The sequence below is a fragment of the Variovorax sp. E3 genome (assembly GCF_016082275.1).
GTDB lineage: Bacteria > Pseudomonadota > Gammaproteobacteria > Burkholderiales > Burkholderiaceae_C > Variovorax.
The window spans coordinates 1-50,626 of record NZ_MOWM01000042.1 but is presented as its reverse complement, the minus strand read 5'-3'; the positions used below and the strand labels follow the sequence as shown (position 1 = coordinate 50,626).

33 protein-coding genes and 10 pseudogenes are annotated in these 50,626 nt (G+C 69.0%); 19 read left to right on the top strand and 24 right to left on the bottom strand.

Annotated elements, in window-relative coordinates; all coding sequences use genetic code 11:
- Positions 1 to 196 precede the first annotated feature (196 nt).
- From gspN to BMG07_RS16805, 6 genes and pseudogenes are all read left to right on the top strand, one after another.
- Positions 197 to 634, top strand: coding sequence for a type II secretion system protein N (gene gspN, locus BMG07_RS16830; protein WP_269759067.1), 438 nt, complete (start codon positions 197 to 199; stop codon positions 632 to 634).
- Positions 635 to 639: 5 nt separating this feature from the next.
- Positions 640 to 2,948, top strand: a pseudogene (gspD, locus tag BMG07_RS16825) (type II secretion system secretin GspD).
- A 54-nt stretch (positions 2,949 to 3,002) separates the two neighbouring features.
- Positions 3,003 to 4,394 (top strand): GspE/PulE family protein, encoded by a 1,392-nt coding sequence (locus BMG07_RS16820; protein ID WP_198085536.1) that lies wholly within the window; start codon positions 3,003 to 3,005, stop codon positions 4,392 to 4,394.
- A gap of 11 nt (positions 4,395 to 4,405) precedes the next feature.
- Positions 4,406 to 5,644, top strand: a complete 1,239-nt coding sequence (gene gspF, locus BMG07_RS16815) for a type II secretion system inner membrane protein GspF (RefSeq protein WP_198085535.1) — start codon at positions 4,406 to 4,408, stop codon at positions 5,642 to 5,644.
- Between the two features lie 31 nt (positions 5,645 to 5,675).
- Positions 5,676 to 6,573 (top strand): annotated as a pseudogene (locus BMG07_RS16810) (5'-nucleotidase).
- Positions 6,574 to 6,802: 229 nt separating this feature from the next.
- Positions 6,803 to 8,812 (top strand): lipoxygenase family protein, encoded by a 2,010-nt coding sequence (locus tag BMG07_RS16805; protein WP_198085534.1) that lies wholly within the window; start codon positions 6,803 to 6,805, stop codon positions 8,810 to 8,812.
- 9 nt (positions 8,813 to 8,821) lie between these two features.
- On the opposite strand, the gene BMG07_RS16800 is transcribed toward BMG07_RS16805, so the two are convergent.
- The 3 genes from BMG07_RS16800 to BMG07_RS16790 are packed head-to-tail and all read right to left on the bottom strand — an operon-like array spanning position 8,822 to position 11,008.
- Entirely contained in the window at positions 8,822 to 10,105 is a 1,284-nt protein-coding gene (locus tag BMG07_RS16800) for a cytochrome c (RefSeq protein ID WP_198085533.1), read from the bottom strand.
- A 10-nt stretch (positions 10,106 to 10,115) separates the two neighbouring features.
- On the bottom strand, positions 10,116 to 10,823 hold the full coding sequence (locus BMG07_RS16795; RefSeq protein WP_198085532.1) for a c-type cytochrome: 708 nt from the start codon (positions 10,821 to 10,823) through the stop codon (positions 10,116 to 10,118).
- Entirely contained in the window at positions 10,820 to 11,008 is a 189-nt protein-coding gene (locus tag BMG07_RS16790) for a DUF2970 domain-containing protein (protein WP_198085531.1), read from the bottom strand. The genes BMG07_RS16795 and BMG07_RS16790 overlap by 4 nt, the downstream gene beginning before the upstream one ends.
- 81 nt (positions 11,009 to 11,089) lie before the next feature.
- Here BMG07_RS16790 and BMG07_RS16785 point away from each other — a divergent pair.
- Positions 11,090 to 12,507, top strand: a pseudogene (locus BMG07_RS16785) (PLP-dependent aminotransferase family protein).
- A gap of 6 nt (positions 12,508 to 12,513) precedes the next feature.
- Here the strand turns inward: BMG07_RS16785 and BMG07_RS16780 are convergent.
- The 7 genes and pseudogenes from BMG07_RS16780 to BMG07_RS16755 all read right to left on the bottom strand — a co-directional run bounded on the left by BMG07_RS16780 (position 12,514) and on the right by BMG07_RS16755 (position 20,336).
- Positions 12,514 to 13,764, bottom strand: coding sequence for an MFS transporter (locus tag BMG07_RS16780; RefSeq protein WP_198085530.1), 1,251 nt, complete (start codon positions 13,762 to 13,764; stop codon positions 12,514 to 12,516).
- 154 nt (positions 13,765 to 13,918) lie between these two features.
- Entirely contained in the window at positions 13,919 to 14,050 is a 132-nt protein-coding gene (locus BMG07_RS42280; protein ID WP_269759066.1) for a hypothetical protein, read from the bottom strand.
- Between the two features lie 53 nt (positions 14,051 to 14,103).
- Entirely contained in the window at positions 14,104 to 14,934 is an 831-nt protein-coding gene (phnX, locus tag BMG07_RS16775) for a phosphonoacetaldehyde hydrolase (protein ID WP_198085529.1), read from the bottom strand.
- Between the two features lie 52 nt (positions 14,935 to 14,986).
- Complete coding sequence (locus BMG07_RS16770; protein WP_198085528.1) at positions 14,987 to 16,129, bottom strand: TIGR03364 family FAD-dependent oxidoreductase; 1,143 nt, start codon at positions 16,127 to 16,129, stop codon at positions 14,987 to 14,989.
- Positions 16,130 to 17,843: pseudogene (locus BMG07_RS16765) on the bottom strand (putative 2-aminoethylphosphonate ABC transporter permease subunit).
- Positions 17,844 to 18,191: 348 nt separating this feature from the next.
- A complete protein-coding gene (locus BMG07_RS16760) occupies positions 18,192 to 19,274 on the bottom strand; it encodes an ABC transporter ATP-binding protein (RefSeq protein WP_198085527.1) in 1,083 nt (360 codons plus the stop codon).
- Between the two features lie 28 nt (positions 19,275 to 19,302).
- Positions 19,303 to 20,336, bottom strand: a pseudogene (locus tag BMG07_RS16755) (putative 2-aminoethylphosphonate ABC transporter substrate-binding protein).
- Between the two features lie 286 nt (positions 20,337 to 20,622).
- Here BMG07_RS16755 and BMG07_RS16750 point away from each other — a divergent pair.
- Together BMG07_RS16750 and BMG07_RS16745 are read left to right on the top strand one after the other, a co-directional pair.
- Positions 20,623 to 21,183: a phosphonate degradation HD-domain oxygenase gene (locus tag BMG07_RS16750; protein WP_198085526.1), complete on the top strand. Its 561-nt coding sequence runs from the start codon at positions 20,623 to 20,625 to the stop codon at positions 21,181 to 21,183.
- A 106-nt stretch (positions 21,184 to 21,289) separates the two neighbouring features.
- Positions 21,290 to 23,092 carry an ABC transporter ATP-binding protein/permease gene (locus BMG07_RS16745; protein ID WP_198085525.1) on the top strand — a complete coding sequence of 601 codons (1,803 nt, stop codon included), beginning with the start codon at positions 21,290 to 21,292 and terminating at the stop codon, positions 23,090 to 23,092.
- On the opposite strand, the gene queC is transcribed toward BMG07_RS16745, so the two are convergent.
- The gene (gene queC, locus BMG07_RS16740) at positions 23,074 to 23,778 is read right to left on the bottom strand and encodes a 7-cyano-7-deazaguanine synthase QueC (RefSeq protein WP_198085524.1); all 705 of its coding nucleotides are present in this window, start codon (positions 23,776 to 23,778) and stop codon (positions 23,074 to 23,076) included. The genes BMG07_RS16745 and queC overlap by 19 nt on opposite strands.
- Before the next feature lie 84 nt (positions 23,779 to 23,862).
- Between queC and BMG07_RS16735 the strand changes: the two genes are divergently transcribed.
- The 4 genes and pseudogenes from BMG07_RS16735 (at position 23,863) to BMG07_RS16720 (ending at position 28,276) form a co-directional block, all read left to right on the top strand.
- A complete protein-coding gene (locus BMG07_RS16735; protein ID WP_198085523.1) occupies positions 23,863 to 24,273 on the top strand; it encodes a DUF2177 family protein in 411 nt (136 codons plus the stop codon).
- A gap of 214 nt (positions 24,274 to 24,487) precedes the next feature.
- Positions 24,488 to 25,947 (top strand): annotated as a pseudogene (locus BMG07_RS16730) (alkaline phosphatase).
- A gap of 32 nt (positions 25,948 to 25,979) precedes the next feature.
- Complete coding sequence (locus tag BMG07_RS16725; RefSeq protein ID WP_198085522.1) at positions 25,980 to 27,569, top strand: alkaline phosphatase; 1,590 nt, start codon at positions 25,980 to 25,982, stop codon at positions 27,567 to 27,569.
- The gene (locus BMG07_RS16720) at positions 27,566 to 28,276 is read left to right on the top strand and encodes a hypothetical protein (protein ID WP_198085521.1); all 711 of its coding nucleotides are present in this window, start codon (positions 27,566 to 27,568) and stop codon (positions 28,274 to 28,276) included. The genes BMG07_RS16725 and BMG07_RS16720 overlap by 4 nt, the downstream gene beginning before the upstream one ends.
- Positions 28,277 to 28,303: 27 nt before the next feature.
- Here the strand turns inward: BMG07_RS16720 and BMG07_RS16715 are convergent, their stop codons facing one another.
- The 6 genes and pseudogenes from BMG07_RS16715 to BMG07_RS16690 form a co-directional block, all read right to left on the bottom strand.
- Positions 28,304 to 29,098: an SDR family oxidoreductase gene (locus tag BMG07_RS16715; RefSeq protein WP_198085520.1), complete on the bottom strand. Its 795-nt coding sequence runs from the start codon at positions 29,096 to 29,098 to the stop codon at positions 28,304 to 28,306.
- Complete coding sequence (locus BMG07_RS16710; protein ID WP_198085519.1) at positions 29,095 to 29,688, bottom strand: cysteine hydrolase family protein; 594 nt, start codon at positions 29,686 to 29,688, stop codon at positions 29,095 to 29,097. The genes BMG07_RS16715 and BMG07_RS16710 overlap by 4 nt, the downstream gene beginning before the upstream one ends.
- Positions 29,685 to 30,170, bottom strand: a complete 486-nt coding sequence (locus BMG07_RS16705) for an aromatic-ring-hydroxylating dioxygenase subunit beta (protein WP_198085518.1) — start codon at positions 30,168 to 30,170, stop codon at positions 29,685 to 29,687. The genes BMG07_RS16710 and BMG07_RS16705 overlap by 4 nt, the downstream gene beginning before the upstream one ends.
- Entirely contained in the window at positions 30,167 to 31,495 is a 1,329-nt protein-coding gene (locus tag BMG07_RS16700; RefSeq protein ID WP_198085517.1) for an aromatic ring-hydroxylating dioxygenase subunit alpha, read from the bottom strand. The genes BMG07_RS16705 and BMG07_RS16700 overlap by 4 nt, the downstream gene beginning before the upstream one ends.
- 29 nt (positions 31,496 to 31,524) lie before the next feature.
- Positions 31,525 to 32,489, bottom strand: a pseudogene (locus BMG07_RS16695) (2Fe-2S iron-sulfur cluster-binding protein).
- A complete protein-coding gene (locus BMG07_RS16690; protein WP_198085516.1) occupies positions 32,486 to 33,748 on the bottom strand; it encodes a dienelactone hydrolase family protein in 1,263 nt (420 codons plus the stop codon). Before BMG07_RS16690 ends, BMG07_RS16695 begins: the two are co-directional and overlap by 4 nt.
- Positions 33,749 to 33,933: 185 nt before the next feature.
- On the opposite strand from BMG07_RS16690, the gene BMG07_RS16685 reads away from it, so the two are divergent.
- Positions 33,934 to 35,124, top strand: coding sequence for an ABC transporter substrate-binding protein (locus BMG07_RS16685; RefSeq protein WP_198085515.1), 1,191 nt, complete (start codon positions 33,934 to 33,936; stop codon positions 35,122 to 35,124).
- Between the two features lie 57 nt (positions 35,125 to 35,181).
- Here BMG07_RS16685 and BMG07_RS16680 read toward each other — a convergent pair whose 3' ends face one another.
- The 3 genes and pseudogenes from BMG07_RS16680 to BMG07_RS16670 all read right to left on the bottom strand — a co-directional run bounded on the left by BMG07_RS16680 (position 35,182) and on the right by BMG07_RS16670 (position 39,113).
- The gene (locus BMG07_RS16680; RefSeq protein ID WP_198085514.1) at positions 35,182 to 36,186 is read right to left on the bottom strand and encodes an AraC family transcriptional regulator; all 1,005 of its coding nucleotides are present in this window, start codon (positions 36,184 to 36,186) and stop codon (positions 35,182 to 35,184) included.
- Between the two features lie 163 nt (positions 36,187 to 36,349).
- Positions 36,350 to 36,829, bottom strand: coding sequence for a DUF1854 domain-containing protein (locus BMG07_RS16675; RefSeq protein ID WP_198085513.1), 480 nt, complete (start codon positions 36,827 to 36,829; stop codon positions 36,350 to 36,352).
- Positions 36,826 to 39,113: pseudogene (locus BMG07_RS16670) on the bottom strand (ABC transporter ATP-binding protein). Before BMG07_RS16670 ends, BMG07_RS16675 begins: the two are co-directional and overlap by 4 nt.
- A gap of 85 nt (positions 39,114 to 39,198) precedes the next feature.
- Between BMG07_RS16670 and cphA (BMG07_RS16665) the strand changes: the two are divergent.
- The 5 genes and pseudogenes from cphA (BMG07_RS16665) (at position 39,199) to BMG07_RS16645 (ending at position 45,728) form a co-directional block, all read left to right on the top strand.
- On the top strand, positions 39,199 to 41,490 hold the full coding sequence (cphA, locus tag BMG07_RS16665) for a cyanophycin synthetase (RefSeq protein ID WP_198085512.1): 2,292 nt from the start codon (positions 39,199 to 39,201) through the stop codon (positions 41,488 to 41,490).
- Positions 41,491 to 41,529: 39 nt separating this feature from the next.
- Positions 41,530 to 44,096, top strand: a pseudogene (gene cphA / locus BMG07_RS16660) (cyanophycin synthetase).
- Between the two features lie 155 nt (positions 44,097 to 44,251).
- A complete protein-coding gene (locus BMG07_RS16655; RefSeq protein ID WP_198085511.1) occupies positions 44,252 to 44,668 on the top strand; it encodes a hypothetical protein in 417 nt (138 codons plus the stop codon).
- 110 nt (positions 44,669 to 44,778) lie between these two features.
- Complete coding sequence (locus BMG07_RS16650; protein ID WP_198085510.1) at positions 44,779 to 45,252, top strand: hypothetical protein; 474 nt, start codon at positions 44,779 to 44,781, stop codon at positions 45,250 to 45,252.
- A 188-nt stretch (positions 45,253 to 45,440) separates the two neighbouring features.
- Positions 45,441 to 45,728, top strand: coding sequence for a hypothetical protein (locus BMG07_RS16645; RefSeq protein WP_198085509.1), 288 nt, complete (start codon positions 45,441 to 45,443; stop codon positions 45,726 to 45,728).
- Positions 45,729 to 45,763: 35 nt separating this feature from the next.
- On the opposite strand, the gene BMG07_RS16640 is transcribed toward BMG07_RS16645, so the two are convergent.
- The 4 genes and pseudogenes from BMG07_RS16640 to BMG07_RS16625 all read right to left on the bottom strand — a co-directional run bounded on the left by BMG07_RS16640 (position 45,764) and on the right by BMG07_RS16625 (position 50,538).
- Positions 45,764 to 46,681, bottom strand: a complete 918-nt coding sequence (locus BMG07_RS16640; RefSeq protein ID WP_198085508.1) for a dihydrodipicolinate synthase family protein — start codon at positions 46,679 to 46,681, stop codon at positions 45,764 to 45,766.
- 20 nt (positions 46,682 to 46,701) lie between these two features.
- Positions 46,702 to 48,444, bottom strand: a complete 1,743-nt coding sequence (locus tag BMG07_RS16635) for an IlvD/Edd family dehydratase (protein ID WP_198085507.1) — start codon at positions 48,442 to 48,444, stop codon at positions 46,702 to 46,704.
- A gap of 35 nt (positions 48,445 to 48,479) precedes the next feature.
- Positions 48,480 to 49,507, bottom strand: a pseudogene (gene yjfF / locus BMG07_RS16630) (galactofuranose ABC transporter, permease protein YjfF).
- On the bottom strand, positions 49,504 to 50,538 hold the full coding sequence (locus BMG07_RS16625; RefSeq protein WP_198085506.1) for an ABC transporter permease: 1,035 nt from the start codon (positions 50,536 to 50,538) through the stop codon (positions 49,504 to 49,506). Before BMG07_RS16625 ends, yjfF begins: the two are co-directional and overlap by 4 nt.
- Between the last annotated feature and the right edge of the window lie 88 nt (positions 50,539 to 50,626).

Sequence of the window (50,626 nt, the reverse complement as noted above, 5' to 3'; positions counted from 1 at the left end):
ACCCGCGCGGCACCGTCTGGAACGGCACGGCCGCCGTGGTGTTCGCCAGCGGCGCCGGCGGTGCCGAGGCGGTGTCGCTGCCCGGCCTGCTGCACTGGCGCATGCGACCGGGCTGGGGCAGCCTTTCGGCCACCCTCGACCTGCCCTGCTGCGCGGCCCAGCCGCTGCAGCTGCGCGCCAGCCCGCGCGCGGCGGCATGCTGCTCGACTGGCAGGACAGCCGTTCGCGCTGGCCCGCCAGCATGCTCACCGGCCTGGGCGCGCCCTGGAACACGCTCAAGCTCGACGGCGCGCTCGACCTCACCACCAAGGCCTTCGCGATGCAGTGGGACGGCCCCGCGCTGCGCATCGCCGGCCAGGCCTCGCTGGACGCCACCGACGTTTCCTCCAGCCTGTCGACCTTGCGTCCGATGGGCAGCTACCGGCTCACGCTCGAAGGCGGCAACCGCCCCACGCTGCTGCTCAGCACGCGCGAAGGCAGCCTCGAGCTGAACGGCAGCGGCAGCTGGAACGGCACCACCTTCCGCTTCAACGGCGAAGCCAATGCCGCGCCCGGCCGCGAAGACGCACTCTCCAATTTGTTGAACATCATCGGACGGCGCGACAACGCGCGTTCGATCATCACCCTGGGTTGATCCTCATGATGAAGCCACTGTTTTCGACCGGCACCGTCGCGCTTGCCGTGCGCGTGCTGATCGCCGCCACGTTCCTGCAGGCCGCGCCCGCCGCCTTCGCGCAGACCGGCGACGCACCGCGCCGCGGCGAGCCGATCACGCTCAACTTCGCCAACGCCGACATCGAGGCCGTGGCCCGCACCATGGCCGTGGTCACGGGGCGCGACGTGGTGGTCGACCCGCGCGTCAAGGGCACCATGAACCTCGTGACCGACCGCGCCATCCAGCCGGCCGCCGCGTTCAACCAGTTCGCCTCGGCGCTGCGGCTGCAGGGCTTTGCCGTGGTGGAAGCCGACGGCCTGTACAAGGTGGTGCCCGAGGCCGACGCCAAGCTGCAGAGCAGCACCGTCAACACCTCCATCAGCGCCACCGCGTCCAGCGGCAGCAACCAGATCGTCACGCAGATCTTCCGGCTCAACTACGAGTCGCCGAACAGCCTGCTGCCGGTGCTGCGCCCGCTGATTCCGCCGAACAACACCATCAACGTGAACCCGGGCAACAACTCGCTCGTGATCACCGACTACGCCGACAACATGCGCCGGCTGGCCCGCATCATCGCGTCGCTCGACGTGCCGAACGCGTCCGACGTCGAAGTCATCCAGCTGAAGCATTCGGTGGCCACGACATGGTGCCGCTCATCTCGCGCCTGATCGACGGCAGCGGCTCGGGCGCACCGGGCGCGGCCGCCGCGCCGGGTGCCGTCGACGCGTCGTTCCGCACCACGCTGCTGGCCGACCCGCGCAGCAACTCGCTGATCCTGCGCGCTGCCAACCCGGCGCGCGTGCAGCTGGTGCGCACGCTGATCGACAAGCTCGACCGGCCCGCCGCCGAAAGCAGCAACGGCGCGGCCGGCAACATCTACGTGGTCTACCTGAAGAACGCCGACGCGGTGCGCCTCGCGGCCACGCTGCGCGCCGCCATGGCCGCCAACCAGCAATCGGCCACGCCCGGACAGCCGGGCGCGGCCGGCGGCGGCTCGGTGCCGTCGCAGAGCGCGCCGCAGGCCATGCAGGTCAACCTGAACAGCGGCAGCAGCCAGAACGGCAGTTCGCCCGCCGCCAGCGCGCCGCTGAACAACGCCAACCAGCCTTCGACCGGCGGCCAGATCCAGGCCGACCCGTCGACCAACTCGCTCATCATCACCGCGCCCGAGCCGCAGTACCGCCAGATACGCGCCGTGATCGACCGGCTCGACGGCCGCCGCGCGCAGGTCATGATCGAGGCGCTGATCGTCGAAGTGGGCGACACCGCCGCCGCCAAGTTCGGCGTGCAGTGGCAAAGCGCGCTGGGCAACAACGCCGTGATCGGCACCAACTCGTCGGTGGCGGGCGCCAACCTGCTGACGCTGACGCAGGCGCTGGCCACCAAGAACCCGGCCAACCTGAACCTGTCCTCGGGCCTGAACCTGGGCATTGCCGGCAAGATCGGCGGCCAGTACATCCTGGGCGCGATCGCCAGCTTCTTCGACAGCGACAAAGACTCGAACGTGCTGTCCAAGCCCAACCTGCTGACGCTGGACAACGAGGAAGCCAAGATCGTGATCGGCCAGAACGTGCCGTTCGTCACCGGCCAGTACGCCAGCACCTCGGGCTCGGTGGGCGTCAACCCGTTCACCACCGTCGAGCGCAAGGACGTCGGCCTCACGCTGCGCGTGCGCCCGACCATCAACGAGAACGGCACCGTGAAGATGACGATCTTCCAGGAGACCTCCACCGTCGACCCGAACACCGTCACCAACCAGAACGGACCGACCACCAGCAAGCGCTCGATCGAGTCGAGCGTGCTGGTGGAAGACGGCGGCCTCGTCATGCTCGGCGGCCTGCTGTCGGACACCTACAACAACACGGTCGAGAAGGTGCCGGTGGCCGGCGACATTCCCGTGCTGGGCAACCTCTTCAAGAGCCAGGCCCGCACGCGCGAAAAGCTCAATCTCATGATGTTCCTGCGCCCGGCGGTGATGCGCGACGCCGTCGCCACCGAGGCCTTCTCGTTCGACCGCTACGACGAGATCCGCGGCATGCAGCAGCGCACGCAGCCGGACAACTCCAACGTGATGCTGCGCGCCGTCGATGGCGCCAACGTGCTGCCCGCGCTGACGCCGCCGGTGCGCACCCCGGAACCCGAAGCGCCGCGCCGCGCCGAGTCGCGCATCGAAGGCACGCAGCTCATTCCGCCGCCGCGCCCCGCCGCGGACACCCGCCGGCTGGCCCCGAGCCCGCTGCGCGGCACGCTGCCGCCGACGGCCGATCCGGCCACCGCGCGCGAACTGCCCTGATCGGCCTATCCTTCGTACCAACGCCACACACGCACACGCCCGCCGACACCGCCCATGCGCTATCCCCTGCCCTATGCGTTCGCACGCAGCCAGCAACTGCTGCTCGAGGAGGCCGACGACGGCCGCTACACGCTGTGGATGTCGTCCCACCCCGCGCGCAGCGCGGTCGGCGAGGTGTCGCGCAAGTACGGCGTGCAGGCTTTCGAGGTGCTGGCCGACGGCGCGCTGGCGCAGCGCATCAGCGCGGCCTACGCGCAGGGTGAATCCAGCGCCGCCGCCGTGGTGAGCGAGGTGCAGAGCGACGCCGACCTCTCGCGCATGATGCAGGAGCTGCCGGCGGTCGAAGACCTGCTGGAAAGCGCGGGCGACGCGCCCATCATCCGCATGCTCAACGCGCTGCTCACGCAGGCCGCGCGCGACGGCGCCAGCGACATCCACATCGAGCCCTACGAGCGCACCTCGTCCGTGCGCTTTCGCATCGACGGCACCTTGCGCGAAGTGGTGCAGCCCAACCGCGCGCTGCACGCCGCGCTGATCTCGCGCCTGAAGATCATGGCCGATCTCGACATCTCCGAGAAGCGGCTGCCGCAGGACGGGCGCATCAGCCTGCGCATCGGCACGCGCGCGGTCGACGTGCGGGTGTCGACGCTGCCCAGCGCGCACGGCGAACGCGCGGTGCTGCGCCTGCTGGACAAGAGCGAATCGAAGCTCACGCTCGAATCCGTCGGCATGCAGGGCGACACGCTGGAGCGCTTCGAGAAACTCATCACGCAGCCGCACGGCATCATCCTGGTGACGGGCCCGACCGGCTCGGGCAAGACCACCACGCTGTATGCCGCGCTGGCCCGGCTCGATGCGAGCCGCAGCAACATCATGACGGTGGAAGACCCCATCGAGTACGAGTTGCCGGGCGTGGGCCAGACGCAGATCAACGCGAAGATCGAACTCACCTTCGCCAAGGCCCTGCGCGCGATCCTGCGGCAAGACCCGGACGTGATCATGATCGGCGAAATCCGTGACTTCGAGACCGCGCAGATCGCCATCCAGGCCTCGCTGACCGGCCACCTGGTGCTGGCCACGCTGCACACCAACGATTCCGTCAGCGCCGTCACGCGCCTGACCGACATGGGCGTGGAGCCCTTTCTGCTCAGCTCGTCGCTGCTGGGCGTGCTCGCGCAGCGCCTCGTGCGCAAGGTCTGCACGGCCTGCGTCGGCGCGGGCTGCGACGTGTGCGGCCAGACCGGCTACCAGGGGCGCACCGGCATCTTCGAGCTGCTCGTCGCCGACGACGCGGTGCAGGCGCTGATCCACGGCAAGGCGGCCGAGAGCCAGCTCTTCGAAGCCGGCGAACGCGGCGGCCTGCGCTCCATGCGCGAGGACGGCGAGCGGCTGGTGCAGGCCGGTGTCACCTCGCGCGCCGAGCTTCTGCGCGTCACGCGCGACTAGCGCGCCCCGCAATGCCCGCCTATTCCTTCGAAGCCATCGATGCCAGCGGCCAGTCGCGCGAAGGCGTGCTCGAGGCCGACACCGCGCGCAGCGCGCGCAGCCTGCTGCGTGCGCAGGCGCTCATTCCGCTGTCGGTCAAGCCGGTGGGCAGCGACCACATCAGCGGCAGCGGCCAGCGCAGCGGCGTCAGCCGTTGGCTCGGCGGCGGCAAGCGCGTCTTCAACTCCACGGGCCTGGCGGTATGGACGCGCCAGCTCGCGGGCCTGGTGTCGTCGGGCCTGCCGCTGGAGCGCGCGCTCACGGCGCTCACCGACGAGGCCGAGTCGGAGCCCCAGCGCAACCTCGTCGCCTCGCTTCGCGCCGAAGTCAACGCGGGCTCGCCTTTTGCGCGCGCGCTGTCGGCGCACTCGCGCGAGTTCTCGCCCATCTACACGGCCGTGATCGGCGCGGGCGAGCAAAGCGGCAACCTGGGCCTCGTGCTCGACCGCCTGGCCGACGACCTCGAGGAACGCCAGGCGCTGCAGCAGAAGCTGATCGGCGCGGCGCTCTACCCGGCCATCGTCACGCTGGTGGCGATCGTGATCGTGATCTTTCTCGTGAGCTACGTGGTGCCGCAGGTGGCGCAGGTGTTCGCGGGCACCAAGCGCTCGCTGCCCTTCCTCACCACGGTGATGCTGTCGCTGAGCGCGGGCGTGCGCAACTACGGCTGGTGGATGCTGGGGGCCGTGGTGCTCGCCAGCGTCGGCGTGCGGCTGGCGCTGGCGCAGGAAGCCTTCCGCCTGAAGTTCGACGCCGCCTGGCTCAAGCTGCCGCTGGTCGGCAAGCTCGCGCGCGGCTACAACGCGGCGCGCTTCGCGAGCACGCTCGCCATGCTGGCCACGGCCGGCGTGCCCATTCTTCGCGCGCTGCAGGCGGCCTCCGAAACGCTGGGCAACCGCGCGATGCGCGCCGACGCGCTCGACGCGCTGGTGCTGGTGCGCGAAGGCGCGCCGCTGGCCTCGGCGCTGGCGCAGAAAAAACGCTTTCCCGGCCTGGTGTCGATGTTCGCGCGCCTGGGCGAGCAGACCGGCACCTTGCCGCTGATGCTGCAGCGCGCGGCCAACCAGCTCGGCGCCGAAGTGCAGCGCCGCGCGATGCACCTGGCCACCATCCTGGAGCCGCTGCTGATCGTGGCGATGGGCGGCGTGGTCATGCTGATCGTGCTGGCCGTGATGCTGCCGATCATCCAGCTCAACCAGTTCGTCAAGTGACGGCGGCCACCAGCCAGCAAGACGCATCACCATGCCCGTAACGCTCGAAGACAAGCTCGTGGTCGCGATCTCATCGCGCGCCCTGTTCAACCTCGAAGAAGAAAACAAGATCTTCGAGGCCGGGGACAACGAGGGCTACATGAAGCTGCAGCTGGACCGCATCGACGTGCCGGCCGCGCCCGGCATCGCGTACTCGCTGATCCGCAAGCTGCTGCGCTTCAACGACGACGGCGTGCAGCGCGTCGAGGTGGTGATCCTGTCGCGCAACGACCCGGTCTCGGGCATGCGCATCTTCAAGTCGAGCGCGGCCGCCGACATCAAGCTGCAGCGCGGCGTGTTCACGCAGGGCCGCCCGCCCTTCGGCTATCTGCGGCCGCTGCGCGCGCACCTGTTCCTGTCGGTCAATGCGCAGGACGTGCGCGAGGCGCTGGTCGCGGGCTTTCCGGCCGCGCGCGTGCTGGTCGAGTCGGTCAAGGCCAGCGATGCATGGCCCAACGAAGTGCGCATTGCATTCGACGGTGACGCCGTGCTGTTCTCCGACGAGGCCGAGCGCGTGTTCCAGGCCGAAGGCCTGGATGCCTTCCAGGCGCACGAACTCAGCAAGGCCGACCTGCCCCTGCCCGAGGCCCGTTCAAGCCGCTGCTGATGGCGCTGCACCGCCTGCAGATGGCGGGCAACGCGCAGATGCGCATCCGCACCGCGCTCGTCACCGCGCGCAGCGCACCGGCGCACGAGCGCGCCATTCGCACGCTCATGAAGTGGAACATCCGCGTCGACGAGGCCATGTTCCTCGGCGGCCTGCCCAAGGGCGAGTTCCTGCGCGAGTTCGAGCCCGACTTCTTCTTCGACGACCAGACCGGCCACGTCGACGCGCCTCGCGGCACGTGCCCGCGGGGCACGTGAGCAGCGGCATCAGCAACGAGCCCTGAACGGCAGCGGTAGCGGCAGTGGGCGCCGGCGCGGCGCGCCCTGCACCCACTCGTTCGCGTGCGCATCGGCACGCGCCGCATGAGCACCTTCGCGCTAGGCACCAACCCTCATTGCCAACGCTGGAGCCCCTCCGCAGAATCCGGCCACCAAATAGAACGAGCGTTCGATTTAGTGGCCGGACACTTTTTTCGGCCTTCCCCAGATCCATAACGACAGGGAATTCCCCCGATGAAGCGCAGAGACATCCTCAAATGGTCCGCCTCGGCGGGCGGCCTGGGCCTGCTGGCCGGCAAGCCTTCGACCGCTTCGGCGGCGCTGCCTGTGCTCAAGCCCACGCTGCCGCAGAAGATCGATCCGATCAGCGCCACGTTGCGGCGGCTCGAACTGGTCGGGCGGCAGGCCACTTACATCTGGACCGAATCGCACCTCAACCTCGCGGGCGTGCCGATGGGCGCGGTGGTGCCCGCGGGCGAGTTGCCCGCGCTCGAGCACCAGCTCAAGACCATCGCGAAGGCCGTCGAGGCCGTGACCAACTTCGCGGCGTCGTTCGCCACCAGCGCGCTGGCCTCGGGCAGCCTGCAGGCGCTGGACAACCTGCGTACGCGCCTTGCCGGCCTGCAGGCCAGCTTCGACCAGTTGCTGGCCGCGAACGGCGGCCTGCTCACGCTGCCCGCGACGGTGCTGAACCTGCTGGCCACCCTTGCCGGCACGGCGGGCGACATCGGCACGCAGCTCAAGCAGATCCACCACGACCTGCTGTCCCAGGGCCCGCTCGGCGCGCTGAACGGCCCGAAGACGGTGGCGCAGTACGACGCGCTGTTCGTGACCATCGAGAAGCCCGCCATCTCGCAGCTGCTGCACGACAACGACCTGTTCGCGGCCATGCGCGTGGCCGGCCCCAACCCGACGCTCATCCAGAAGGCGACGGTGCTGCCCACCAAGTTCCCGCTGAACGACGCGCAGTTCCAGCAGGTGATGGGCGCCAGCGACAGCCTCGCGGACGCGGCGGCGTCGGGCCGGCTCTACCTGCTCGACTATGAAGGCCTGGGCGACATGGCGCCGACGGCGCCGGTGAGCAAGCCGCTCACGGGCACCGGCTACGTCTACGCGCCCATCGCGCTGTTCGCGCGGCCGAAGACCGGCCGCTCGCTGGTGCCGGTGGCCATCCAGTGCGGGCAGGACCCGGCCCTGAGCCCGATCTTCCTGCGCGTGGACGACACCGCCAATGCCGAGGCCTACTGGGCTTGGCAATCGGCCAAGACCGCGGTGCAGGTGGCCGACTTCAACTACCACGAGATGTTCGTGCACCTGGGCCGCACGCACCTGATGTCGGAGGCCTTCGCCATGGCCACGCAGCGCCAGTTCGCCACGGCGCACCCGCTGAGCCGGCTGCTGTCGCCGCACCTGGAAGGCGCGATGTTCATCAACGAGGCGGCCACGCTGATCATCATGGCGCCGCTGACCACGGGCGACGTGATCCTCACCGCGCCCATCGAGACGCTGCAGCGCGAGTGCGGCCGCGACCGGCTGGCCTACGACTTCCACGACCGCATGATGCTGCCCAACGACCTGCGCACGCGCGGCGTGGACGACACCACCGCCCTGCCCGACTACCCCTACCGCGACGACGCGCTGCTGGTGTGGAACGCCATCGCGCAATGGGTCGGCGACTACGTGGCCGCCTACTACCTGAGCGACGGCGACGTGACCGGCGACTACGAACTCAAGGCCTGGGCCACCGAGCTCGCGACCAGCGGCAAGGTGCACGGCTTTCGCCCCATCACCACGCGCGCGCAGCTGGTCGACGTGCTCACCGCGATCATCTTCAACACCAGCGCGCAGCATGCGGCGGTGAACTTCCCGCAGTACTCGGTGATGACGTATGCGCCCTTCAGCGCAGGCGCGGGCGGCGTTCCGGCTCCCTTGACGAGCGCGGGGCAGAGCGAGGCGAGCTGGTCGCAGATGCTGCCTTCACGGCTCGGCGCGCAGGAGCAGATCCTGCTCTTCCACATTCTCGGCGGCGTGTATTACCGGCCGCTCGGCGAATACAAGGACAACACGTTCCCGCACTTGCCGGTGCTGCTCGACCCCGCCATCTCGGGGCAAGGCGGGCCGCTGGAGCGCTTTCGCAATGCGCTCGCGGGCATCGAGAGCACCATCCGCCAGCGCAACACCACGCGCTCCCGGCCCTACGAGCACCTGCTGCCCAGCCGCATTCCTTCGAGCACGAACATCTGAGGGACGCGCTCAGCGGCGCATCGTGTCGAGCTGCGTGACGGGCGCGCTGTCGTTGCCCCACGAACCTCGGATGTAGGTCAGCACTGCAGCGACTTCCGAAGCATCGAGCGTCTGCCCGAAAGGCGGCATGCCGTAGGGACGCGGGTTGCCCGCTGTCGTGGGCAGGAAGCCGCCATGCGCGATCACCTGGATCAGGTTGGTGGGCTGCGCCATGTTCACGGCGCGATTGCCCGCCAGCGGCGGATAGGCGCCGCTCGCACCCTGGCCCTGGTCGCCATGGCAGTAGGCGCAGCGCTGGTCGTAGATCTTCGCGCCGCGTGCCATGGTGCCGGCATCGCGGCGGATGGGGGCCTTGGTGGTGACTTGTTCTTCCTGCTTCGGCATGTCGGGCAGGTCTTTGAGGTAGCTGGCCATCGCGGTCAAGTCCGCATCACCCAGGTACTGCGTGCTGCGGAACACCACGTCGGCCATCGGGCCCATGACGGAGCCGCGCGGCGCCACGCCGGTCTGAAGGAGGGCGACGACATCGGCGGTCGGCCAATCGGCCACGCCGGCTTCGTGCGGATCGTTGAGCGACGGCGCGTACCAGTTCTCGATGGCGATCAGGCCGCCCGACAGGCCGCGCTTCGTTTCCGTCGCGCCCAGCGAATTGCGGCTGCCATGGCAGGCGATGCAGTGGCCGAGGCCATCGACCAGGTACGCGCCCCGGTTCCACTCGGCGGGCTTGCCTGCATTCGCGACGAAAGTCTCGGGCTTGAACGAGAGCGCGCGCCATACGGCCAGTGCGGCCTGCGTGTCGTACGGAAAGCGCAACCGGTGCGCAAGGTTCGGCGCGGGCGCCGGTGCCACGCTGCGCAGGAACGCATAGATCGCATCCGAGTCCTCACGCGTCACCTTGGTGAAGTTCGGGTACGGAAACGCCGGGTACAGCAGCCGTCCGTCCTTGCTCCGCCCGTTGTGCATCGCGCGCCAGAAATGCGCGCTGCTCCAGCTGCCGATGCCGGTTCTGTCGTCGGGCGTCAGGTTGCTTGAATAGACCGTGCCGAAGGGCGTCTCGATCGGCAGGCCGCCCTCGTAGGGCCGGCCGCCGCGCGTCGTATGGCAACCCGCGCAGTTGCCGGCCAGCGCGAGGTAACGCCCGCGCTCGACCATCTGCGGCGTCGCGTTGAAGGCCTCGGCCCGCTCGGGCAGCGGGTCTTCCCCGCGCAGGTTCATGGCCAGCACGACACCGCCGGCCACGGCCAGCAGCACGATCAGGGTCAGCAGGGTCCAGCCGATGTGTCGCAGCTTCATGCGGCGGCCCTCACTTCGGCATGCCGCCGCATGCCACCGGCAGCGGCGCGGGCAACGAGGCCGCGGGCTTCGTGTCGGCAGGCATCGGCTGCACGGCCAGCCAGCTCGCCACGGCGTTGATGTCGGCGGTGGTCATGCGCCGGCCGATGTCGGCCATGCAGTCGGGCGCCAGCGCATGCCGCTCGTTCGTGAGCCACGCGCCGAGCTGCGACGACACGTACAGGCGCGGCAGCCCCAGCAGCCCCGGAATCGCCGGCTGCACGCCCGTGAGCGCCGCGCCGTGGCATTGCACGCAGGCGGGCACGCCGCGCGCCGCATCGCCTTCGAGCGCGAGCTTGCGGCCGCGCCGCAGCTGCTCGGGCGACGCGTCGCTGGTACCGGCGATGGGCGGGTACGGCAACTGCAGCCCCGCGAAGTACTCGGCGATCTCGCGCAGGTACGCGTCGGACATGTGCTGCACCATGTACGCCATGTCGCTGTTCGAGCGGCGCCCGTCGCGAAAACTCACGAGCTGGTTGAACAGGTAGCCCGCCGGCTTGCCCGCCAGGCGCGGAAAGAAGCCGGCATTGGTGGTCGCGCCTTCGCGCCCGTGGCAGGCGATGCAGGCGGCCACGCGCTGCGCGATGGTGTCGGGCACGGCAGCGGGCGACGCGGCGCCCGCCATGCCCTGCACGCCAAGCAGCAGCGCCACGGCGGCCAGTCGGAGCCCGGCCTTCATGCGCCGGCGGCGTAATGCGCAAGGGCCAGCAGGCCGGCGATCAGCAGCAGCACCATGACGAGCGCCACGCCGATCAGCGGCAGGATGCCGACCTGCGCGGTCCGCTTGTCGGCGTCGGCGCGACGGCCGCCCAGCCCGATGAAGCTCCAGAGAACGGCGCGCACCGCGCGCATGAGATTGGACATGGGCCCACTGTGCCCCATCGCCTCCGAAAAAAACAGATGCAGATCCGCCTCAATTGACCGGTGCAGATAAAGTGCTGCCGAATGAAGCGCTACGAAGCCCTGGCCGCCGACATCGAGGCCTCGATCCGCAACGGCACCCTGAAGACCGGCGACCGCCTGCCCTCGGTGCGCCACACCGGCCAGAGCCGGGGCGTGAGCGCGTCCACGGTGTTCCAGGCGTACTACCTGCTGGAAGCGCGCGGGCTGGTGCGCGCGCGCGACCGCTCGGGCTACTACGTGACGGGCGGCGGCCTGCGCGACGCGCCGCCCGAGTCCACCCTCACCTCGCGCCCGGCCGACGGCCCGCTGTCGCTCGACGTGAGCGACCAGGTGTTCGACATCCTCGAAGCCAGCATGTCGCGCAAGGTCGTGCCCTTCGGCTCGGCCTTTCCGAGCCCGTTGCTGTTTCCGCTGGCGCGGCTCGGTCAGTTCATGGCGGCCAGCGCCAAGTCGCTGGACCCATGGAGCACGGTGGACGACCTCACGCCCGGCAGCGCGGCGCTGCGCCGGCAGATCGCGCTGCGCTACCTGGCCGAGGGCATGCCGGTGCCGGCCGACGAGCTGGTCGTGACCAACGGCGCACTGGAGGCGCTCAACCTGTGCCTGGCGGCGGTGACGCGGCCCGGCGATGCGGTGATCGTCGAGTCGCCCACCTTCTACGCCGCCTTGCAGGCGCTGCAGCGCATGGGCCTGCGCGCCATCGAGGTGCCGACGCACCCGGGCGAAGGCATCGACCTCGGCGCGCTGGAGCTGGCCATCGCCGCGCACAAGCCCAGCGCCTGCTGGCTCATGACGACCTTCCAGAACCCGCTCGGCAGCCTGATGCCCGACGCCAAGAAGAAGGCGCTGGTGGCGCTGCTCGCGCGGCATGCGCTGCCGCTGATCGAGGACGACGTGTACGCCGAGCTCTACTTCGGCGAGCGCCGGCCCGCGCCGGCCAAGGCCTTCGACACGCAGGGCTGGTGCTGCACTGCTCGTCGTTCTCCAAGTGCCTGGCGCCGGGCTACCGCATCGGCTGGGCCTCGGCCGGGCGCTTTGCACGGCAGGTCGCGCGGCAGAAGCTCACGACCACGCTCAGCACTTCGGCGCCCGCGCAGCTCGCGCTCGCGGGCTATCTCGAGAAAGGCGGGCTCGACAAGCACCTGCGCAAGCTGCGCCAGACGCTGGCGATGCAGCAGGCCACCTTCGCGCAGGCCGTGGGCCACTACTTTCCGGCGGGCACGCGCGCGACGCGGCCGCTGGGCGGCTACTTCCTGTGGGTCGAGCTGCCGGCACGGGTGAATGCGCTGGAGATCCATCGCAAGGCGCTGGAGCTGGGCATCAGCGTCGCGCCCGGCCCGATCTTCTCGGCGACGCGCGCCTTCGCCAACTGCCTGCGGCTGAACTACGGCCACGCGTGGGACGCACACAGCGAGCAGGCCATGCAGACGCTGGGCCGCCTCGTTTCCGAAGCGACCTGAGCCGCGTCAGGCCATCGCGAACGCGCGCGTGCGCCGCGTGCGGAACAGCAGGAACGCCGCGATGCTCACGTTGACCAGGTTCCAGCCGATGCCGTTCAGGAAGGCCGCGTGGTAGCTGCCCGTGAGGTCGAACACCTTGCCCGACATCCAGCCGCCCAGCGCCATGCCGAACAGCGTGAACATCAGCACCGTGCCCACGCGCGCACCGGCCTCCTTGGGCGGGAAGTGCTCGCGCACGATGATCGCGTAGGACGGCACGATGCCGCCCTGGAACAGCCCGAACAGCGCCGAGATCACATACAGCGGCACCAGCCCGTCGAAGGGCAGGAACAGCAGCAGCGCCACGCATTGCAGCAGGCCGCCCAGCAGCAGCGTGCGCAGCCCGCCGATGCGGTCGCAGATGGCGCCCGACACCAGCCGGCTCACGATGCCGAAGCCCAGCATCAGCGACAGCATCATCGCGCCCTGCGCCGGCCCGTAGCCCAGGTCGCCGCAGTAGGCCACGATGTGCACCTGCGGCATCGCCATGGCCACGCAGCAGGCCACGCCGGCCACGCACAAGAGGCTTTGCGCCGCGCCCATGCTCAGGCCGAAGGGCCGCGTCATGTCGCGCACGGCGGCGTTGCCCTGGGCGCGCACGGGGGTCGCTTCGGCCAGCGCGGGCGGCCGCGCGCGGAAGAACAGCGCGAGCAGCGCCATCGCCACGCCGCAGAAGATGCCCATGCCGATGTAGGTCTGGCGCCAGCCCACGGTCTCGACGAAATGCTGCGCGATGGGCGGCCACACCGCGCCCGCCAGGTAGTTGCCGCTGGCGCACACCGCCACCGCGATGCCGCGCCGCTTGACGAACCACAGCGAGGTGTCGGCCACCAGCGGCGCGAAGGCCACCGAACTGCCGAGCAGGCCCACGAGCAGCGCCTGCGCGATGGTGAAAGAGACGATGCCGCCCGACAGCCCCGTGACGACGTAGCCGACGCCCAGGAACACCGAGCCCATGAGCAGCGGCCACATCACGCCGACGCGGTCGGCCAGCTTGCCCATGAGCACGCCGCCGAAGCCGAAGCCCAGCATCAGCAGCGTGTAGGGCAGCGAGGCGTCGGCGCGCGCGATGCCGAACTCGGTCTGCACTGCCGGCAGCATGACCGACACCACGTACATGCCGCTGCTGCCGACCGTCATGATCAGCAGCGTGAGCGCCAGGCGCACCATGGCGTAGCGCGAATCCGCCTGGTGGGCGGTTGTCTCTTGTGTGGTCATTTTTTAGCTCCCCGGCGAGGATACCCGGGAGCCGTGCCGCGTGCGCGAACAGGCGCCACGTCGCGCATGACGCGCATGACGCGCATGACGCGCATGACGCGCATGACGCGCATGACGCGGCAATCGCCCGGGTCGCCAGCCGAAGAAACTCGGCTCAGTGCTGCGGCGCGACCGTGCTGCCGGTCGCCGTGGCCTTGGGCACCGGCACGCCGGGCCTGGGCTTGTCGTCGCAGCCCGCCGTCAGCAGGCCCAGACAGAACAGAAGGACAAAGGCTGTGCTTCGCATGCGGGCCATGCTAGGCCGATGAAGGCACGCGTCAAGTCGGACGCCGCCGCTTCTCAGGCGGCGGCCGCAGGCCGTTCGCCGCGCTGCAGCCGGCGCTCGATGTCTTCCAGCACCTGCGGCAGATCGGCCACGCTGTCGATCACGTAGTGCGCGCCGGCCGCCTCGAGTTCGGCGGTGGCGCGTGCGCGGCGCGCCTGCTGCGCGTCTTCGTCGAGCGCCCGCCATTCGGCCAGCGTGAGCCCGTTGACGTTGCCGCTGACGGCCAGGCCCACGGCCCAGGTGCCCGCGTTGAGGCCCTCCTGCAGCCCCACGCCGGTGTCATCGACCTTGACCACCGTGTACGGCGGCCACACGCCCAGGTCGGCGAAGCAGCGGTACATCATGAGCGGCGACGGGCGGCCTTCGGCGAGGTCGCCGCCGCACACGAGGTTGTCGGGCGCATAGCCGCCGGCCGCCGCGATGGGCGCGACCACTTCCATGATCGGGCGGTTGTAGCCGGTGGTGGAGCCGATCTTCAGGCCACGCTCGCGCGCCACGTTCACGGCCTCGACCGCGCCGGGAATGAAGTCGGCATGGTCGCGCGCGCTGGCCGCGTTCATGGGCGTGAAGATCTCGTAGAGCTTGTCAACGTCGGCGTCGCCGAAGGCATGGCCCTGCTTTGCTTCCCACTGCGCGGCGATGCGCGGCAGCGTGCCCAGCGCCTTGATGTGGTCCCACTTGGCCACGCCCATCGGGCCGCGCGCCTCGGCGATGGTGACGTCCACGCCGAACTGTTCGAACAGTTTCACGAAGGCGCCCATCGGCGCGCAGGAACCGAAGTCGAGGATGGTGCCGGCCCAGTCGAAGACGACGGCCTGGAGCTGCGAGTGGTTGTGGGCGTTCATGGCTGCAGGAATGAAAGGAATCGGGGTGGAGGCCAACGCGGCGGTGTACGCGTCACCATGTCTCGAACACGTCGTGCGCAATGCCGAAGCCGGTGCTCGCGCCGCTGCCGCTGGTGACGATCACCACGCGGGTGGCGTCGTCGGGCGCGTCGATCACGCAGGGCGTGGTCTTGGACGACGGGTACACGCCGGTCCAGCGTTCGGTGACCTGGGCGCTCTCCAGGTTGAGCGTGCCGCGCAGGTGCCGCAGGATGAGCTGGTCGACCTCTTCCATGGCAAAGGGCTCGGGTGCGTCGCCGTAGTGGTGCGAGTCGCCGACCACCAGCGAGCCGTCGGCGCTCTGCACCACGATCAGGTGGATGCCGTGTTCGAGCGAGGCCGCTTCTTCCTGCTGCAGGCGCGCGCGCAGCGCGGCGGCTTCGGGCAGCGTGCTGTAGCCCTCGTAGCGCACCAGGCTCAGGTCCATCATCACCGAGCCCGGCAAGCGAAAGCCGGCCTCGGGTTTCACGCGCAGCATCTGCAGGCGGCACAGCGTGAGGTCGTGCGCGGCAATGCGGTCTGCGAACAGGCCGTGCAGGTCGGTGTTGGTGCAGACTGCCACCCGCTCGGCATGCAGCGTGCCGCGCGAGGTGCGCACGCGCGGCGTGGCCACTTCGAGCACGGCCTCGCCGAAGCGGAAGACAACGCCGTGCACTTCGGCCAGCCATTGGGCGAGCAGGCCGATGGCGGTGCGCGACTCCACGCGCAGCTCGTGCGGGCTGAACAGCACCGAGCAGGCGTCGGACAGGTTCAGCGCCGGCGCCTTGGCCTGTGCGTAGGCCGCGTCGAGCAGCTCGCAGCTCTCGCCCATCGGCGTGTGCATGAAGGCCTCGAGCACGTCGTGCGCCTCGGGGCGATGGGCCGCGAGCCAGAGGTTGCGGTGCACGATGTCGATGCCCGCATAGGGCGCGATGCGCTGCCACACCTCGCGCGCATGCATCGCACGGCGCCAGGTGTCGCCGGGCGCCTGGCCGGTGATGGTGATGAAGCCGAAGTTCCGGATCGACGCGCCGATGCAGGCCGTGTCGCGCTCGACCACGCAGACCTTGAGGCCGCGCAGCGCCGCGGTGTAGGCATGCGCCAGGCCGACGATGCCGGCGCCGACCACGACGAGATCGAAATGGTCGGGGTGGCGCGCTTGTGGGGTGCCGGGCATCTACCGCTGCCTCCAGGTCTGGGTGCGCTTGAGCGCCCAGTGCCCCGCCAGTGCGAACACCCCGCGGCCGATGGCGGCCGTGAGCATGATCAGCGAGGCCATGGCGGCGGCGGGCGCGACGTCGCCCGCGTCGTCCATGTTGAGCACGGCGATGGCCGCGAGCGAGGTCTGCGGCGAATAAAGGAACACGACAGCCGACACGGTCGTCATCGCGTTGACGAAGAAATAGCCGCCCACGTTGAGCACCGTGGGCAGCGCCACCGGCAGGTGCACGCGCCACAGGGTGCGCCAGAACGGCACGCCCATCGATTCCGACACCAGCTCGTACTCGCGGTCGAGCTGGCGCAGCGCGGTGAGCGAGGTCAGGTGCGCCACCGAGAAGAAGTGCGCCACCGTGCACACCACCAGGATGGTCATGCTGCCGTAGATGGCGCGCAGCGGGTTGGCCGGCGAGATGAAGAAGAAGATGTAGCCCACGCCCAGCACCAGTCCCGGCACCGCCAGCGGCAGGTTCGCGAGCAGGTTGAGCAGTTCGCGCAGCAGGCCGAAGTGGCGCGGCTTCTCCACGAGGTAGGCCGAGATGAAGGTGATGAACGCGCCGGCAACGGCCGCGCACACGGCCAGCCGCAGCGAGTTGAAGTAGCTGCCCCAGCCGCCGCCGTCCATGTTGCTGAAGTCGTAGTTCTTGAACGACGGCGTGAGCTTGTAGGGCCAGTAGGTGGCCAGCGACGCGAACACGGCCATGCCGATCATCACGAGAATGGCGAGCGCCGTGAGCGTGCAGAACGCGAGCAGCGCGCGGTCACGCGACTTCACCGGCTCGGGCTGATAAGGCGTGGCGCGCGCCGACAGCGCGGCCGCCTGCTTGCCGCGCACGCGCCGCTCGACCAGGAACGACAGCACCGCCGGAATCAGCAGCACGAGGCCGACCACCGCGCCCATCTGGAAGTTCTGCTGCCCGACCACCTGCTTGTAGATGTCGGTGGCCAGCACGCCGGTCTGGCCGCCCACCACCTTGGGCACGCCGAAGTCGGTGATGACCAGCACGAACACCACCATCGCGGCCACGATGAGCCCGTAGCGCGACGACGGCAGCGTGACCGTGCGGAAGATGCGCCAGCGCGAGGCGCCCAACGTCTGCGCGGCCTCGTAGAGCCGGCCGTCGGACGTGGCCATGGCGGTGGTGAGGATCAGCAGCGCATGCGGCAGCGTCCAGAACACCGAGCCCAGCACGATGCCCAGCGGCCCGTAGATCGACACGTCGCCCAGCAGCCCCTTGAACAGGCCCTGGTTGCCGAAGAGATAGACAAGGCTGATGGCCGGCAGCAGCGAGGGCGCGAGCAAAGGCACCAGCGCCACGGCACGCAGCACGCCCTTGGCCGGCATGCACGACAGCGTGAGGCCGTAGGCGTACACGTAGGCGATGGCCGTGCAGATGACGGCGCTGATCGCCGCGAGCCCCAGGCTGTTGAAGGCGGACTGCACGAGCGCGGGGTTGTCGAGGTAGCGCGCGAAGTTGGCAAGGCCGACAAAGGCGCCGGCGCGGTCGAAGAAGCTCTGTCCGACGAGCGCGCGACGGGGAGCGCGACGATGACGACCAGCAGCAGCACCATCAGCGCGACGGCGGCGCTGTGAGCCAACGCTCGCGGTCGAAGGTACTGCCGCGCGCCGTCACCACTTGCGGGACGGCGATGGCATCTGGAGAGTTGCTCATGTCGACTCTCTGTGTTGCGCGGGAATTTGGCGCTGTTGTTCTTGGTGTGTGCACAGGACACCGGGTACTCCCCTCCGCGAATGTCCCCCGGGGCTGCGCCCCTCCTCCTTTATTTCGCTGCGGGGAGTACCCGATGCCCTATGCACCTGGGCACGCTGTCGGTTTGCGGCCGATGAACCAGTGCTCTGATAACGCTCACGCTGGCGGTGTGCTCTGCGCAGCGAAATAAAGGAGGAGGCCGCAGGCCGGGGGACATTCGCGGAGCAGAGCACGCCGTCGGCGTGAGCGCGCCCTGAACAGCAGCGCACCTCGCCCACAACGCGAAGAACCAAAGAGCAAAACTCCATCTCAGTGCGCCAAAACCGAAAGCGCATTCAACGGCAACTGGATATGCACCATGCTGCTGGGCACCAGCGGCTCGCCGCCGCCGCCGCGCGCGTCGGCGGGGAGTTCGGCCTCGATCTCGATGCCCAGCGGCTCGCAGGCCAGGCGGGCCGAGGTGCGGTTGCCGAAGAACTCGGTGTCGAGCAGGCGGGCCGCGAAGCTGTTGGCGCCGAGTTCGGTGCCGTAGCGCTTCACGACCACGTGTTCGGGGCGGATGCCCACGGTGGCCTGCGAACCCACGCTGAGGTTGCCGGGCGCGCAGAACAGCTCGCTGTCGCGCACGCGCACCTTGCCGTCGGCCAGCACCGTGGCGGGCAGCATGTTCATGCGGCCGACGAAGCCGGCCACGAAGCGCGTGCGCGGCTGGCGGTACAGCTCGTCGGGCGTGCCGGCCTGCTCGATGCGGCCGTTGTGCATCAGCACCACGCGGTCGGCCATCGAGAGGGCTTCTTCCTGGTCGTGCGTGACCATGATGGTGACGATGCCCAGGCGCTTTTGCAGCGCGCGGATTTCGCTGCGCAGGCTGGCGCGCACCTGCGCGTCGAGCGCGGAGAGCGGCTCGTCCAGCAGCAGCAGGCGCGGGTTGGGCGCCAATGCGCGCGCCAGGGCAACGCGCTGCTGCTGGCCGCCCGAGAGCTGCACCGGGTATTTGTCGGCGTGCGCGGCCAGCCCGACGAGGTCGAGCATTTCGCGCGAGCGCTTGGCCATCTCGCGGGCCAGCGCCCCGGTGGGGTGCAGGCCGTAGGCGATGTTCTGCGCCGCCGTGAGGTTGGGAAACAGCGCATACGACTGGAACACCACGCCGAAGCCGCGCGCCGCGGGCGGCAGGCCCGCGATGTCCTGGCCGCCGAGCAGGATCTGGCCGCTGTCGGCACGCTCGATGCCGCACACGATGCGCAGCAGCGTGGTCTTGCCGCAGCCCGAAGGACCGAGCAGGCACACGAACTCACCGGGCTCGATGTCCAGATCGATGCCGTCGAGCACGCGTGTGGCGCCAAAGGACTTGCCGATGCCGCGAAGGGAGAGAAAGCTGCTGCTGCTCGTCATGGCCGGATACCGCTTTGCGTCAGGCCGCTCAGAGCGGCTTCTTCTCGGACTTGGACTCGTAGCGCTTGGACCACTCCGTCAGGATGCGGTCGCGGTTGGCGGCGGCCCAGTTGAAGTCGTTCTTGGCCAGCAGCTTCTCGACGTCGCCCGGCACGAACTCCAGCTTTTCCTGGATGCCCGGCAGCGCCAGCACGGCGAAGTTCTTGGCGTACAGCTCGTTGGCCTGCTTGGTCACGGCCCAGTCGGCCAGGGCCTTGGCGGCTTCCTGCTTCTTGCTGGTCTTGATGATGCCGGTGGCTTCCATGTCCCAGCCCAGGCCTTCCTTGGGCAGCACGATGTCGATGGGGGCGCCGTCGCGCTTGGTCTTGTTGGCGCGGTATTCGAAGGACATGCCCAGCGCGAATTCGCCGGCGCGGCCTGGCGGCAGGGCTTGCTGCCCGACTGGCTGTAGATGCCGATGTTCTGGTGCAGCGCGTCCATGTACTTCCACGCCTTTTCTTCACCCATCATCTGGATCCAGCCCGAGACCATCAGGTAGCCGGTGCCCGACGCGGCGGGGTTGGGCATGGTGACCTGGCCCTTGTAGACCGGGTTGGTCAGGTCGGCCCAGCTGGTGGGCTTGGGCAGGTTCTTCTTGGTGGCTTCGGCGGTGTTGAAGCAGATGGCCGACGACCACACGTCCATGCCGACCCACTTGGGCGGGTTGGCCGCATCGCGCATGGTGGGCTTGATGGCGTCCAGGCCCTTGGGCGCGTAGGGCTGGAGCATGCCTTCCTTGTCCAGCAGCATCAGCGAGGTGGCGGCCAGGCCCCACACCACGTCGGCCTGCGGGTTGGCCTTTTCGGCCAGCAGCTTGGCGGTGACGATGCCCGTGGAGTCGCGCACGAACTTCAGCTCGATGCTGGGGTTTTCCTTCTCGAACGCGGCCTTGTAGGCCTGCACCTGGTCGGCTTCGAGCGCGGTGTAGACCAGCAGCTCGGTGCGGCCCTGGGCCGATGCGGCGAAAGCCAGCGAGAACAGGGCGGCGGGCACGAAGGCCCAGCGGAGTTGACGGTGCAGCATGGTGGAGGTTCCCCTTGGGAAAGTAGAAAGAGAAAGAGAGAAAAAGGGACGCGGTGCGGTGCACACGGGCAGGCAAGCAAAAGTACGCAAACCGTCCGGTGCGGCGAATGGGGGCGATGCTGGCAGCGGCATGTGACAGGGATTTGTCAGATGCCTCAAAAAACCCCAAATACCCAAAACAGCGGCTGCGGCCCACGGTTTCCCGTGGCTTCGTCATCCGCGTGTCACTGCTTCGCAGCACACTCCGGGCGCTGTTCCCCTTGTGTTTTCGCTGCGTTTCACTTTCATGACACTCGACCTCGCCGAGATCGCCCGCCTGTTCGCCGAACGGGGCGGGGTTGCCTACGCGGGAGAGCCGGTGTCGCAGACCGAGCACGCGCTGCAATGCGCCTGGCTGGCTGAGCAGGCCGGCGCGAGCGACGCGCTGGTCACGGCGGCGCTGCTGCACGACCTGGGCCACCTGCTGATCGCCGAGCACCGGACGCTGCCGCGCTCGCCCACCGAGCTGGGCATCGACGACCGGCACCAGTTCATCGCGTTGCCGCTGCTGCGCGGCGCGTTCGACGTCGAGGTGCGCGAGCCGATCCGCCTGCACGTGGACGCCAAGCGCTACCTGTGCGCCACGCAGCCCGGCTACTTCTCCAAGCTCTCGCCCGACTCGGTGCGCAGCCTGGCGCTGCAGGGCGGCCCGATGGACGACGTGGCGGCGCAGCGCTTTGCCGCGCACCCGTGGTCGGGCGACGCGGTGCGGCTGCGGCTGTGGGACGAAGAGGCCAAGGTCCAGGGGCTGAAGACGCCGCCGATGGCGCACTTTCTCGAGACGGCGGCGCGCGTCATGCTGCGCTGAGTACTTTCCCGGGCCGTTTCGGCGCGGTTCAGGCCCGTTTAAGAAACCATTGTTTACGATGGTTTCCTCACGATGAACGGCGCGCGAGCGCCTGCGAGGAAACCGAATGTCTTCATCCGTCCCCCTTACGGCACGCGCGGGCTCGTTCGCCCAGGTCCTGCGCCGCGTCTTCAAGCTCGCGGCGCCCTACTTCCAGTCCGAGGAGAAATGGCGGGCACGCGCGATGCTGGCGGGCATCGTCGCGCTCAACCTCTTCTACGTGTACGTGGCGGTGCTGGGCAACGAGTGGTACGGGCGCTTCTACGACGCGCTGCAGAACAAGAATTCGGTCGTCTTCTGGCACGAGGTCGGCGTGTTCTGCTGGATCGCCTTCTTCAACATCGCGGTGCAGGTGCTCAAGTTCTATGTGACGCAACTGCTGCAACTGCGCTGGCGCACCTGGATGACGCGCAGCTACATGTCGCGCTGGATGGCCGACCGCACCTTCTATCACCTGGAGCTGGCGCGCTACGCCAACAAGGACGGCCAGACGCCGGACAACCCCGACCAGCGGATCCAGGAGGACATGCAGATCTTCACCAGCGCCACCATGACGCTGTCGATGGGCCTGCTGAACGCGGTCGTCACGCTGCTGAGCTTCATCGGCCTGCTGTGGGGGCTGTCGGGCAACTTCTCGTTCACCTTCAACGGCACCACGCACCAGATCGTCGGCGCGATGGTCTGGGTGGCGCTGGGCTACTCGATCGTCGGCACGCTCGTCACGCACTTCATCGGCCGTCCGCTGATCGGGCTGAACTTCAGGCAGCAGCGCTTCGAGGCCGACTTCCGCCACCACCTGGTGCGCGTGCGCGAGTACAGCGAGGCCATTGCGCTGGACCACGGCGAGAAGGTCGAGCGCGGCCAGCTCGACCTGCGCTTCAGCGACGTGCTGCGCAACTACCTGCTGCTGATCAAGCAGCAGAAGAACCTGATCACCTTCACCTCGTTCTTCGGCCAGGCGGCGGTGATCTTTCCGTTCATCGTGGCGGGGCAGCAGTACTTCGGCGGCGCCTTCCAGCTGGGCCACCTGATGCAGATCGGCTCGGCCTTCGGCAAGGTGCAGGAGTCGCTGAGCTGGTTCGTCGACAACTACAGCGACGTGGCCGTGTGGCGCGCCACCACCGACCGCCTGACCAGCTTCGACGACGGCATGCGGGCGCACGCCACGCGTGACGACGCCCTGCAGCGCGCGCCCGCCGCCGTGCTGCACAGCGACGACCTCGGCGTGGCGTTGCCCGACGGCACGCCGCTGCTGGCCGGCGCCGCGCTGGCGGTGAAGCCCGGCGACAGCGTGCTGCTGCAGGGCCCGTCGGGCAGCGGCAAGTCGACGCTGTTCCGCTCGTTCGCGGGCATCTGGCCGTTCTCCAAGGGACGCTTGCAGGTGCCCGACAACGTGGCCTTCATGCCGCAGCGACCCTATGTGCCCGACGGCAAGCTGCGCGACGCGCTGACTTATCCCAACCCGGCCGCGAACTTCAACGACGACCAGTTGCGCCAGGCATTGAACGACGCCCTGCTGCCCGACCTGGTCAACCGCCTGGACGACAGCGACGCGTGGAGCCAGAAGCTTTCGGGCGGCGAGCAGCAGCGGCTGGCCATTGCGCGCGTGCTGCTGAAGAAGCCGGCGTGGCTGTTCGCCGACGAGATCACCAGCGCGCTGGACTCGCAGGCCGAGAGCGTGCTCTACAAGCGCCTCGCGGCCACGGTGCAGGCAGCGGGCGGCGCGATGGTGTCGATTGCGCACCGCGCGGCGGTGGGCGACTTCCACAACCAGCGCTGGACGCTGGTGCCCGCGCCGGAGGGCGCGGCCGGCGGCGGCGGTGCGCGCTACCGCCTGAGCACCTCGGCCGTTCAGCCAGCGGCGGCGTAGCGCTCCCAGCCCTTCTTGCGCAGGTCGCAGGCGGGGCATTCGCCGCAGCCGTAGCCCCAGGCCTGGCGGTGCTCGCGGTCGCCGAGGTAGCAGGTGTGGGTTTCTTCCACCACCAGGTCGACCAGCGGCTGGCCGCCCAGGCGGTGCGCCATCTGCCAGGTCTCGGCCTTGTCGATCCACATCAGCGGCGTCTCGATGACCAGGCGGCGCTCCAGCCCGAGCGACAGCGCCAGCTGCATGGCCTTCATGGTGTCGTCGCGGCAGTCGGGGTAGCCCGAGAAGTCGGTCTCGCACACGCCGGTGACGATCACCTGCAGCCCGCGACGGTAGGCCAGCGCGCCGGCCAGCGTGAGAAACAGCAGGTTGCGTCCCGGCACGAAGGTGTTGGGCAGGCCGTCGGCCTGCATGGCGAAGGCGACCTCCTCGGTGAGCGACGAGCCGCCCAGCTGCGCCAGCGCGGCGAGCGTGAGCACGTGGTCTTCGCCCAGGCGGGGCGCCCAGTCGGGGAAGCGCTCGCGCATCTTCGCGAGGATGGTGCCGCGCACGTCGAGCTCGACGCGGTGGCGCTGCCCGTAGTCGAAGCCCAGGGTTTCGACGCGCTGGTACTTCGAGAGCGCGTCGGCCAGGCAGGTGGTCGAGTCCTGGCCGCCGGAGAACAGAACGAGGGCGGTGGTGTGCAGGGGCATGGCAATCCGTCAACGGCCGGGCCGTTGTAGTCCAAAAGCGCAATTTTCGCAGGCCGCGCCGGGCGCGCGGATACGATGCCGCGAATGAGCACTAAACACCTGGTTGCATGGGCCGTCACCTTCGTGGTGCTGCTGGTGATCGACATGATCTGGCTCGGCCTCGTCGCCAAGGGCATGTACCAGGAGGGCATGGGCGAGCTGATGTCGCCGAACCCCCGGCTGGCTTTCGCGGGCGTGTTCTACCTGCTCTACCCGGTGGGCCTGCTGGTCTTTGCCATCGCGCCCGGCGTGGAGGCGCAGAGCGTGGTGCGCGCGGCGCTGCTGGGCGGGCTGTTCGGCATGTTCTGCTACGGCACCTACGACCTGACCAACCTGGCCGTGATCCGCAACTGGCCGCTCGCGCTGTCGTTCATCGACATCGCGTGGGGCACGCTGGTGAGCGGCGTGGCGGCGGCCGCCGGGGCGCTGGCCTGGCGCTGGATGGCGGCGCGCTGAACTGAGCTGATCGAGCCCCGGCCCCCTGCCCGCTGGCAAGCAGGCGGGCATGACACGCCGAAGTCTTCCGGCGTGTTTCTTTCTTCGAATGCGCTGAACTTTTTCAGCGGATGCGCATCGTCACGTCCGAGTCATTTGACGTCTTTAGATTTCACCTCCGGAACATTTGCGCACCAGGCGCACTACTCAAACAAAACCCTCCGGAGGGAGTCGAATGACCCAACGCTTCATTGCCCCAGCGCTGCTGGGCGCTTCGCTATTGCTGTCCGCTTGCGGCGGCAGCAACCACGGCCCCCAACTGCTGCCGATTCTTCCGCAGCAACCCGCCGCGCAACCGCAGAAGAACGTGCTGTTCTTCCTGGGCGACGGTATGGGCATCACCACCATGACCGCCGCGCGCATCTACAAGGTCGGCGAAGACGGCGACCTGACGATGGACACGCTGCCCGAGACGGCCTTCGTCCACACCTATTCGAACGACGCCCAGGTGACCGACAGCGCGCCCTCGATGTCGGCCTACATGACCGGCGTCAAGATGAACAACGAAGTCATCTCGATGAGCCCCGAGACCAAGGCCACCGACGCTTCGGGCAAGGCCTACCACGTCAACTTCGACAGCACCTGCCCGCCGACCAACGGCCAGGCGGTCGAGACGCTGCTGGAGCAGAGCAAGGCCAAGGGCTACGCGACCGGCGTGGTGACCACCACGCGCATCACGCACGCCACGCCCGCCGCCACGTACTCGCACGTGTGCCACCGCGACGCCGAGAACACCATCGCCGCGGCGCTGGTGCCGGGCGGCGCGGGATACAACGCGAAGCTGGGTGACGGCATCGACGTGTTCTTCGGCGGCGGTACGGACTACTTCCTGCCCAAGGACAAGAGCGGCAAGCGCAACGACGGCCGCGACCTGACCGCCGAACTGAAGACGGCCAAGTACGGCTACGCCACCAGCAAGAGCGAGTTCGACAAGCTGCCCGTCGACGGCTCCACCAAGATCGCCGGCCTCTTCACCAAGAGCCACATGGCCTACGACCTGGACCGCGACGCCACCAAGGAACCGAGCCTGGCCGAGATGACCGGCAAGGCCATCGACGCGCTGGCCGCGCGCAAGAAGGGCTTCTTCCTGATGGTCGAGGGCGGGCGCATCGACCACGCGCTGCACGCCACCAACGCGCGCCGCGCGCTGCAGGACACCGGCGCCTTCGACGACGCCATCAAGCTGGCGCTCGACAAGATGCAGGCCATCGACCCCGGCCTGAAGAACACGCTGGTGGTCGTCACGGCCGACCATGACCACACGCTGCAGCTCAACGGCTACGCCGCGCGCACCGGCAAGACCGAAGCCGGCAAGCCGGGCGTGCTCGGCCTGGTGAAGGACTATGTGGACACCAGCAAGACCACCAAGGACGTCGACGGCAACCCGTACACCATCATCGGTTTCGGCAACGGGCCGGTGCGCCTGGCCACGCGCGGCCCCATCGACAGCACAGCGCTGGAAAGCAAGGACTACCGGCAGGAAGCCGTGGTTCCGACCGATGCCGCGAGCGACTCCGAAACCCACGGCGGCGCGACGTGTTCCTCGGCGCGCAAGGCCTGGGCGCCGACAACTTCTCCGGCGTCATCACCAACACCGACGTGTTCGGCCTGATCAAGAAGGCGGTCGGCCTGTGAGCGGCCACCAGCGCCCAGCGACGAACACACACATGAACACGACCATGAACCGCATCACCCGCATCCACCGCACAACGCGCCTGGCCGCCGCCCTCGTCTGCGCCGCCGCCGGCACCCTGGCCGGCCACGCACACGCCGCCGGCGAAGCCAAGAACGTCATCTTCTTCCTCGGCGACGGCATGGGCCCGGTCACCGTGACCGCCGCGCGCATCTACAAGGGCGAAAAGCAACTGGCCGCCAAGCCCGGCTCGCTGGTGAGCCCCGAGCGCGCGAACCTCGTCATGCAGTCGCTGCCCTATGCGGCGCGCGTGAAGACCTTCTCGCTCGACGGCCAGACCACCGACAGCGCGCCCTCGATGGCCGCCTACATGACCGGCGTGAAGATGCGCAACGAGGTGATCTCGATGTCCAGCGACACCGTCGCCGTCGACAGCACCGGCAAGCAGTACATCAACGGCGAGAACACCACCTGCCCGCCGACCAACGGCAAGGCGGCCGACACGCTGCTGGAGCTCGCCAAGGCCAAGGGCCGCGCCGTGGGCGCGGTGTCGACCACGCGCGTGGGCCATGCCACGCCCGCCACCACCTATGCGCACATCTGCAACCGCAACGGCTACAACACCATTGCCGAGCAGAGCGTGCCGGGCCATGCCAACTACAACCCCAAGCTGCTCGACGGCATCGACGTGCTGATGGGTGGCGGCCAGCGCAACTACCTGACGACGGGCGGCACCAAGCGCACCGACGGCGTCGATCTCGTGGCCGCGATGACGGCCAAGGGCTACAGCTACGTCGACACCGGCACCAAGCTCAAGGCCGTCGACACGGCCGCCACGGGCAAGCTGCTGGGCCTGTTCTCGGCGAGCGAAATGGCGTACGAGCTGGACCGCGTCAAGCAGAGCCTCGACCAACCCAGCCTGTCGGACATGACCGAGAAGGCCCTGGGCGTGTTGAGCAAGAACGACAAGGGCTTCTTCCTGATGGTGGAAGGCGGCCGCATCGACCACGCGCTGCACGGTACCAACGCCAAGCGCGCGCTGGAAGACACGCTGGCCTTCGACGCGGCCATCCAGACCGCGCTGGACTTCATGAACAAGAAGGACCCGGGCCTGAAGAACACGCTGGTGGTGGTCACGGCCGACCATGACCACGCGATCGCCTTCAACGGCTACCCGAAGATCGGCAACCCGATCCTGGGCCTGGTCAACGGCTACGCCGACGGCAAGCCCACGAAGGCCGCCGACGGCAAGCCCTACACCACGCTGGTGTTCGGCAACGGCGGACGCCCCGGTTCGATTTCGTTCTCCGACGCCAATGACCCGGCCGCAACGCCCGCCGACATCACCAAGAAGATTGCCGACAGCAAGGTGAACGCGGAAGACAGCAAGAAGCCGTGGACCGGCCCGCTGCGCGGACCCGTGCGCGACGACCAGACCGCGATGGACACCACCGACGACAACTTCCTGCAGGAAGTCGGCATCAACCTCGGTTCGCCGGGCGCCGAAACCCACGGCGGCGGCGACGTGATGCTGTTCGCCGGCGGCGCGGGCTCGAAGATCTTCAAGGGCACCATGGAGAACATCAAGGTGTTCAACAAGGTCAAGGAAGCGGCCGGCCTGTGACGGTATCCGTGACGTTCAAGACGCTGCTGGCGGCAACGGCCCTCGCGGCCCTGCCGCTGGCGGCCGGCGCCGCCGGCGATGCCGCCGCGCCCGACCAGAACCTGCGCATCCGGCACCACGTGCTGTCGATCGGCAAGGACGGCGTGCAGCGCGAGAGCCGCTACGCCGACCTGATGTACCGCCGTGCCGGCACGGTGTGGGTCGAGCGCGAATTGCCGCCCGCGGTGCGCGAAGACCACGACCACGAGGCCCGCGAAGGCAAGGTCCACATCGGCCATTCGCACGCCGACAACACGGCCGCGCCGCTGTGGCTGCGCCGCGATGCGGCCGGCAAGGTGCAGGTGGGCATGGTGCTGCGCGAGCAGCGCAAGGTGATCGAGGTCGATGCCGCCAACTACGGCAACGTCGGCTACGGCGGCTCGTGGGCCAATGCCTACTGGCTCGTCGATCCGGCCAGCCTGCCGCGCATGAAGCCGCTCGGCGCGGCCGGCCAAGGCGTGCAGCGCTATGAAGTGCGGCAGGGCGAGAGCACGCTGCGCATCGACTGGGACACGGCCGGCCGCTACGCGCGCAAGATCGAGCAGCGCAACGCGCACGGCACGTCGCTCAACGTCATGACCGCCTCGGCCATTGCCGCGCCGAAGACGCTGCCGTGGAAAACCGTCGACGCCTACGAACGCGGCGAGTACTCGGACCTGCTGGACTGATCCTGACCCCCGTGGCGGCGCGCCTGCTCATTCCGGCAGCGCGGCGCCGAACCAGTCCCGCGCAGAGCGCCCCTGGTCCGGCCCCAGCATCGAGAAGCCGCCGTCGACGGGAATGTCGGCGCCCGTGACGAAGCGCGCGGCGTCCGAGCACAGGAACAGCACGACCCGCGCCACGTCGTCGGCGTCGCCGGCCCGACCCAGCGGGTGCATGGGCGCGGCGATGCGGTCCGCGAGCGCGCGGTCGTTGCCCGCCATGCGCGACAGCGCGTCCGACCAGGTCCACCCCGGCGACACCGAGTTCACGCGCACGCCCCGGGGCGCCAGGCTTGCCGCCTGGTTGCGTGTGAGCTGCAGGATCGCGGCCTTGGCCGCGGGATAGAGCGCCCTGCCCGCGGCGCCGAACTTGCCGCCCACGCTGCCCATGTTGACGACCGCGCCGCCGTGTACCGCCAGGGCGTCGGCCGTCTTCTGCACCAGCATCGCGCCGGACACGAGGTTGACGTCCAGCGCGTGCAGCCATTCGCCGCGCGTGGCGCTCATTCCGGCGTCGCCGTAGACCACGGCGTTGTTGACGACGAAGTCGATGCGGCCCGCGTCCTGAAGCGCTTCGGCCACCAGTGCATCGAGCGCCGCATCGCTCGCGATGTCGCAGGCCGCGAAGCGGCAGCGCGGGCCGAGCTCGGCCGCCAGCGCCTCGCCGCGCGCGATGTCGATGTCGACCGCCACCACCTGCATGCCCGCCTGCACGAACGCACGCACGATGGCGCTGCCGAGCACCGCGGCCGCGCCGGTGACGATCGCCACTTTGTCCTGCGTGCTCATCGCGAACCGCCCATCCGCGCGACGGCTTCATCGACGCGGACCACGTCCGCGAGCATGGCCAGCGTTTCGAGGCTGGCCGCATGCAGGTGGGCCTGCGCCGTGCTGCAGGCATCGGCCACCACCGCCACGTCGTAGCCCAGGTCGCTCGCATGGCGCGCGCCGTGTTCGACCACGTGGTTGGTCGCGATGCCGGCCACGTACAGCCGCGTCGCGCCGGTGGCGCGCACGGCCTCCTCGAGCCCGCTGGCCCAGAAGGGGTTGTTGCGCTTGTGGGTGACCACCGCCTCGCCCGCCAGCGGCGCCAGCTCGCGGTAGAACTCGGCGCCCCAGCTTCCTTCCACGACCGCCCCGGTCTCGGCGACGCGGCGGAACAGCAGGCAGTTGCCCAGGCAGTCGGCATGGTCCGGCGCGAAGGCGATGCGCACGAAGATCACCGGCACGCCGTTCGCGCGGGCGCCGGCGATCAGCCGCGCGGCCGAGGCGATCAACCGGGGCCGCGCGGGGTCGTCGGCGGCGACCCCCACGCGCACCTTGCCGTCGACGTGCAGCACGTCGTTCTGGTAGTGCATGGCCAGCAGCGCGGCCTTCACATGAACACCTGCAGGGCTTCGTGCGGCGCGTCGCAGTTGAGAAGGTCGACGCGCTTCATGTGGATGCGCAAGCCGCCGCCTTCGCGCCGCAGCGTGTGCAGCACCGTACCGCCGAAGGCGCGCTGCTCGGTCTTGCGCCACTCCAGCAGCATGAAGTTGGAGCGCACCACGCAACCGGCCTCGTCGCGCGAATCCAGCCCGATGTTGCCCAGCACGTGCACCGTGCGCGTGGCCGGCTGCTGCGAATAGGCGCGGGCCTGGTCGAGCCGCCGCGCGCGCATGGAGCGCAGCAGCGCGTCTTCGCAGAACAGCGAGGCATGGTTGACGTGGTCCGTCTGGCCGTGCACCAGCGGCACCCAGTACAGCCCGTCGGGCGTAAACAGCTTCTGCCATTCGTCCCAGCGGTGCTCGTCGAGCAGGCGCGCCTCGTGGTGCAGGAACTGCGTGATCTCCTGCTGTTCGTTCCAGTCGATGAAGTTCATTCGGCGCTCCCGGCCTGCACGTCCGAGGTCACGCCCGTACCCACGCCCATGTAGCCGGCCCAGGCCGCGAACATGTTGCGCGAGGGCATCTCGCTGTTGCCGTTGGAGGCGCGGCCTCCGGACAGGGGCTGGTCGCGGCCCGCCGCGCGGTGCATGCTGACCCAGTCGCCGCCGTCGGAGCCCAGGCCCTCCTGCACGCGGTTGTAGGCCTCCAGGTCGTCGGGCATCACGTTGGACGACGGCGAATTGACGATGTTGGTGTACTTCAGCGTGCGCTGGAAGGTGGCCTCCGGCGCGCCCTTCAGCCGGAAGCTGAAGATCTCGACCAGCGTGCGGTCCACCGACAGCGGCCGGATCACGCGGATCTGCTGGAACGAGGTGTGCGGCGAACAGCTCGGGTAGACGATGGTGTTGTGGCGGTTCACGCGCAATATCTCGTCGGCGCGCTGCGCCCCCTTGCTGGCCTCGAGCGACGCCACGTAGGCCAGGCTCACCGGGTCGGTCGGCGGCACGAAGATGCCTTCCATGAAGCCGTGGCCGTTGTCGTAGCCCTTGAGTTCGAGCTTTTCCCAGAAGTCCAGCGGCTCGCCGTTGCCGTCGACGATCACCACCTCGAAGGGCTTGGGCGTGCCGGCGGGCATGGCCTCGTATTCTTCCTTGGCCGCGCGCCACGACGACTCGTGCGTGGCCACGGCGTGGATGGTGTCGTGCAGGTTCTCGAAGAAGATCTTCCAGTTGTTGCGCTGGATCACGCGCTGCACGCCGCCCGCCACCTCGACCTCGCCGTCCGGGGCGCGGTCGCAGAAGTTGTCCAGCGAGGTGGCCACGCCGCCGAGGAACTCGGCCAGCCCGGGGCCTTCCTTCGAAAGGCTCGCGAACACGAAGCCGCGGTGCGTGGCCACGCGCGCCACGTTGCGCACGCCGTACTGCGGGTCTTTCAGGTCGAGCGCCGTGTCTTCGTAGCCGCTGCGCAGCGGCACCGACAGCAGCGAGCCGTCGCACTTGAAGGTCCAGCCGTGGTACAGGCAGCGCAGGAACTTGCCCGCGTTGCCGCTGCCGTCGGGCACGATCTTGGCGCCCTTGTGCGGGCAGCGGTTGAACATCACGTGCACCTGGCCGTCGGTGTGCCGCAGCATCACCACGGGCTCGCGGCCCAGGCGGGTGGTGAAGTAGTCGCCGGGCTTGGGCACCTGGCTTTCGTGGCCGACGTAGAGCCAGGCCTGGCCGAAGACGCGGTCCATCTCCAGCTCGAAGATGGCGGGGTCGGTGTAGACGCGCTTGTGCACGCGGTCGGGCTGCACGAGGCCCTTCAGGTCGATGGTCATGGGATGTGTCTCCGGGAATCGTGGGGTCGTCAGATGTCGAGCACCAGTTGCGGCGTCAGCGCGCGCGACACGCAGGTGCAGAGGGTCTTGCCGCCCGCCTTCTCGCGCGGGCTGAGGTTATGGTCGCGGTGGTCGGGCACGCCCTCGACCACGTCGACGGCGCACACGCCGCAGTCGCCCTGGCGGCAGTCGTACAGCGGGTCGAGGCCGGCGGCGATGAGCACGTCGAGCAGGCTCTGCCCCGGCGGCACGGTCAGCGTCTTGCCGGAGCGCAGGGTGCGCACCTCGAAGGCGGTGTCGCCGGCCTGCTCGAGCGCGCCGGCAAAGAGTTCGAAGTGCACGTGCGCATCGGGCCAGCCGAGCGCGCGGGCCGTGTCGACCACGGCCTGCACCATGCCGCGCGGGCCGCAGACGTGCAGGTGCGCCCGGGTGCAGGCGCCGAGAGCAGCGCGCGCAGGTCGAGCCCGCGCGACGGATCGCCGCCGTCGTGCACCAGCGTGCCGCCGAGCGCGCGCACCTCCCGGAGGTAGGCCGTGGCTTGCGCGCTGCGCGTGGCGTAGACGAACTCGAAGGCCCTGCCCTCGGCCGCCAGCGCCCGCGCCATGCACAGCAGCGGCGTGATGCCGATGCCGCCCGCAACCAGCAGCGGCGCGGCCTCGCCCCGGTGCAGCGCGAAGTCGTTGCGCGGCGCGTGCGCGCTCAGCATCGCGCCTTCCTTCAGGCCGTGCATCCACGCGGAGCCGCCGGCGCCTTGCGGCTCGTGCAGCACCGCGATCTCGTAGCTGTCCGCATCGCCGTGCGGCCTGGCCAGCGAATAGGCGCGCTGCCCGGCATGCCCGTTGGGCTGCATCACCTGCACGCCCAGGTGCGCGCCCGGCGTGAACGCCGGCAAGGGCGCGCCGTTCGCGCCGCGCAGCACGAAGGCCTTGATGGCCGGCGTGAGCGGGGTGACCGACGCCACCACCAGCGCCAGCATGTCGCCTGCCTGCGTCATCCGAGCGGCAGCGCCGGGTCGGCGATGGTCAGCGCGGTGGACTTCGCCCAGCGCGGCATCAGCGTGTTCGACGGCTGTGTTTCATCGACCAGCTTGCGCGCGGTCTCCACGCCGGCCACGGCCAGCCCCTTCGGGTCGAGCAGGCCGATCTGCACCAGCACGCTGGCCTGGTCCCAGTAGATGTGCTCGTGAAAGAGCTTGTCGCCGCGGAACTTCACGATGGCCACGAGCGGAATCTCCACCGGCTTGCCGGTGGGCGCGATGCCCGGCAGCATCCAGTCGATCTCCACCGTGTGGGTGAAGCAGAACAGCATCTCGTCCACGATCTGCGTCGCGCCGACCGTGCGCGAGATCGGCGTGAGCCGCGTGTCCGGCGGCGTGCTCGGAATGAAGTGGTGCTTGTAGAAGCGCGACAGCTCCCTGGCGCCCACGCCGCCGGTCATCGTCGGGATGTGGTTGACGTAGGGCTCGCTCACCATGGTGGCCATGGTGGCCACGACGTCGCGCGTGGCGAACTCGTATTCGCAGTGCTTGTCCCACAACGCCGACAGGTCGTAGACCGGGCCGATCGCTTCCTTGAACAACGCCATGGAACGCTGGTGCGCCATGAGCGTGGAAGGCTTGTCGAAGTGCTCGCCGCCGGTGCGCGCGAACGCGTGGTCGACGCCGGGGTAGACGTACATCTGCGCGCCGGGCTTGCCGGCGAAGGCCTCGAGCACCTGGGCGCGGGCTTCGGGCGAGCAGAACTGGTCGAGCTCGGCGAAGTGCAGCGCGATGGGGCACGCGATCTTCGGCGCCAGGTCGAGCGCGCCCTCGATGCCGACGCCGTAGTAGCCCACGGCCGCGTCCACGCCCGAATGCGCGGCCGCCAGGTAGGCCAGCTTGCCGCCCAGGCAGAAGCCCAGCGCGCCGACCTTGCCGTTGCAGGCCGGGTGCGCGCGCAGCGCCTTCACGCTCGCGGTGACGTCGGCGACGCCGGCCTCCAGATCGAACTTCTGGAAGAAGCCGAAGGCGCGCTGCCATTCCTCGGGCGAGTAGCCGAGGTCGACGCCCGGCTCCATGCGCCAGAACAGGTCGGGCGCGAGCACCACGTAGCCCTCTTCGGCGTAGAGGTCGGCCACCTCGCGCACGTAGTCGTTGATGCCGAAGATTTCCTGGCACAGCACGATGCCGGGGCCGTGCCCCGAGGCCGGCAAGGCGAGGTAGCCGCGAAAGGTCTGCTGGCCGTCGGCGGCCGGAATGTCGATGTAGTCGCTCATCGTGGGTGTCTCTGGAGTGGCGGGGTTCGGCGCAGATTCTGTGGACCGCCCCGCCCGTCTGTCTGTCCATTTCGTGCAGGCGGCGCGGCTGCACGAAACGGATAGCGGCGCGCCGCCGCGGCACACAGACTGCGCCCTGCAAATTCCTTCCCCACGTTCACAGCCCTCCACAGGAGAGAACTTTCATGTCGCAGGCAAGCATCCCCACCGCCCTGTGGGCCGTCGCCATCGCCGTCGGCGCGCTGGCCACACCCGCGCAGGCACAGACAACAGTCAAGGTCGGTCTCGCGATGGACCTGTCCGGTCCGTTCGCCGTCGGCGGCGCCGAAGCCAAGGCGGGCTTCGCCGTCGCGATGAAGCAGCTGGACGGCAAGCTCGGCGGCGTGCCGGTCGAGTTCGTCGAGGCCGACACCGGCGGCAACCCCGAGACGGCCCGCCAGGTGGTCGACCGCATGCTGCTGCGCGACAAGATCGACCTGTTCACGGGCCCGGTCGGCTCATCGGTCGCGCTGGCCGTCGGGCCGCCGCTCTTCGCGGCCAAGGTGCCCTACCTGTCGAGCAACGCGGGGCCGAGCGACTACTCGGGCGCGCGCTGCAACCCGTACTTCTTCGGCGCGTCGTACCCCAACGACGCGTACTACGAATCGGCCGGCAAGTTCGCCTCGGACAAGGGGTTCAAGAAGGTGGCGATGATCGCCCCCAGCTACCCCGGCGGCAAGGATGCGATCAACGGGTTCAAGCAGACCTTCAAGGGCACGGCGGGCGACGAGCTCTACACCAAGCTCGGGCAGCTCGACTACTCGGCGGAACTGGCGCAGATCCGCGCGTCGAAGCCCGACGCGCTCTACTTCTTCCTGCCCGGCGCGATGGGCGTGAGCTTCATCAAGCAGTTCGTCGGCGCGGGGCTGTCGAAGGACGTGGCGCTGATCTCCACCGCGTTCTCGGCCGACGAGGACATGATCCCGGCCGTCGGCGAGCCGATGCTCGGGCTCTTCAACACCGCGCATTGGTCCTTCGATCTCGACAACGCCGCCAACCAGCGCTTCGTGACGGCATTCCGCCAGCAGAACAACGGGCGCAACCCGTCGTTCTACGCGGGCCAGGCCTACGACGTGCTCATGGCCATGGACGCGGCCGTGCGCGACATCGGCGGCAAGGTGGCGGACAAGCCCGCGCTGCTCAAGGCGATCAAGGCGGCGAACTACAAGTCGGTGCGCGGCGACTTCCGCTACGGCGCCAACAACTTCCCGATCCAGAACTACTACCTGCGCGTGATCGCCAAGGACGCCAACGGACGCATCGCCAACAAGGTGATCGGCACCGTGTTCCAGAACTACCAGGACACTTCGGCCGTCAAGTGCCCGATGAAGTCCTGAGCCGCGAGCGGCCGGCCCGCGCCGAGGTCGGTCGCGGTCGGTCGCAGCAAGTAGCGGTCAGTGCTCGCGCGAGGTGTCGCGCGGCAGCTGGCCGAAGCGCTCGCGGTAGCAGGCCGCGAAACGGCTCAGGTGCGAGAAGCCGCAGTTCAGCGCCACCTGCGTCACGCTCGCGCCGTCATGGCGCGCCAGCTGCGCATGCGCGGCGTCCAGCCGCATGTTGCGCAGCACTTCCATCGGCGACAGGTCGCGGTAGCGTTTGAACAGCTGGCCCAGGCCGCGCCGCGTCACGCCCGCGGCCTGCGCCACCTCTTCGAGCGAGAGCAGGACGTCGAGCCGCTCGCGCATGAAGTCTTCCGCCCGCCGCAGCTGCCGCAGGCCGGCGGCCTCGGAGTTTTGCTGCGCCACGTCGTGCCGCCGAAGCACCGAGTTGGGCCGGTGGCACAGCAGGTAGAGCATCAGGTTGTCTTCGCAGTGCGCGAGCCAGCGCGGGTCGTAGGCGGCGAGGTTGTCCGGCGAAGGCAGCAGCGACGCCAGGCCCGACACCATCCGGCACCACTGCGTGCCGGCCGCGTCGTCCAGGCGCAGGGGCATGTCGAAGTCGATCTCGCCCACGGCGTCGGTGCCACGCGCGGAAAAGACGCGGCGGGCCACCTCCTGCAGCCGGCTGAGTTCGATCTTCAGCATGAGCTGCTCGCAGTCGGCATGCCAGCGCAAGCGCACCGGCCGGTGGGCCGAGATCACCGCGCCCTGGCCGGGGTGGATCTGCAGCACCTGCCTGCCGACGTGGATGTCGGCATGCCCGCGCAGCGGCATCTGGACCAGCACGAAGTCGCCCAGCGCATCGGGCTCGATGTCGACATCGCAGCCGTAGCGCAGGATGCACAGCGACAGTGCGCCCAGTTGGGCACGACAGAAGAGCGTGTCGACGTCGCCATGGCCCCATGCGCTTCGGTGCGGCTTCAGTTCACGGGCAATGCGCGCATGGGTCTCGTCCGCCTGGCGGGAACGGAAGACCTCGCGTCCGTACAACGGGGACAGCTGCTGGCTCGACCATGGGTCCACGGACACTCCTGCGGGGCAAAGTGGGGAAAGCGAATGCTTGTGTTTGCAGGGAATCTACGTCCGGATTCCACCGGCTGCCATGGGAGTTGCCCAGGGAGCGCAGCCACACACGCAAGAACTTTGCCCGGGGCGGCCGGCGCCGTGGGCGCGCCGGCTGCCCGCCCTACAGGAAGCGCTCGAGCAGCTTGCGCGAGGCGCGGTCGAGCGTCTTCACGTCGGGAATGCGGAACTGCACGCCGTGCGCGCTGGCGATCAGCAGCGCGCCGCCTTCGAGCCGGCGGATGTCTTCCTCGGCCTTGAGCACGAAGCTGGTCTCGCCGCGGTCGGTGCTGATGGTCCAGGTGCTGGGCACGCCGAAGCTGGACACGCCGTGCAGGCGCAGCAGCGTGGGGGCGAAGTCGCGCACCGCGAGTTCTTCTTCGAGCAGCGCCTTGGCCTGCGCCGGGAGTCGATCGACGCGGTCGATCCACACCAGCTCGCGGCCTTCGCCGCCGACCAGCGACACGCCGTGCCCCGGCGCGCTCAGCGGAAACGCGCGCACGGGCACGATGCCCACATGGCGCTCGCCCTGCGCGTCGGTCAGCACGAGGCGGCCGAAGGCGTCGCGTTCGAGTTCGAAAGATGGAATGTCGTGATCGCTCATGCGTCCCCCGCCGGATGTGCCGCGTGCGTGACCACCAGCGGCGCCTGCGCGCCCGCGCGCTCGTCGGCCGCGCCTTCGCTCGCATCGTCGTCGCCCTGGCGCAGTTGCGCCTGGTAGAGCCGCCAGTAGGCGCCCTGCTTCGCCATCAAGGCGTCGTGCGGCCCGACCTCGACCACCTCGCCGCGGTCCATGACCACGAGGCGGTCGGCCTTGCGCAAGGTCGACAGCCGGTGCGCGATGGCGATGGTGGTGCGGCCCTGCACGAGGTTGTCCAGCGCCTTCTGGATTTCCTTCTCGGTCTCGGTGTCCACGGCCGACGTGCTTCGTCCAGGATCAGGATGCGCGGGTCGATCAGCAGCGCGCGCGCAATGCTGATGCGCTGGCGCTCGCCGCCCGACAGGCCCTGCCCGCGTTCGCCCACCAGCGAGTCGTAGCCGTGCGGCAGCCGCAGGATGAAGTCGTGCGCATGCGCGGCGCGCGCGGCGGCCACGACCTCTTCGCGCGTGGCGTCGGGCTTGCCGTAGGCGATGTTCTGCGCGATGGTGCCGAAGAACAGGAACGGCTCCTGCAGCACCAGCCCGACGTGGCGGCGGTAGTCGGCCACGGCGAAGCGGCGGATGTCGGTGCCGTCGACCTTGATGGCGCCGTCGGTCACGTCGTAGAAGCGGCAGATCAGGTTGACCAGCGTGCTCTTGCCCGAGCCGCTGTGGCCCACGAGGCCGATCATCTCGCCGGGCTCGATCACCAGGTCGAGGTCGTGAATGACCGCGCGCGAGCCGTAGCGAAAGCCCAGCCCGCTCATCTCGATGCGGCCCTGCACGCGCTCCACCTTCACCGGGTTGGCCGGCTCGGGCACGTTGCTCACGTGGTCCAGGATGTCGAAGATGCGCTTGGCGCCGGCCGCGGCCTTCTGCGTGACCGAGACGATGCGGCTCATGGAATCGAGCCGCGTGTAGAAGCGGCCGATGTACGCGATGAACGCGGTGAGCACACCCACCGTGATGCTGCCGCGCGCCACCTGCCAGATGCCGAAGGCCCAGACCACGAGCAGGCCGATTTCGGTGAGCAGCGACACCGTGGGCGTGAACAGCGACCAGGTGCGGTTGAGCTTGTCGTTGACCTGCAGGTTGTAGGCGTTGGCGACGCGGAAGCGCTCGGCTTCGCGGCGTTCCTGCGCGAAGGCCTTGACCACGCGAATGCCGGGAATGGTGTCGGCCAGCACGTTGGTCACTTCGGACCAGACGCGGTCGATCTTCTCGAAGCCGGTGCGCAGGCGGTCGCGCACCACGTGGATCATCCAGGCGATGAACGGCAGCGGCACCAGCGTGACCATGGCCAGCAGCGGATTGATGGAAATCAGGATGGCCGCGGTCATCACGATCATCAGCACGTCGTTGGCGAAATCGAGCGCGTGCAACGACAGGAAGACGTTGATGCGGTCGGTTTCCGAGCCGATGCGCGCCATCAGGTCGCCGGTGCGCTTGCCGCCGAAATAGTCGAGCGGCAGGGTCAGCAGGTGCTCGTAGGTGGTGGTGCGCAGGTCGGCGCCGATGCGCTCGGACACCAGCGCCAGCAAATAGGTGCGCGCCCAGCCCAGCCCCCAGCCGACCAGCGCCGCGACCAGCAGGCCGCCCAGGTACAGGCCCACGCGCATGGTGTCGATCTTCTGGCCGTTCTGGAACGGAATCAGGATGTCGTCCATCAGCGGGATGGTCAGGTACGGCGGCACCAGGGTGGCGGCGGTGGAGATCAGGGTCAGTACAAACCCGAGGATCAGCTGCTTGCGGTACGGCCCGGCAAAACGGCCCAGACGTAACAGGACCCAGGTCGAGGGCGGGGTCTGGAGTTCGGTGTCGGCGCCGGCCTCGTCGCTGTCGGCGGTCTCGATCGGCTCTTGTGTCGCCTTGGCGACACCGGCCGTGCGCTGGCCGAAAAGCTTGAGCAGGCGCAGGGCTGCCACCTGGTGGGCCAGGGTGTAGCGCCAGCGGCCCAAACGGCCCGCGGGCCCCGTCAAATCAAGGGTTCCGACGCCGGAATGGTCGGACAAGCGCAGCTCCAGGGCCGCGTCTGTCAGTGGCCACTCACGCCATTCGCCGCCGGGTTCGAGGGCGATCAGCCTCCGGTCAGTGAGGGCGACTAGGCCGCAAGCGAAGCGAAGTTGGTCGTCGAGGTCAACCGACAGTATTACCAGAACGTTTTCCGCGACTGCGAGCCGGTTTTTCAGCGCAGCTGAAGCCGCCTCTGTTTCGCCCTCCCGGGTGCCGACTGGATCGTGATGTTGCATTGTGTTTCTTTGACTCTTGCCCGTCGCGGGCCGCATGGACCGCGTCATGGCGCCCTTTGTCGGGCGCCGATTCTGACCGATTGCCATGGGCGCGCTTGAAGGCGCCGTGGTGCTCGGCCAAAGCACATCGAACGTTTGCATGACCCGTTTCGACGACATCCAATTGCTGCGCATCAATTATTTGCGCGGTCCCAACCTCTGGACCTACCGTCCGGTGCTCGAAGTCTGGCTCGACCTGGGCCAACTGGAAGACTTCCCCTCCAACAAGATCGACGGCTTCACCGACCGCCTGACCGGGCTGCTGCCGGCGCTCATCGAGCACCACTGCGGCGTCGGCGAGCGCGGCGGCTTCATCCAGCGCCTGACCGAAGGCACCTGGTCGGGCCACGTGCTCGAGCACGTCGTCATCGAGCTGCTGAACCTGGCCGGCATGCCGACCGGCTTCGGGCAAACCCGCAGTACCTCCGAACACGGCGTGTACCGCATGGTGTTCCGCGCGCGTGACGAGCAGGTCGCCCGCGTGGCGCTGGCCGAAGGCCACAAGCTGCTGATGGCCGCCATCAACAACGACCCGTTCAGCGCCGCCGACGTGCAAAAGGCCGTCGACGCGGTCAAGGCCAGCGTCGAGGACTGCTACCTCGGCCCGAGCACCGCCGCCATCGTGGCCGCGGCCACCGACCGCGGCATTCCGCACATGCGCCTGAACAGCGGCAACCTGGTGCAACTGGGCTACGGCGCCAACCAGCAACGCATCTGGACCGCCGAGACCGACTACACCAGCGCCATCGGCGAATCGATCGCCAGCGACAAGGAACTGACCAAGTCCCTGCTCGCCAGCTGCGGCGTGCCCGTGCCCGAAGGCCAGATCGTCGAAAGCGCCGAGGAAGCCTGGGAAGCCGCCGAGGACATCGGCCTGCCGGTGGTGGTGAAGCCGTCGGACGCCAACCACGGCCGCGGCGTGTCGCTGGAGCTGACCACGCGCGAAGAAGTCATGGCCGCCTTCGCGGTGGCCGAGCCCGAAGGCAGCGACGTGATGGTCGAGCGCTTCATTCGCGGCCACGAACACCGCCTGCTGGTGGTGGGCGGCGAAGTGGTGGCGGCCGCGCGCGGCGAGATCATCACCGTGACCGGCGACGGCAAGAGCAGCGTGCGCGACCTGATCGACAAGCAGCTCAACAGCGACCCGCGCCGCGGCGCCGAAGAAGAGTTCCCGCTCGACGTGATCGTGATCGACACCGACGCCAAGCTGCAGCTCGAGCTCAAGCGCCAGGAACTCGACGCCAACGCCGTGCCGGCCGCCGGCCGCGTGGTGACGATCCAGCGCAACGGCAACATGGCCAACGACTGCACCGACCAGGTTCACCCCGAAGTCGCGCACGCCGCCGTGCTGGCCGCGCGCGTGGTGGGCCTGGACATCGCGGGCATCGACCTCGTGGCGCAGGACATTTCCAAGCCGCTGGGCCCGCAGCGCGGCGCCATCGTCGAAGTCAACGCCGGCCCCGGCCTCCTGATGCACCTGAAGCCGGCCGTGGGTTCGCCCCGCCCGGTGGGCCGCGCCATCTGCGACCACCTGTTCCCCAACGACGCCCCCGGCCGCATTCCCGTGGTCGGCGTGGCCGGCTCGCGCGACACCGCCGTGCTGGCGCGCCTGGTGGCCTGGCTGATCGGCCTGGGCGGGCGCCACACCGGCCTGGCCTGCCGCGACGGCCTGTTCCTGGAGCGCCGCCGCGTCGACGCACGCGACAGCGCCAACTGGGACGCCGGCCACCGCCTGCTCGTGAACCGCGCCGTGCAGGCGGTGGTGATCGAGAACGGCGCCGAAACCATCCTGCGCGACGGCCTGTCCTACGACCGCTGCGAAGTCGGCATCGTCACCGACCTCGAAGGCTCCGAAGCCCTGGCCGACTACGACATCACCGAGAGCGACCAGATGGTCAAGGTGCTGCGCACGCAGGTCGACGTGGTGCTGTCCGAAGGCACCGCCGTGCTGAACGCGGCCGACGAACGCGTGGCCGGCCTGGCGCCGCTGTGCGACGGCGCCGTCATCCTCTATGCGGCCGACCCGCAGGCCCCCGCGCTCACCGCGCACCAGAGCACCGGCGGCAAGGCCGTGCTGGTGCGCCAGGACCGCGTGGTGCTGGCCAACGGCAGCAGCGAATCGTTCCTGCCGGGCCTCGGCCGGCTGACCGTGTGGCGCGCCACCCATGCCGGCGTGAGCCTGGAAAGCCTGCTGGCCGCCGTGGCCGCGGCCTGGGCCATGGGCATTCCGCTGAACCTGATCGGCGCCGGCGTCGAAGCCTTCGAAGCCGACCTGCAAGCCGCGCTCGCGTCGCTGCAGCTGTCGCAGACCCAGCCCCTCCAACCCCAGTTCGCCTGAGGCCTTCGTGCCTCGCCAGACCGTAGCCTTCGCCGCCCCATGAAAGTCACCCGCATCCGAGCCCTTCGCGGGCCCAATCTCTGGAGCCGCCACACCACCATCGAGGCGGTTGTGGCCTGCCACGGCGACGAGAACGCCATCAGCAAGCTGGCCGGTTTCGAAGACCGCCTGCGCGCGCGCTTCCCGACCATCGGCGAGCTGCACCCGATGGTGCTGGGCCAGCCGCTGGCGCTGGCCCACGTGCTCGAGAACGCCTCCGTGGCGCTGCAGGCCCAGGCCGGCTGCGCCGTGAACTTCGGCCACACCTCGCCCACGGTGGAAGAAGGCGTCTACCAGGTCGTGTTCCAGTACAGCGAAGAGGCCGTGGGCCGCCGCGCCGTCGAACTGGCCGAGCAACTCATTGCGGCCGCGCAGGCCGACACGCCCTTCGACGCCGACGCCGCCATCACCGAGCTGCGCGACCTCGACGAGTCCGAGCGCCTGGGCCCGAGCACCGGCTCCATCGTCGACGCCGCCGTGGCGCGCGGCATTCCGTACCGCCGCCTCACCAGAGGCAGCCTGGTGCAGTTCGGCTGGGGCTCCAAGCAGCGCCGCATCCAGGCCGCCGAGGTCGACAGCACCAGCGGCGTGGCCGAATCGATCGCGCAGGACAAGGAGCTGACCAAGCAGCTGCTCAACGCCGCCGGCGTGCCGGTGCCGCTGGGCCGCCCCGTGAGCGACGCCGCCGACGGCTGGGCCGCCGCGCTCGAAATCGGCCTGCCGGTCGTGGTCAAGCCGCAGGACGGCAACCAGGGCAAGGGCGTGACCGTCAACATCACCACGCGCGAAGCGCTGACCTCGGCCTACGACTCGGCCGCCGTCTACGGCGAAGTGATGGTCGAGAAATTCCTCCCCGGCTTCGACTTCCGCCTGCTGGTGGTGGGTGACCGCCTCGTGGCCGCCGCGCGCCGCGACCCGCCGCAGGTGATCGGCGACGGCAGCGCCACCGTGCGCCAGCTGATCGACACCGTGAACCTCGACCCGCGCCGCGGCGAGGGCCACGCCACCTCGCTCACCAAGATCCGCCTGGACGACATCGCCATCGGCCGGCTCGAAGCACAGGGCCTTGCGCCCGACAGCGTGCCCGCGCGCGGCCAGCGCGTGGTGCTGCGCAACAACGCCAACCTCTCGACCGGCGGCACCGCCACCGACGTGACCGACACCGTGCACCCCGAAGTGGCGGCGCGCGCGGTCGACGCGGCGCAGATGGTCGGCCTGCACATCTGCGGCGTCGACATGGTCTGCGAGAACGTGCTGCGCCCGCTCGAGGAGCAGCACGGCGGCGTGGTCGAGGTCAACGCCGCGCCGGGCCTGCGCATGCACATCTCGCCCTCGTTCGGCCGTGGCCGCGCGGTCGGCGAAGCGGTGATGGACACCCTGTTCGCGCACGGCGACGACGGCCGCATTCCCGTGGTCGCCGTCACCGGCACCAACGGCAAGACCACCACCGCGCGCCTGATCAACCATCTGCTGGCATCGAGCGGCCTGCGCACCGGCATGACCAACACCGACGGCGTGTACGTCGACGGCCGCCAGACCGACAGCGGCGACTGCAGCGGCCCCAAGAGCGCGCGCAACGTGCTGATGCACCCCGACGTCGACGCGGCCGTGTTCGAAGTGGCCCGTGGCGGCGTGCTGCGCGAAGGCCTCGGCTTCGACCGCTGCCAGGTGGCCGTGGTCACCAACATCGGCAGCGGCGACCACCTGGGCCTGAACTACATCACCACCGTCGAAGACCTCGCGGTGCTCAAGCGCGTGATCGTGCGCAACGTGGCCGCCGACGGCTACGCCGTGCTCAACGCCGCCGACCCGAACGTGGCCGCCATGGCCGCGGGCTGCCCCGGCCACGTGATCTTCTTCACCGCCGACCGCATGCACTCGGTCATGGCCACGCACCGCGCGCAGGGCAAGCGCACCGTGTACGTCGACCAGGACACGCTGGTGGCCGCCGAAGGCTCGTGGCGCGAACGCATCGCGCTGCGCGACGTGCCGATCACGCGCGGCGGCACCATCGGCTTCCAGGTCGACAACGTGATGGCCGCGGTGGCCGCCGCGTGGGCCGTGGGCCTCGATTGGGACACCATCGCAGCGGCCTGGCCAGCTTCATGAACGACGCGGCCGGCGTGCCGGGGCGCTTCAACGTCATGGACTACCGCGGCGCCACCGTGATCGCCGACTACGGCCACAACACCGACGCCATGCGCGCGCTGGTGTCGGCCGTGGACACCATGCCGGCCAACAAGCGCTCGGTGGTCATCAGCGGCGCGGGCGACCGCCGCGACTCCGACATCCGCGACCAGACGGCCATCCTCGGCGAAGCCTTCGACGACGTGATCCTTTACCAGGACGCGGCGCAGCGCGGCCGCGCCGACGGCGAAGTCATGGCGCTGCTGCGCCAGGGCCTGCAGGGCGCGGCGCGCACGCGCCACATCGACGAGATCCGCGGCGAGTTCGTCGCCATCGACACGGCGCTGGCGCGGCTGCAGCCCGGCGACCTGTCGCTGATCCTGGTCGACCAGGTCGAGGAAGCGCTCGCTCACTTGGCACAGCGCATCGCGGCGGGCTGACCCGCCGCTTGCCGGACACGTCCCACACCGATGGGCGCGTCCGGCCCGGTCCGGGGGTGCGACTGTCCCACAGACTGCCGCCCCCGCCCGACACCACACTGTGGCTCCGGTCACGCACCTCATCACGCAGGGCGTGCCCCAACCAAGGAGCCCGCATGACGACAACAACAGTTCGTTCTTTTCTTTCGGCCACGGCCCTCTTCGCCGCCAGTGGTTTCCTCGTTTTCGGGGCGCAGACCGCCAGCGCCCAGGCCCCGGGCTCCGACGCCCGCCTGCAGAAGGAGCGCGCCACCTGCGACGGCGTGCAGCAAGACCGCGCGGCCTGCCTGCGTGAGGCCGGCGCCGCCCGCCAGGAAGCCCGGCGCAACGGCCTGACGACGCCCAGCGCCCCGCGCGAGCAGGTCAATGCCCTGGCCCGCTGCAGCGAACAACCCGGCCCCGACCAGCCCGAGTGCGAAGCCCGCATCAAGGGCGGCGCCCGCACCACCACCGAAGGCAGCGTGATGGGCGGCGGCGTGATCCGCGAAACCGTGACGCCATTGCCGGCACAACCGGTGCAACCGGCGCGCTGAACCCCGCGTTGACCCTCGCGTTGAATGAACCCGGCGCCGTCCGGCCTGTCCAACCCGTTCCGTCCCGCATGTCCCCGGTTTTTCTTTTTGCTCGTTCCAAGGAGCCGTCCATGAAAAGCAATATGCGTTCGATGATCTTTGCCCTGCTCGCCATCAGCGGCCTGGCCGCCACCACGATCGCCTCGGCGGCATCGCCGCGCGGTGAATCGTCCAGCACCTACCAGCAGGAACTGGCCGTTTGCGGCCACAACCAGCAGGACCGTGCCGCCTGCATCCGCGAAGCCGGCGCAGCCCGCCAGGCGGCCGCTCGCGGCGGCCTCACCAGCGCGCCCGACTACCGCGCCAACGCCCTGGCACGCTGCAGCCTGCAGCCGCCGACCGAGCGTTCCGCGTGCGAGGCCCGCGTGCTCGGCAGCAGCGGCGACTCCCGCGCCATGGTCGACGGCAGCGTGATGGGCGGCGGCGTGATTCGCGAATCGGTCACCACCACCGTGATGCCGGCCCCCATGGCACAGCCGATGCCTATGCCGGCGCCGATGCCGAGACCCATGCCGATGCCCATGCCCGAACGGCCGATGCGCTGATCCGAGAAATAAATCAGCAACGGCATCGCCTTACGGAGCCTCTCTGCGCGTCAGAGGGGCTCTGGCCGTGAATCAAGGGAAAACCCCGATGGATGCCCTCGATTGTCACGAGACTGTCATAAAAGGCAGGAAGCTGCTAGCTATAGTTCTCGGTCCCTGCCTGCCTGCCTACCGAGGAACCCTTTCCCATGAATGCCATCAAGGTCGCTCGCCGATTCATCGAAACGGACCCGGCCAACGAATCGGCCAAGATCCTGGCCCAGCTCGTGTTGGCGCTCGAGTCCGAACGCAGCTTCGAGCTGATCACGCTCTACAACCTCGACTACAAGAGCTTCCAGCTCGCCATGGACATCCTGAAGGAATGGCGGCTCGACCGCTACTACGCCAGCAAGTCCAAGCTGTTCGACCTGTCGCTGCAAGTCAGCGAGCTCGACAAGAGCGGCGGCAGCAACGCCGCCGCCGCGCCCGGAGCCTGAGCGGCTTGCGCCCCCCCTTTCTTTTTTCTTCTTTCTCACCTCCCCCAGCGCAGCACCATCGGATCGAGCCGCCTCGCGGTCTCGATCAGGCCGGCGCGCGTGTCGGGGTGCAGGGGCGGCAACGGGTGGCGCGGCGCTTCGCACGCGATCACGCCGCCCTCCTTCATCAGCGCCTTGCAGGCCAGCAGGCCGGCTTGCCGGTTTTCATAGTTGATCAGCGGCAGCCACTGCTGGTACAGCGCGAAGGCCTTGTCGCGGTCGCCCGCGCGGTGCGCCTCGATGATCGGGCGAATGCCGTCCGGGTAGCCACCGCCGGTCATCGAGCCCGTCGCGCCCGCGTCGAGGTCGGGCATCAGCGTGATGGCTTCCTCGCCGTCCCACGGACCTTCGATGGCATCGCCGCCCAGGCGGATCAGCTCGCGCAGCTTGGCGGCCGCGCCGGCGGTTTCGATCTTGAAGTACGCGACGTGTTCGATCTCCCTGGCCATGCGCGCAAGAAACGGCGCCGACAGCACCGTGCCGCTGGCCGGCGCGTCCTGGATCATGATGGGAATGCCCACCGCGTCCGACAGCCGCGCATAGAACTCGAAGATCTGCGGCTCGGGCACGCGGAAGGTCGCGCCGTGGTACGGCGGCATCACCATCAGCATGGCCGCGCCCATGTCCTGCGCGCGGCGGCTGCGCTCGGCGCACACCTGGGTGCTGTAGTGCGTGGTGGTCACGATCACCGGCACGCGGCCCTTCACGTGGTCGAGCACCGTGCGCGTGAGCACCTCGCGCTCGTCGTCGGACAGCACGAACTGCTCGGAGAAATTCGCGAGGATGCACAGCCCGTCGGAGCTCGCGTCGATCATGAAATCGACGCAGCGCTTCTGGCTTTCGAGGTCGAGCGCGCCCTGCTCGGTGAAGGTGGTGGGCACCACCGGGAAGATGCCGCGGTATCTGGGGGTCATGGTGTGAGAGAGTGAATCGATCAATGTGAATGACGGGGAACGCCGGCGCCGCGGCAGCCCACGAGAAAGTCGAAGTCGCAGCCCTCGTCGGCCTGCAGCACGTGGTTGACGTAGAGCTTCTGGTAGCCGCCGCCGCGCGTGCTCATCGGCTGCGCGTCCGATGCGGAAAGCGAGGCCAGGCGCTGCGCCAGTTCCTCGTCGCTGATGTCCAGGTGCAGCCGGCCCGCGTCGCAATCGAGCTCGATCCAGTCGCCGTCGCGCACCGCTGCCAGCGGCCCGCCGTCGGCGGCCTCGGGCGCGACATGCAGTACCACCGTGCCGTAGGCCGTGCCGCTCATGCGCGCGTCCGAAATGCGCACCATGTCCTTGATGCCCTGGCGCAGCAGCTTCGGCGGCAGGCCCATGTTGCCGACCTCGGCCATGCCGGGGTAGCCCTTGGGGCCGCAGTTCTTGAGCACGAGCACGCAGCTTGCGTCCACGTCGAGGTCTTCGTCGACGATGCGCTCCTTGTAGTGCTCCAGGTTCTCGAACACCACCGCCCGGCCCCGATGCTTCAGCAGCTCGGGCGTGGCCGCCGAGGGCTTGAGCACCGCGCCGCGCGGCGACAGGTTGCCGCGCAGGATGCGGATGCCGCCATCGGCGATCAGCGGCTTGTCGAGCGGGCGGATCACTTCGTCGTCAAGGCTCGGCGCCTCGCGCACGTTGTCCCAGATCGACTGGCCGTTGACGGTCAGCGCATCGGGGTGCGGCAGCAGGCCGTTCTCGCCCAGGCGGCGCAGCACGGCGGGCAGGCCACCGGCGTAATAGAACTCCTCCATCAGGAAGCGCCCCGAGGGCATCAGGTCGACGATGGTCGGCGTATGGGCGCCGATGCGCGTCCAGTCTTCCAGCTCCAGCTCGACGCCGATGCGCCCCGCGATCGCCTTCAGGTGGATCACCGCATTGGTCGATCCGCCGATGGCCGCGTTCACGCGAATGGCGTTCTCGAAGGCTTCGCGCGTCAGGATCTTCGACAGCGTGAGCCCTTCCTTGGCCATCTCGACCACGCGCATGCCCGACATCTGCGCGAGCACGTAGCGCCGCGCATCGACCGCTGGAATCGCCGCGTTGTGCGGCAGCGAAGTGCCCAGCGCCTCGGCCATGCAGGCCATGGTCGAGGCCGTGCCCATGGTGTTGCAGGTGCCCGCCGAGCGCGACATGCCGCCCTCGGCCGAGAGGAACTGGTGCAGGTTGATCTCGCCCGCCTTCAAGGATTCGTGCAGCTGCCACACCGCCGTGCCCGAGCCGATGTTCTTGCCGTCGAGCTTGCCGTTGAGCATCGGCCCGCCCGTGACCACGATGGCCGGGATGTCGCAGCTCGCCGCGCCCATCAGCAGCGCGGGCGTGGTCTTGTCGCAGCCCGTGAGCAGCACCACCGCATCGACCGGGTTGCCTCGAATCGCCTCTTCCACGTCCATGCTCGCGAGGTTGCGCGTGAGCATCGCGGTGGGCCGCAGGTTCGACTCGCCATTGGAGAACACCGGGAACTCGACCGGGAAGCCGCCCGCCTCGGAGATGCCGCGCTTCACGTGCTCCGCGATCTTGCGAAAGTGCGCGTTGCACGGCGTGAGCTCCGACCAGGTGTTGCAGATGCCGATGATCGGCCGGCCGTCGAACTCGTGGTCCGGAATGCCCTGGTTCTTCATCCAGCTGCGGTACATGAAGCCGTTCTTGTCGGCCGAGCCGAACCACTCGGTCGATCGCAGTTTCTTGGGTGTCGTCATTTCTTTTCTGGTTGCTCGTTGGTTTGGTTCTTGAATCAGCGCCGTGGCGCGCGCGAGGTGAAGAAGCGTTGCAGGAGGCAGAAAACGAACAGCAGCGCGCCCACCACGATGCGCGTCCACCACGAGCTCAAGGTACCGTCGAAGGAAATCAGCGTCTGGATGATCCCGAGCATCAGCACGCCGAACAGCGTGCCCGCCACATAGCCCACGCCGCCCGTGAGCAGCGTGCCGCCGATCACCACCGCCGCGATGGCGTCGAGCTCCAGCCCCACCGCGTGCAGGCCGTAGCCCGAGAGCATGTAGAAGGTGAAGATCACGCCCGCCAGCGCCGAGCAGAAACCCGAGAGCGTGTACACGCCGATGAGCGTGCGCCGCACCGGCAGGCCCATCAGCATGGCCGAATGCTCGCTGCCGCCGATGGCATACACCGCGCGCCCGAACGGCGTGCAGTGCGCGATGAACACCGCGGCCAGCAGCACCACGACGGCGATCACCGCGCTGATCGACACCGAGGCCTCGCCCCAGACCGGAATGCGGATCTGCGAGACCTCCGAATAGAACTCGTTGGTGATGCTGATCGAGTCGATGCTGATGAGGTAGCAAAGCCCGCGCGCCAGGAACATGCCCGCCAGCGTGACGATGAACGGCTGCAGCCGAAAGCGTTCGATCAGCAACCCCATGAACGCGCCGAAGGCGTGCCCATCACCAGCACCAGCGGAATGACGATGCCGGGGCTCCAGCCGTGCTTTTCGACCAGCGAGGCCGAGACCATGGTGGTGAGCGCGATCACCGAGCCCACCGACAGGTCGATGCCGCCCGAGAGGATCACGAAGGTCATGCCGACGGCGACGACAATGAGAAAGGCGTTGTCGATCAGCAGGTTGAGGAACACCTGGGCCGAGAAGAAACCGTCGTAGAAAACGGAGCCCAGCGTGGCCACGAGCACGAACAGCGAGATCGTCGCCGCCAGCGGCAGGTACTTCGGATTGAGCCCCCTCTTGCCCCCTCTGCGGCCTGCGGAAGAAGGTTGGGGCGAGGGTGCCGCATCGATCACCGCGCTCATGCCTTCGCCCCTTCGTGCGCGGGCCGCTGCACCAGCGCCCGCACTTGCGCCCTGAACTCCGGCGACTGCAGCAGCATCACCGCGAACACCACGCCCGCCTTCACCACGAGGTTGATCTCCGGCGGCACCCCCAGCGAGTAGATCGCGTAGGTCAGCGTCTGGATGATCAGCGCCCCGATCACGCTGCCGACGAGGCTGAAGCGCCCGCCGGTCAGCGCCGTGCCGCCCAGCGTCACCGCAAGGATCGCGTCGAGCTCGATCAGCTGTCCCGCGTTGTTGCCGTCCGCGCTCTTGACGTTGGAGCTGATCAGCAAGCCCGCCACGCCGGCGCAAGCCCCGCAGAACGCATAGGCCCCGACGATCAGCCGCCGCGCCTGGATGCCCGCCACGCGCGCCGCCGTCGGGTTGATGCCCACCGCCTGGATGAACAGCCCCAGCGCCGTTCGCGTGATGGCCAGATACAGCAGCACGAACACGGCCGCCACGATGAACAGCGAGAACGGCAGCCCCAGCAGATAGCCGCTGCCGAGGAAGAAGAAAGGCTTGTAGTAGATCGTGATGATCTGCCCGTCGGCGATCAGCTGCGCGATGCCGCGCCCGGCCACCATCAGGATCAGCGTCGCGATGATCGGCTGCATGCCCACCTTGGCCACCAGCAGGCCGTTCCACAGCCCGCACAGCAACGCGATGCCGATGGCCGCGAGGATGGCGAGCGGCATCGGGAACCGGCTCACGTCGTTGGCGACAGACCCGCCGATCATCCAGGCCGCGAGCGCGGCGGCAATGGCGACCACCGCGCCCACCGAGATGTCGATGCCGCGCGTGGCGATGACCAGCGTCATGCCGAGCGACACGAGCACGAGTGGTGCCGCGCGGTTGAGGATGTCGATGAGGCTGCCGTAGAGATGGCCGTCGCGCCATTCGAGGTGCAGGAAGCTGGCGTTGAAGGCGGTGTTGACCGCCAGCAGGAGCAGCAGCGTGACGATGGGCCAGGCGAGGCGGTGGCTCATGAAAGAGGAAAAGCGGCTCATATCGTCTGCCTTGCTCCTTCCCCCTTTGGGGGAAGGCTGGGATGGGGGCAAGCGGCCGCCGACGCCGCGCGATGGTGAAGGCCGCGCG

What these genes read in the sequence shown, in the direction of transcription:
- gspN (WP_269759067.1), top strand. Translation starts at nt 197, where the DNA reads ATGCTGCTCGACTGGCAGGACAGCCGTTCGCGCTGGCCCGCCAGCATG.
- BMG07_RS16820 (WP_198085536.1), top strand. Translation starts at nt 3,003, where the DNA reads ATGCGCTATCCCCTGCCCTATGCGTTCGCACGCAGCCAGCAACTGCTG.
- gspF (WP_198085535.1), top strand. Translation starts at nt 4,406, where the DNA reads ATGCCCGCCTATTCCTTCGAAGCCATCGATGCCAGCGGCCAGTCGCGC.
- BMG07_RS16805 (WP_198085534.1), top strand. Translation starts at nt 6,803, where the DNA reads ATGAAGCGCAGAGACATCCTCAAATGGTCCGCCTCGGCGGGCGGCCTG.
- BMG07_RS16800 (WP_198085533.1), bottom strand. Translation starts at nt 10,105, where the DNA reads ATGAAGCTGCGACACATCGGCTGGACCCTGCTGACCCTGATCGTGCTG.
- BMG07_RS16795 (WP_198085532.1), bottom strand. Translation starts at nt 10,823, where the DNA reads ATGAAGGCCGGGCTCCGACTGGCCGCCGTGGCGCTGCTGCTTGGCGTG.
- BMG07_RS16790 (WP_198085531.1), bottom strand. Translation starts at nt 11,008, where the DNA reads ATGTCCAATCTCATGCGCGCGGTGCGCGCCGTTCTCTGGAGCTTCATC.
- BMG07_RS16780 (WP_198085530.1), bottom strand. Translation starts at nt 13,764, where the DNA reads ATGACCACACAAGAGACAACCGCCCACCAGGCGGATTCGCGCTACGCC.
- BMG07_RS42280 (WP_269759066.1), bottom strand. Translation starts at nt 14,050, where the DNA reads ATGCGAAGCACAGCCTTTGTCCTTCTGTTCTGTCTGGGCCTGCTGACG.
- phnX (WP_198085529.1), bottom strand. Translation starts at nt 14,934, where the DNA reads ATGAACGCCCACAACCACTCGCAGCTCCAGGCCGTCGTCTTCGACTGG.
- BMG07_RS16770 (WP_198085528.1), bottom strand. Translation starts at nt 16,129, where the DNA reads ATGCCCGGCACCCCACAAGCGCGCCACCCCGACCATTTCGATCTCGTC.
- BMG07_RS16760 (WP_198085527.1), bottom strand. Translation starts at nt 19,274, where the DNA reads ATGACGAGCAGCAGCAGCTTTCTCTCCCTTCGCGGCATCGGCAAGTCC.
- BMG07_RS16750 (WP_198085526.1), top strand. Translation starts at nt 20,623, where the DNA reads ATGACACTCGACCTCGCCGAGATCGCCCGCCTGTTCGCCGAACGGGGC.
- BMG07_RS16745 (WP_198085525.1), top strand. Translation starts at nt 21,290, where the DNA reads ATGTCTTCATCCGTCCCCCTTACGGCACGCGCGGGCTCGTTCGCCCAG.
- queC (WP_198085524.1), bottom strand. Translation starts at nt 23,778, where the DNA reads ATGCCCCTGCACACCACCGCCCTCGTTCTGTTCTCCGGCGGCCAGGAC.
- BMG07_RS16735 (WP_198085523.1), top strand. Translation starts at nt 23,863, where the DNA reads ATGAGCACTAAACACCTGGTTGCATGGGCCGTCACCTTCGTGGTGCTG.
- BMG07_RS16725 (WP_198085522.1), top strand. Translation starts at nt 25,980, where the DNA reads ATGAACACGACCATGAACCGCATCACCCGCATCCACCGCACAACGCGC.
- BMG07_RS16715 (WP_198085520.1), bottom strand. Translation starts at nt 29,098, where the DNA reads ATGAGCACGCAGGACAAAGTGGCGATCGTCACCGGCGCGGCCGCGGTG.
- BMG07_RS16705 (WP_198085518.1), bottom strand. Translation starts at nt 30,170, where the DNA reads ATGAACTTCATCGACTGGAACGAACAGCAGGAGATCACGCAGTTCCTG.
- BMG07_RS16700 (WP_198085517.1), bottom strand. Translation starts at nt 31,495, where the DNA reads ATGACCATCGACCTGAAGGGCCTCGTGCAGCCCGACCGCGTGCACAAG.
- BMG07_RS16690 (WP_198085516.1), bottom strand. Translation starts at nt 33,748, where the DNA reads ATGAGCGACTACATCGACATTCCGGCCGCCGACGGCCAGCAGACCTTT.
- BMG07_RS16685 (WP_198085515.1), top strand. Translation starts at nt 33,934, where the DNA reads ATGTCGCAGGCAAGCATCCCCACCGCCCTGTGGGCCGTCGCCATCGCC.
- BMG07_RS16675 (WP_198085513.1), bottom strand. Translation starts at nt 36,829, where the DNA reads ATGAGCGATCACGACATTCCATCTTTCGAACTCGAACGCGACGCCTTC.
- cphA (WP_198085512.1), top strand. Translation starts at nt 39,199, where the DNA reads ATGGGCGCGCTTGAAGGCGCCGTGGTGCTCGGCCAAAGCACATCGAAC.
- BMG07_RS16655 (WP_198085511.1), top strand. Translation starts at nt 44,252, where the DNA reads ATGACGACAACAACAGTTCGTTCTTTTCTTTCGGCCACGGCCCTCTTC.
- BMG07_RS16650 (WP_198085510.1), top strand. Translation starts at nt 44,779, where the DNA reads ATGAAAAGCAATATGCGTTCGATGATCTTTGCCCTGCTCGCCATCAGC.
- BMG07_RS16645 (WP_198085509.1), top strand. Translation starts at nt 45,441, where the DNA reads ATGAATGCCATCAAGGTCGCTCGCCGATTCATCGAAACGGACCCGGCC.
- BMG07_RS16640 (WP_198085508.1), bottom strand. Translation starts at nt 46,681, where the DNA reads ATGACCCCCAGATACCGCGGCATCTTCCCGGTGGTGCCCACCACCTTC.
- BMG07_RS16635 (WP_198085507.1), bottom strand. Translation starts at nt 48,444, where the DNA reads ATGACGACACCCAAGAAACTGCGATCGACCGAGTGGTTCGGCTCGGCC.
- BMG07_RS16625 (WP_198085506.1), bottom strand. Translation starts at nt 50,538, where the DNA reads ATGAGCCGCTTTTCCTCTTTCATGAGCCACCGCCTCGCCTGGCCCATC.